Source organism: Pseudomonas sp. CCI4.2, from assembly GCF_034350045.1.
GTDB lineage: Bacteria > Pseudomonadota > Gammaproteobacteria > Pseudomonadales > Pseudomonadaceae > Aquipseudomonas.
Map to the genome: position 1 here is coordinate 1024687 of NZ_CP133781.1, position 57671 is coordinate 1082357.

Consider the following 57671-nt stretch of genomic DNA (forward strand, 5'->3'; position numbering starts at 1 on the left):
GTTTAGGAGTTCGTTCGATGCTGCATTTGTCCCGCCTCACTTCGCTGGCTCTGGCTATTGCGATCGTTATCGGCGCTCCTCTGGCAACCGCCGCAGAAGCTGTAAAACCTTCAACACCTGCTCCAGCAGCAGCCGCGGCCGCTCCAGCCGCCAAAGCGCCTTTACCGCTTGAAGAATTGCGCACGTTCGCTGAGGTCATGGATCGGATCAAAGCCGCCTACGTCGAACCTGTCGATGACAAAACTTTGCTGGAAAATGCCATCAAGGGCATGCTCAGCAACCTCGACCCGCACTCCGCCTATCTGGGCCCCGAAGACTTCGAAGAGCTGCAGCAGAGCACCAGCGGCGAATTCGGCGGCCTGGGTATCGAGGTCGGTATCGAAGACGGCTTTATCAAAGTGGTCTCGCCGATCGACGACACTCCAGCGTCCAAAGCTGGTGTTGAAGCGGGCGACTTGATCGTCAAGATCAACGGCGCGCCGACTCGCGGTCAGACCATGCAGGAAGCGGTCGACAAGATGCGCGGCAAAATCGGCGAAAAAATCACCCTGACCCTGGTGCGCGACGGCGGCACCCCGTTTGACGTGACACTGGCGCGGGCGACTATTCAGGTCAAGAGCGTCAAATCGCAGATGCTGGAAAATGGCTACGGCTACATTCGCATCACCCAGTTCCAAGTCAAAACCGGCGAAGAAGTCGGCAAGGCGCTGGCCAAGCTGCGCAAAGACAACGGCAAGAAAATGAGCGGTCTGATTCTCGACCTGCGCAACAACCCCGGCGGCGTGCTGCAAGCGGCGGTGGAAGTGGCGGACCACTTCTTGACCAAGGGCTTGATCGTTTACACCAAAGGCCGTATCGCCAACTCCGAACTGCGCTTCTATGCCGACCCGGCCGATGCCAGCGAAGGCGTGCCATTGGTGGTGCTGATCAACGGCGGCAGTGCTTCGGCGTCGGAAATCGTTGCCGGTGCGTTGCAGGATCAAAAACGCGGTGTGCTGATGGGCACTGAAAGTTTCGGCAAAGGCTCGGTGCAAACCGTACTGCCATTGGCCAATGACCGAGCGATCAAAATCACTACGGCGCTGTATTACACGCCTAACGGCCGGTCGATTCAGGCCCAGGGTATCTCGCCAGACATCGAAGTACGTCGCGGCAAGTTCACCTCCGATGCAGACAGCGAGAACTACAAAGAAGCTGACTTGGCCGGTCACTTGGGCAACGGCAACGGTGGCGCGGACAAGCCGACGCCAATGACCAAAGCGGCAGCGTCGAAAGCGCGCCCACAAGACGATGACTTCCAGTTGAGTCAGGCGCTGAGCTTGCTCAAGGGCTTGAGCGTTACGCGCGGCAACTGACATGGGCGTGCGGCTGCTTGTAGGGGTTTTGGCCCTGTCGGTAAGCTTGATCGGCGCTGCTCAGGCCGCGGCGGTTGAAGCGGTAAAGACCGGCAGTGCGCCGCACGTTGCTTATCTAAGCCTGGTGATCGACGACCTTGGTCAAACGCCTGCGGGCGACAGCCGTGCCTTGGCCCTACCCGGCCCGGTTACGCTGGCAATTATGCCGGACACCCCACACGCCACTGAATTCGCCCGTCAGGCTCACCATAAGGGCAAGACTGTGATTCTGCACATGCCCATGGACCCGGCGACCGGACCGTTTGCCTGGCATCCCGAACTGCCCCTTCCCGAACTGGAAAAACGCCTGAACGCTGCGTTGCTTGCCGTGCCGTACGCGGCGGGCATCAACAACCACATGGGCAGCCGCATGACGGCCGAACCCGTGGCAATGACCTGGTTGGTGGCAGAGTTGCAGCGCCGTCATTTGTTTTTGCTCGACAGCCGGACCAGTGCCAAGACCGTGGCGGCCGCCGAAGCGCAACGCATTGGGCTGGCCAGTTTGTCCCGGGATATCTTTCTGGATGATGAGCGTACTACTGAAGCGGTGACTGCGCAGCTCAACGCGGCCATCGCATTGGCTCACAAACAAGGCTCAGTGGTGATGATCGGCCACCCCTACCCCGTCACCCTCGACGTGCTTGAACGCGAATTGCCACGCCTCAAAGCGCAAGGCATTGTCTGGATCGACCTGCGCCAAATGATCGGCTTACGCGGCAATCAAGCGATGGCCGGGCATGGCAAGAATGGGATTTATCGTTGAGATCAAGCCTGTAGAGCCAACTTGGTGGCGAGACAAGCAACGCTGCACTTTGTCAGATACAACGCATTGCTGCCCTTCGCCAACAAGTTGGCTCCTTCAGATCGATCAACCCTTCGCTACAAATACCGCCCCAATATCTCGTCGATCTTGCCTTCAGCGCGCATTTCATCGAGCGCTTTTTGCAGTTTGGCGACAATCTCGTCGGGCACTTCTTTGTTCAGCGCCAGGAATAACTCGTCGCTGTTGAAGCGCAGTACGGTTTTGAGGCCGGCAACGCCTTCCTGGCGCGCCAGGTAGCGGCCTGATGGATCGCCTGTCGCCCACAAATCAATCTGACCCTCGGCAAGCTTTCTGGCGTTATCTTGGTCTCGTAACACCAGCACCGGGTTTAGCCCGTCGGAAGCCAACTGATCGGCAATGCGATCACCTTTATACGCGCCAATTTTATATTTTTTGGCTTGTTGCAGGCTGCTTAGCTCGATTGTGCTGTCGGCGCGCGCCAGCATAATCCAGTCATCCGGACCAATGGGACCTACCCACTTGAAGAGTTTTTCCCGGTCAGGCGAACGGGCCGTTGAGAAAACTCCGTAGCCCGAAGTTTTCATCGCGAGTTTGTAAATGCGGTCCCAGGGAAAACGCAGGGTCATGCTGTAGCCGACCCCGGCGCGTTTGAAGGTTTCGCGCAGGATTTCGGCAGAGATACCGGCAATCTTGTTGTCCGGGGCGAAGTTTTTGCCATCCACCGCCATGTTGTAGGGCGGGAAATTTTCCGTCAGCAACACCACCGAATAAACAGGCGGTGCGTCGGTTGACGCTGCATCCACTACCGGCGTCTCGCTACTGGCGTCGGCCGCATGAGCGGCGCCCGCCAGTAAAAAACCAATCCCGATTACTGCAAGAAAAACACGTTTAAACATGTGCTAGCCCCCGTCCATGACAGCTTTAGAGTGCAGCGCGACGGCACTGATGTCCAGTCGCCATCAATGGTTTTTAGCGCATTACGATGCCGCGACTGGCCATGTAGGCCTTGGCTTCAGGAACGGTGTATTCGCCGAAGTGAAAAATACTCGCCGCCAGCACTGCGCTGGCATGGCCTTCCAATACGCCGGCCGCCAAATGCTCGAGATTGCCGACACCGCCCGAAGCGATCACTGGAATTCCCAACGCATCGCTGATAGCGCGGGTTACGCCCAAGTCGAAGCCATTTTTCATGCCGTCTTGATCCATGCTGGTGAGCAAAATTTCACCTGCGCCCAGCTCTTCCATCTTCTTGGCCCATAGCACAGCGTCCAGCCCTGTCGGCTTGCGCCCGCCATGGGTGAAAATCTCCCAGCGCGGGGTTTCGCCCGGCAAGGAAACACGCTTGGCGTCAATGGCGACCACGATGCACTGCGAACCGAAACGCGCAGCGGCTTCACCCACGAAGTCTGGGTTGAACACCGCAGCAGTGTTGATCGAAACCTTATCGGCCCCCGCATTGAGCAGGTTGCGGATGTCTTGCACGGTGCGCACACCACCGCCCACGGTCAGCGGGATAAAGACCTGGCTGGCCATGCGCTCGACGGTATGCAAGGTGGTATCGCGGCCATCAACGCTGGCCGTGATGTCGAGAAACGTAATTTCGTCTGCGCCCTGCTCGTCGTAGAGGCGGGCGATTTCCACCGGATCACCGGCGTCACGAATGTTCTCGAACTTGACGCCTTTGACCACTCGGCCGTTGTCGACATCGAGGCAAGGGATGATGCGTTTGGCCAGGGCCATGGGCTTAATCTCCGATTAAGAGTGGCAAGCGTCAAGCTTCAAGCCACAAGTTAATGCACACCGATGATCGGCTGTTACTTGCAGCTTGAAGCTTGCAGCTTATGGCTACCCTGCATAACTGTCACAAAACGCCTGGGCCTCTGCCACATCCAGTGTCCCTTCATAAATCGCCCGGCCGGTGATAGCGCCGATGATTCCTGGCGCGCGAGCGTCCAGCAGGGATTTAATGTCGCCCAGGTTGTGAATGCCACCTGAAGCGATCACCGGGATACGCGTTGCCGCCGCCAGTGCTGCCGTGAACGGGACGTTGCAGCCCTGCATCATGCCGTCTTTGGCGATGTCGGTATAAACAATGGCCGAGACGCCGTCCGCTTCGAAACGCTTGGCCAGATCAATTACCTGGAGGGTACTGATTTCAGCCCAGCCATCGGTGGCGACGAAGCCGTCTTTGGCATCCAGCCCCACAATGATCTTGCCGGGAAACGCACGGCAGGCTTGGGCAACGAATGCGGGGTCTTTCACCGCTTTGGTGCCGATGATCACGTAGCTGACGCCGGCTTTGACGTAGTGCTCGATGGTGTCCAGCGAGCGAATACCGCCGCCAATCTGGATCGGCAATTGCGGGTAGCGTTTGGCAATCGCCGTTACCACGTCGCCGTTGACCGGCTGGCCTTCAAACGCGCCGTTTAAATCGACCAGATGCAAACGACGGCAACCGCCTTCAACCCACTTGGCGGCCATGCTCACCGGATCATCGGAGAACACCGTGGAATCTTCCATACGGCCTTGGCGCAGACGCACACAGGCACCGTCTTTAAGATCGATAGCGGGGATAATGAGCATGCGTTTTTCCTTCGTCAAAAGAGCGGCAAGCTGCAAGCCGTAAGCTGCAAGCATGCGTGTCTACCAATCTGTCTTGCAGCTTTAAGCTTGAAGCTTCTAGCTGTTTTTCAACTGTTCTTCTCCAACGCCCACACGTCGCTTTCGATGCTGTCGAACCTCTCTTTGAGGTGCGCCTGGACATCAAAAATCGCCCGATTGTAGTAGTGCGGAGCAATTTCGCGAGTGAACAGCTCGAGGATTTCAGCCGCCTCAAACGAACCTAAATCCAGTTCGAAACGGTCCGCCATGAACCGTTTGATCTTGTGGTTCGCCTCACTTTCCTGTTCAGGGGTGAGGGTCAGGATCGGCGGCTTGGCCTTCTTGGCCATTACCAACGACCGTCCCATGCAGCGAAGTTCTGCAACAGCTGCAGGCCATGGGTATGGCTCTTCTCTGGGTGGAACTGCACGGCAAAGCGCGAGCCTTCAGCCAATGCGGCAGCGAAATCCAGACCGTAATGACCACCGCCCACCACTTGCCGCTTATTGGCAGCATCGATGTAGTAGCTGTGTACGAAATAGAACCGCGCCATGTCCGCGATGTTGTGCCACAACGGATGTTCGACGGTTTGTTTTACTTCGTTCCAGCCCATGTGCGGCACTTTCAGGTGTTCGCCATCGTCATGCAAATCCTTGCCGAAAAAGCGCACCTGCCCAGGGAACACACCGATGCAATCGACACCGCCGCTTTCTTCGCTGCGCTCAAGCAAGGCTTGCATGCCGACGCAGATGCCGAGAAACGGACGGTCTTGGCTGACTTCACGCACCAGCGCGTCGAAGCCCAGGCGGCGGATTTCAGCCATGCAATCGCGAATAGCGCCAACACCGGGAAACACCACACGGTCAGCTTCGCGAATCACCGCAGCGTCGCTGGTGATCAACACCTTGCCGGCGCCGACGTGTTCCAGCGCCTTGGCGACTGAGTGCAGGTTGCCCATGCCGTAGTCGATAACCGCGACGGTCTGCATCAGAGCACGCCTTTGGTCGATGGCATTTGCCCAGCCATGCGTTCATCAAGCTCTACAGCCATGCGCAGGGCGCGGCCGAACGCCTTGAACACAGTCTCGATCTGGTGGTGGGTGTTGGTCCCACGCAGATTGTCGATGTGCAACGTTACGTTGGCGTGGTTGACGAAGCCCTGAAAGAACTCTTGAAACAAGTCCACATCGAAGCCGCCAACGGTAGCGCGGGTATAGGGCACGTGCATCTGCAAGCCAGGGCGGCCAGAGAAGTCGATGACCACACGCGACAGCGCTTCATCGAGCGGCACATAAGCGTGACCGTAACGACGAATGCCTTTTTTGTCGCCAATCGCTTTGCTGAAGGCTTTGCCCAAGGTGATACCGACGTCCTCCACCGTATGGTGGTCGTCGATAGCCAAGTCGCCTTTGCATTCGATGTCCAAGTCGATCAACCCGTGCCGGGCGATCTGATCGAGCATGTGCTCAAGAAAAGGAACGCCGATATCAAATCGGGCCTTTCCGGTGCCATCCAAATTGATCGAGGCTTTGATCTGGGTTTCCAGAGTGTCGCGCTCGACGGACGCCTTACGTTCGGCCATCACTAGCTCCGCAAAATCATTGGGCGAAAAAGGCGAGCATTATAGGCCTAGAACCGGCTGCCATGAAGCAATCAGATACACCACACATCCTGTAGGAGCGAATTCATTCGCGATGAGGTCAGCATAGCCACATCATTGGCGGCCTGATGCACCACATTCGCGAATGAATTCGCTCCCCCAGTGAAGTTATTACCGTAAATTCAACGCTACCGATCAGTGAAACAACACCGCCGTTTTAAGCAGGGTGACCCAAACGCCCCATGCCAATGGAATACCGACTGCCAACCAGGCAGCAACCACCAATGGCTTGCTGGCAGCGGACGCTTTCCACTCCAACACCGTGTTGTGGTCAGCGCCGACATCGTGACCGTAGGATTGCTCTGTAGCCAACTCATCGTCAGCCATGAAATATTTATCGGCAACCGGGCGAACCAGCAAGTTGCAGATGAAGCCCAACACCAACAGGCCCGCGAGAATGTACAGCGTGATGTCGTAAGCGTCAGAGCGCGCAACGCCAAGGCTTAATTGGTATTCACGCAAGTAGTTGACCAACACCGGACCCAACACACCCGCCGCCGCCCAAGCCGTCAGCAGCCGACCGTGGATTGCGCCAACCATCTGCGTGCCGAACAAGTCGGCCAAGTAGGCCGGCACCGTAGCGAAGCCACCGCCGTACATCGAGAGGATTACGCAGAATGCCGCGACGAACAGTGCAATGTTGCCGGTATGACCCAAGGTCGGTACCGACGCGTAGAGCACAACCCCCAGCACAAAGAACACGAAATACGTGGCTTTACGGCCGATGTAGTCAGAAAACGTCGCCCAGAAGAAGCGCCCGCCAATGTTGAACAGGCTCAACAAGCCGGTAAATCCGGCTGCAATGGCTGCGATCTGACCCAACTGACCGGCATCCAATTGCCCGAATGCCAACCCGTTGCCGAGTAATTTGCCGGCGAACACTTCCTGCAACAACGGCGACGCCATGCCGAGAATGCCGATACCCGCCGACACGTTCAGGCACAGAACCAGCCACACCAGCTTGAACTGGGGGGTTTTCCAGGCCACGCTCACGTGCACATGACGGTGCGTGATCATAGCGTTGCCGGCTTTTTTAGCCGGAGCGGTCCAGCCTTCAGGCTTCCAACCCGTGGGTGGTACGCGATATGACAATGCGCCGCCAATCATGAAGACGAAGTAAATTGCTGCCATGGCCAGAAAGCTTTGCCAAACCCCCATGCCGGTGGGCGAAGCGAAATAGCCCATCAACGCCGCAGCCAGCGGAGCCCCAACCATTGCGCCTCCGCCGAAACCCATGATTGCCATGCCAGTCGCCATACCGCGTTTATCTGGAAACCATTTGATTAAGGTCGACACCGGGGAGATGTATCCCAGGCCCAGACCAATACCGCCGATTACCCCGGAGCCGAGCCACATCAATCCTATCTGGTGGGTATAGATACCCAAGGCAGAAATCACCAGCCCACCGCACCAGCACACCGCCGAAACCACACCGGCCTTGCGCGGACCCGCTCGCTCCAACCACCCCCCCCAAACAGCGGCGGAACACCCCAAAAAGATGAAGAACAGCGTAAAGATCCAGCCCAACATCGAAATAGGCCAGTCGCAGCTAGATGAGAAAACTTGAGTCAAAAAGCTCGTGTTCGGCGCGCAGGCAACTGAAGCGGTAATACCAACGGCTTTAGATAACGGGATCCAAAACACTGAAAAGCCATACGCCATGCCGATACACAAGTGGATCGCTAGAGCGGCAGGTGGGACTAACCATCGGTTAAACCCGGGCTTAGCGATAATGCGTTCTTTGGATAAAAAAGCAGGCTGCGCAACAAGGCCGCTTAGAGTGGCACTTTTATTCATTATTATTACCCCAAATGGTACATACGCATGGCTGAACACCTTATTGCGCCCGCAGCCTTCTATCCTCAAAGGGCGTTTGCTTTTTACGGCAGAAATTCTGATGACGTGACAAAACGACGCAGCAGGATCGGCAGTGTTCGAGAGGTTAACATCTAGAAACAACATGGAAAGCAATCTGATATCGGTTTTTTTGTTACAACGTTTGCTAGCTGTTGCGCTCACGCCAGATCAAGACCCTGAGGAAAAGTAATGCCCATTGTTGTCGAGTCAGTACACTCAGCCACTTATCAGGACCAGGAAGATCTGCAAAAAATCTATCGCGATGCCCCCCAGTGGCTATTAGCGCCGTTCCACGATGGTCAGGCATTGATTGAGTCGGGGCTAAGCGAAGGCACATTACTCGCGGCACGTTTCAATGATCGACTGCTGGGCGCCGCTTGCGTTCAACGCAACAACAACATTTGGCACCTATCTCAACTGTGCGTAAGAAAATTGACCCGGCGCCGAGGGGTCGCAGAACGCCTGTTGGTCGAGGCACAAAAAATGGCCCGCGTTGCAGGCTGTGAACTGCGCTTGCTGGCGCCTGTCGGACATCTTGAGGCCCAAGCTTTGGCGGCCAAATTCCATCTGATTCTCGATCCGCAGCTGGCTCAGAGCTGAGGGAATGCACACAACAAAAAAACCGTCCGCGGCACGGTTCCAGTCGAGAACGCTATACTCGCGGGCTAAATTTTGAATGAATCCATCACAAGGACTCGCCTATGAAAGCGTTCGGCAAAATCCTGGGTCTGGTTATTCTCGGGTTGTTGCTGATCATCGTGGCTCTTGGCTTTGCCCTGACCCATTTTTTTGATCCCAACGATTACAAAGACGAGATTCGCCAATTGGCCCGCGACAAAGCCCATGTGGAGCTCACCCTAAAAGGTGACATTGGTTGGAGCCTGTTCCCTTGGCTTGGCCTGGAGTTGCATGACGCCAGCGTCGCCACCTTGGTGACCCCGACCAAACCGTTTGCCGATTTGCAGATGCTTGGTCTGTCAGTTCGCGTGCTGCCGCTGTTGCGCCGCGAAGTGCAGATGAGCGATGTACGCATCGAAGGCCTGAACCTGACGTTGAACCGTGACGAAAACGGCCACGGCAATTGGGAAGACATTGGCCGCCCAGCCCCCTCCACCGTAGCGCCCGCGCCAACACCTGAAAACGCCAGCGCTAATTCCGGAAAAAACACGCCAGCAGCGCCAGATAAATCATCGCAGCCGATCAAGCTCGATATCGACAGCCTGACCGTCAACAACGCCCGCATCGATTACAGCGATGCCAAAACTGGCCGGCAATTTACTGCCGAGAGTATTCAATTGAGCACCGGCGCCGTGCATGAAGGGGCCAATATTCCGATCAAGTTCACTTCGTTTTTCAGCACCAATCAGCCGGTAATACGCGCCAAGACCGAACTGGTCGGGCAGTTGCGCTTTGACCGTGCGCTTAAACGCTACCAGTTCGAAGACATGCGTTTGTCCGGAGAAGCCTCTGGCGATCCATTGGACGGCAATACCCTGACCTTCGCTGCACAAGGCCAACTGCTCGTCGACATGGCGGCCAATATCGCGGACTGGAATGGCCTGAAGTTTTCGGCGAACCAATTGCGCGCACTGGGCGAGTTGCATGTACGCGATCTGGACAAGACACCACAGCTGAGCGGCGGCCTGTCCATCGCGCAATTCAACCTGCGGGATTTTCTCGAAAGCATCGGTCAAACCGTACCCGACATAGACAAAGACAGCTTGAAGAAGGTCGAACTGGTCGGTCGCCTCACCGGGAGCCCCACCAGCCTTGCCGTCGAAGACCTCAACATGAAGGTTGACGACAGCACGTTCAGTGGACGCTTGGCCGTTGACGACTTTGCCAAGCAAGCCATTCGCATCCAACTCAAGGCCGACACCTTTGACGCCGACCGTTATCGTCCCGCCAGGAGCGATGAGGCCAACAGCGCGGGTGCTGCCCGTAAGTCTGAAGTGACCGGTACAGAAAACCAGGCGTTCGCCACAGCGGGCGGGACGACCCCTCTGCCCAATCAGCCGACCCAGGTTGCCTGGAGTAATGATCGTCTGTTACCGCTGGAGCGGATGCGCAAACTCGACGCTCAAGCTGACCTTAGTTTTGGCCAACTGACCATCGATAGATTGCCGATACGCAATGCCGTGCTGAAAACCCACGGTCTCGATGGACAGATCACGCTGGATAGCCTGCGCGGCAACATTAGCAACGGTGATTTCGAAGTCAAAGGCACGCTGGATGTTCGACCTGATTTGCCAGTAGTGACCCTGCAAACCCGTGTCAACAAAGTTCCGGTTGAAAGCTTTTACCGGAGCGAGGATAACGCGCCTGTCAGAGGGTTGCTGACCTCACGCAGCGACATGACCGGCAAAGGCAATAGTCAAAAAGCGTTGATTGACGGCCTCAACGGTACCGCCAGTTTCATGCTCAACAACGGCGTGCTGGTCAACGCAAACCTGGAGCAGCAAGTCTGCCAAGGCATCGCCAAGCTAAATCGCAAAACGTTGAGCGCCGAACCTCACGGCAAGGACACGCCTTTTCAGCAACTCGGCGGCACCTTGGTCATACGCAACGGCGTTGCCAGCAATCCGGACCTGAAAGTGCAAATCCCCGGTTTAACGGTTAACGGTAACGGCGACATCGACCTACGCGTACTGGGCATGGATTACCGCATCGGCATCATCGTCGAAGGCGACAAGAGCGACATGCCGGACCCGGCCTGCCAAGTCAATGATCGCTACGCCAATTTCGAATTTCCGTTGCGCTGCCGTGGACCACTGGAGCTGGGCGCCAAGGCGTGCCGCGTCGACAACGAAGGATTGGTCGAAGCCGCGGCCAAATTGGCAGGTGACAAGATCGAGCAGAAAATCGACGACAAACTAGGCGACAAAATCAATCCACAGCTCAAGGACGCGCTCAAAGGTCTGTTTAAACGATGAAAGCCGAGCAGTTTTCAACGGCTGTACTGGAATGGTACGACCGCCACGGCCGGCACGATCTGCCGTGGCAACAGGGCATCACGCCGTACCGGGTTTGGGTGTCAGAGATCATGCTGCAACAGACTCAGGTCAGCACCGTTTTGAATTACTTCGACCGGTTCATGGAAGCCTTGCCAACGGTGCAGGCCTTGGCTCAAGCGCCGGAAGATGAAGTGCTGCACCTGTGGACCGGACTCGGTTATTACACCCGGGCCCGCAATCTGCAAAAGAGCGCAAAGATTGTGGTGGCTGACTATGCGGGGGAGTTTCCTCACGACGTGGAGAAACTCATCGAATTACCCGGTATCGGCCTCTCCACCGCTGGCGCCATCGCCAGCTTGAGCATGGGCCTGCGTGCGCCGATCCTCGACGGCAACGTCAAGCGCGTGCTGGCGCGCTATACCGCCCAAGAGGGTTACCCTGGCGAGCCCAAGGTGGCCAAACAGCTGTGGGCGAACGCTGAGCGCTTCACGCCGCACACCCGAGTCAACAACTACACCCAAGCAATGATGGACCTGGGCGCAACGCTCTGTACCCGCAGTAAACCGAGTTGCCTGCTCTGCCCGCTGGAAAAAGGCTGTGAAGCGCACCTGTTGGGTTTAGAGATCCGGTACCCGATTCCCAAACCGCGCAAAACCGTGCCACAAAAGCGCACGCTGATGCCGATGCTCGCTAACCGCGATGGCGCCATTTTGCTGTACCGACGTCCCTCTACGGGCCTCTGGGGCGGGTTGTGGAGCTTGCCTGAGCTGGATCAGTTCAGTGACCTGGAGCATTTGGCCAACCAACACGCGCTGGCACTGGGCAAACACCATGAGCTGCCGGGCCTGGTTCACACCTTCAGCCACTTCCAGCTGTCCATCGAACCGTGGCTGGTACAGGTCGAAGAGTCCGCCAACCACGTGGCCGAGGCCGACTGGCTCTGGTATAACCTCGCCACCCCACCGCGCCTGGGCTTGGCTGCCCCGGTGAAGAAGCTGCTGAAACGCGCAGCCGACGTATTGAACGCAGGAGAGTTGTAATGACCCGCACCGTGATGTGCCGCAAGTACAAAGAAGAATTACCCGGCCTGGACCGCGCTCCTTACCCAGGCGCCAAAGGCGAAGACATCTTCAACCACGTTTCACAAAAGGCCTGGGCCGACTGGCAGAAACACCAGACCCTGCTGATCAACGAACGTCGCCTGAACATGATGAACGCCGAAGACCGTAAATTCCTCCAGGTCGAAATGGACAAGTTCCTCTCCGGCGCCGATTACGCCCAAGCAGAAGGCTACGTCGCGCCCAAGGAATAACCCTTTGCAGCCACTGTGGGTCGTAAGCAACGGTAATAACTGACTATTTTCAACAACACGCTTGACGACCCCCAGAAAAACAAGTCTAATGCGCCCCGTTGCCCAGATAGCTCAGTCGGTAGAGCAGGGGATTGAAAATCCCCGTGTCGGCGGTTCGATTCCGTCTCTGGGCACCACCTTTCGTTTTCAGGTGATGTCAAAACCACCCGAAACACTACAAGAAGCTCGCCTAGCGCGGGCTTTTTGTTGTCTAGCGTTCCCAAGCGTTCCCTTGTAAGCCCGGACGATTGTGAGTAGATTCGTGAGTAGATTCAGTTCGGTCTAGAAATCTACTCACACCCGGCAGCAATACGCCCGCCCGGTGCGGCCCGCAGGAGGCTGCTTTGTCACTCTCAGACACCACCATTCGCACCGCCAAGCCAAAAGAGAAGCTGTATCGGCTCAGTGACGCCAACGGCCTATGCCTGGAAGTCACGCAGACGGGCTCCAAGCTGTGGCGGTACCGCTATCGCTTCAATGGCAGTGCAAAGATGCTGGCGCTGGGTTCATATCCCGCAGTCACGCTGGCCAAGGCTCGACAATCCCGTGACGACGCGCGTCAGCTGCTCGTTGATGGCATCGACCCTGGCCAGCACAAGAAAGCCACCAAACAAGCACAGGCCGTTGACGGCGTAACTTTTAAGGAGTTGGCGCTCGAGTGGTTTGCCTACAATTCCCCTCGCTGGGCAGAGAGCACCACCTACAAGGCAAAGCTGTACCTTGAAAACGATTTGATACCCGGCATTGGCGCCCGCCCGGTGAAAGCGATCACCCGCCCCGATCTGGTGGAACTGGTGCGCAAGGTCGAAGCAAGGGGTACGTTGAATGCCGCTGGCAAGATCCGCCAATGGTTGCATCAGATATTCCGATACGGGCTGGCCAAGGGTGTTGTGGACGCCAACCCCGCCACCGACCTGAGCGTGGTAGCGGCACAGGCCAAAGCTGCCCGCCATCATCCACACGTCAACTTTGCCGAACTGCCAGAGCTACTGGGCAAGGTCGACGCTGCCAAAATTCATGCCCTGACCCGCCACGCCATCAATCTGCTAGTGCTGACCGCTGTTCGCCCTGGCGAGCTGCGCCAAGCTCCGTGGTCGGAGTTCGACTTAGACGCCGCGCTATGGACGATCCCAGCTGCCCGCATGAAAGCCCGCCGCCCTCACGTTGTGCCGCTTCCCCGCCAGGCTGTTGCCATCCTGCGCAAGCTTCAGGAAGTGACCGGGCATTATTCACTGTTATTTGCTGGCGCCAACCCTGAGCGGCCAATGAGCGAGAACACCGTCAATAAGGCGCTGCGCCAGATGGGGTACGAAGGCCGGCAGACGGGCCACGGATTCCGCCACTTGCTCAGCACCGAACTGAACGGGCGGGGGTACAACAAGGATTGGATCGAGCGCCAGCTTGCCCATGGCGACACTGACGAGATTCGCGGCACCTACAACCACGCTGCCTACGTGGCGCAGCGCAGTGAAATGATGCAAGCGTGGGCTGATTCAATCGATAATCTGTGTTCAGCCGAGAACACGTCAGCACAGCCGGACGCATCTAATGCTGCGTAAGTATTTCAGCTATATCGATCTAGCTGATGCTATTGAAGATTTGAATAGCGTGTGTGAAGGCTCAGGGTTATTTCTGGGAAATATCCATCATCAGTTTACCGACTCGCTCTCCACAATGCTTTGCATCCTGGCGGATTCGGCAACAGAGGACCTTCCAGAAGATGCTTGGAAGGGAATGCCCTCAGAGGTACTCACGACACGGGTATCGGCGCTGATTGAGAATAGCTTGGAGTTGATTTCCGTGGCTGCCGAGGTGCCTATGCCAGGGCCAAAGGTATCAATGGAAAATACCGTAAATCGACTGATTACGCTGACCATCGCAGCGACGTGGGGAAATTTTGAACTGCACCAAAAGACCGCGCTCCACGTCTACCAATACGACAAGCTGGGCTGGGCCATTCATAAGAAGCGGTTTGCAGAGGCGTTTGTCATAACAGAGCTGATTGCACAAACACGGGGCGAACTAGATTCCATATTCGCCGTACATCACGCCCAGGCCAAACAGTTCGAACAATTGTCAGCAGCTGCAAAGGCCCGAGCTCACAAACGCCATGCTCCTACTAACAAAATTAAAATCTCCCTGCTAGCTGAGTGGGACGAGAGTTCTAAAGAGTACAAAAGCCGCGCTGACTTCTGCCGCATTATTGCTCGCCGCGACGGTATAAAAGAGAGAACGCTACAAGAATGGATTCAGGCTCACCAAAAAAAGAATCTGTGAGTTAACTACTGGGTGCGCTGCAGACCGTACATTATGCTGGGCAAACTGTACGGTCTGCGCGGCATGCCGGACTGTCAGCAGCGCTTACGACCCGCCAGCATTGTCATCGTCGATTACCCAAACCGCCTCAGGAGGCGCAGACGATGACAGCCACAACCCACTCCATCAGCAAGCAATCCCATCAGACCGCACTCGTCTCCGGCGACAAGCCAGCGATCCGCTTCATTAAGCGCCAGGCCGTGGAAGGCATTACCGGACTTTCCTGTACCGAGATTTACCGCCGCATTGGCGCCGACAACTTCCCGAAGCAAGTCATGCTGGGGCCGAAGTGCGTAGTGTGGGTCGAGGCTGAAATTTACGGCTGGATGAATGAGCGCATCGCCGAAAGCCGGCAGGTGGCATAAATGAAAAAGGCCACGATCCCAGAAGAGAAACGAAGCCTGTCGCAAGACAATAGTAACACCAGCGTCAGTGCTCAGAACTCACGGCTTGCCGGTCGTATGGAGCAAGGCTCCATTGATACGTTCGCCATAATGCGCGAACTAAATATCTGTCGCCCCGGCGCGCGGATCTGTGATTTGCGAAACGCCGGTTACAAGATAATTACCAACCGGATAGTTTTGACAGACGAGTGGGGGCGCACCCACCGAGGTGTTGCCGTGTACACCTTGATCGCCAAGCCTGGCGTAAGGGCGGCCGCATGAGCGCCACAATCATTCCCTTCGACTACGAAGGCCATACGGTACGCTTCAACGCTGACGGCTGGATCAATGCGACTGAAGCCGCCGCACGGTTCGGCAAAGAGCCAGCGCAATGGCTTCGGCTGCCCGACGCGATCCGCTATCTGGAAGGGCTGGAACGTACATATGGGAAAATCACATATGTAAAAACCAGTCGCGCTCGGGCTGATCGGGGTGGCGGAACTTGGATTCACCCACGGTTGGCAGTGAAGTTTGCCCGCTGGCTTTCAGTCGACTTTGAAATCTGGTGCGACGAGCAAGTTGATGCCTTGGTACGAGGTGAAATCAACTCACGGTCAGTCGCCCGCCGATTGGCGGCGGTCGGCTACCGGAGCTTGTGTGATGCCCTGTCGATCACTCATGACTCCATTGGCAAGACCACGAAGCCGCACCACTACATGAACGAGGCCAGGTTGATTACCGAGGTCATCACCGGCGCATTCAAGGGCCGCAACCGTGACCAACTGACCCAGGCTGAACTTGAGCTGATCATGCTGGTGGAAAATCGCGACGTGCTGTTGATCGGTCAGGGCAAGGACTTTGCGGCCAGGAAGAACCATCTGCTGGGCTACGTCGGTGATCTGCAGATGAAACTGATCGGGAGCAAAGCCGCATGACGCCCACTCAATCATTCCCGAGTGTTGCCAAGTTCGCACATCGGCGGTATGGTGCGCCCGTCGCTGCAAATTCAGCGACTCGGGTTTGGCGACCCGGAAATGAAATTGACGCACAGGCGTCTATGATCCGAAAGCAGGCGCCTTTTGTTTGTCTGCAATTTCGCTCTATGACGGCTGTGCGTGGGAGATCTTCGGGTCTGCCGGGTTTCAATTTCCCCGGTTCGCCAACCTGCGCACAGCTGTCACCCTCAAATCGTTTGGCGACGATCCGTGGCAGCTCCAAAAATGAAATTGGAGCCGTAACTATGCAGTTCTCCCGCACTCAAAATCCGTCCGCCGCATCCAGCAAAGCCGCCGCACACCGCGCTATGGCAATCTCCGCGCTCCAAGCTGACTCTAGCCTCAGCGTCAGATTGAAACGCTACAACGCTCACATGGAACAAGCCCGCACTCTGGAAACAGTTGGCGGTGCACAATGACTCGCGCAACCACTACGAATGCCTGCTTGGGCAATGCTGCCGCAACGATGGAAGCGACGGGGCAGTTTGTGTGGGCTATCGGTAGCCTTCTTCAGCGTTTGGCCGACTCCGGCGACGAGGAGGGAATCATGTCCCAGTCTGTAATCGCTGGCTTGGGGCATGGCCTCAGACTCGTCAGCGTTCGCCTTCAGGAAGACGCAGAGCATTACCTTGAGCGTGTTCAAAGCGCTGCCAAACCCGCGACACAAAATGCGGAATCCGAAATCGTGTCGGCAAATGCGGCGGTGTCGGTATGAAAACTGACACCACTCTTCGCCTTACCCGCAGCCAATACCGAAAATTTGCCGAGCAGGTTAAGCACGCTGGCTGCGCGCTGAGCCTTTCGACATTCCGCGCAATGGGAAACTGCTGGGGAATCTTTGACCCCCGCGCCAAGCTCACTTGTATGGACGTTTCGACAGACGACCTGATGTTTACCGAGTGCGCGAACATTCAACTGTCGACGAGCGTACAGACCGGCCTTATGCGCAATGAGTCGCGCCCCGAGATCGACTGGTCCGCTCTTGAGGATGACGAAATCTACCCGTTCATCGTGGCGCACGAAGTGGGTCACCGTATGGATAACTTCTGCTACTGGGATACCAGCCGTATCGATGATGAGCAGATCCGCACGCGCTGCGAAAGCACTATCCGCAGCATCAATGAAGTCCTGGCTGATCGTTATGCATGGAGCCAAATCCGCCCCGGTGAGCCAGTTCCATTGTGCGAATACGGCAAAAGTATCCAGGACGAGGTGGCTTTCGATCTTGCTCTGATGGACAAGTACATACCACGGGTTCACCGAGAAGCCAGAAAGCTCCCGTCAGGCCGGTATCTGCATATTCCCGAAGCCATGCTTTTGACTGACTCGCTGATTTCGTACGTCGGCACGGGCGTGTCAGCGGCTGCGGTGATCTCGGTACGAGAAAAAGCCAGAACCTACCGCCGCGACACCCGCTCGAGGGCGCGCTAATGACTGTGATCCTAGGCCGGAAAACCGCGCCAGCCACACCTTCAAAACAGCGTGCCGAAACTCTGATCTAAGAGGCTAACCATGGAATTTCAAATTGGCGTATCAACGCCAACGCCACCGGCTTGCCCTAAGAAAGCCATCGAGCTTTTTTCGTTACGCATCCGAAGGCACCAAAGGCATTGCTGGGGCCGTTCCTGAGTCAAGAGGATGCCGCGTGCGGGCTTGTGGTGATGCGTAGCGCCGAAGCGGTGGTGACATCTTCGCTAGTAGACGGTATCGACGAGTTGACGCGCTGGACAGGCATCAATAACGGCGCCATCTGCCGGGCGTTTGCTGGCACATCTGGTGGACATCATGAATGACACCGTGATTCTTTTTCGTGAAGCCCTTCAATCGGTACACGGGCCGCTCGACTGGCCGCCCGAACCAGACGGCGATATTCACCGGTTCCATGTGCCCGGAGACAAGTCCGGCAGCGTAAACGGTTGGTACGTCCTGTACCTGGACGGCATCGCTTCAGGCGCATTCGGCAGTTGGAAAACCGGTGGCACCATGACCTGGTGTAGCCGTGAGCCGGTCGACGCCCGTGAGGCCGAGCAGGTTCGAGAACGCATTGAGCAGGCCCGGCGCCAACGCGAAGTCGAACGCCAACGGCGCCAGAAGATCGCAGCCGAATGGGCCGGCCGTTGGTGGAGTCACGCACGCCGCGCCGATCCTGATCATGCTTATTTGGTCGCCAAGGGTGTACGTGGCCACGGCCTGCGCCAGCGCGGTGACGAACTGCTAATCCCGCTCTATGCCAACGGCCAACTGGTCAATCTACAACGTATCGGCCCGGACGGCGGCAAGCGCTTCCTCGCTGGGGGCAAGGTCAGCGCCAGCTATTCCACGTTCGGCACCATCACGCCCGACCGGCCTATATTCATCTGCGAAGGCTGGGGCACTGGCGCAACGCTCCATCAGGACGGCGGCTATACCGTCGCCGCCGCGATGAATGCGGGCAATCTCAAGCCGGTGGCGCTGGCGCTGCGTGCGCGGTACCCGAATCAAGAAATCATCATTGCCGGCGACGACGACAGGCTCACCCCTGAAAACCCTGGGCGCGCGTCAGCCAATGCCGCCGCCGCAATCGCTGGCTGTCTGGTGACTTTCCCCGAATGGCCCGCCGACGCGCCCGACACGCTGACCGACTTCAATGATTTGGCCGTATGGAGTAAAGCCCATGGTATCGCCTGAAACCAACGTCATCAACTTGCGCCCTGAAGCGCCCACGGTCGTGCCTGAGCGTCCATGCTGGGCCGTGTATGAACATTGGGTTATCAACGAGAAAGGTCGCCGGCTGCGCCCCGGTGTGTACTGGCATGGTTTCAAACGCGGCGGTGCCGACGATGAAGCGGACGACGACAAGACAGACCGCCCTATCACGGATGAGTGGATCGCCAGCCCGGTCACCGTCGTGGCTCGCACCACCAATAGCGATGACGGCAGCGAAGGCCGCTTGCTTCGACTGGTGACCGAGGGCGGTGTTAAGGAATGGATTATTGCCATGGAAGTGTTCGGCGGCAGTGGCGAGGATGCCAGGCGTGCGCTCTTTGGTATGGGCGTGATCATTGCTCTCAAAAAACGCGGCACGTTCATGGAGTTCCTATTAGATCAGCGCCCCGCCGAGGTGTTCGCCACAACCTGTCGCCCGGGCTGGCATGAGTCGGGCGCGTTTGTACTGCCCGGCCATACGATCGGTAGCGCCAAAGTGCGCTATCAGGCGAGCAACAAGGCCCAGGTACTGTTCAGCCGGCGCGGCGAGCTGGAGCAATGGCAGACTCAGATAGCCGCCAAATGCGCAGGTAATCCCGTACTGACGTTAGCGATTGGCTGCGCGCTGGCTGGCCCGCTTCTGAGTCTCGTTGGCGTACTGGGCGGCGGTGTTCACCTGGTGGGCGACAGTTCCAGCGGCAAGTCACTGGCGCAACTGATCGGCTCGTCAGTGTGGGGCGACCCTGGCATCTTCGCCGCGTCGTGGGACATGACCAAAGGCGGCTTGGAGATCGAAGCATCCAGCCGCAACGACACTATCCTGCCCCTTGATGAGATCAAGCGCGCCGACCCCAAGCGTGTACAGGAAATGGCCTACTCCCTCGCCAACGGCCAAGGCAAGGGCACCATGACCCGTGAGCGCGAAGGTCGGGCCAAACTGAATTGGCGCCTACTCACCCTTTCCAGTGGCGAGCGGTCGCTTTCGGAACACGCCGCCATATCCGGCAATGCCGCCCATGCTGGCGCTGAACTGCGGATGGTCGACGTGAATGCCGGTACCCGCACCCACCGGGCCTTCGATGACTTGCACGGCCATGAGGGCGCTGACTTCCACCGCCTGCTCACCGTAGCCGTTGGCGCCCATCACGGGCACCTTGGGCCAGCGTTCGTTGAAAAGCTTGTTACCGCCGCTGACAAACCGGGGCTGCTTAAGGATTTTGACGGCATTCGGGCGCAGTTCGTTGAGGACAACGCCCAGGCCGGTCGAGTCGCCGACCGCTTCGCCGTGATCGCGCTGGCGGGTGAAATGGCTATCGCCTATGGACTGCTCCCTTGGCCAGCCGGTAGCGCGCTCGCCGACTGCCAATTGCTCTATGGGGAATGGCTCTCCCGCGTTGGTGGAGGCAATGCCGAAGACCGGCAGATCCTCGCTGGCATTCTGGATTTCATCGACAAGCACGGCAGTAGCCGGTTCTCCAACGTGGATGATCAGACCGTCGACGCCAAGGTGTTCAACCGCGCCGGGTACTGGGAGACCGTGGGCCAGAAACGCCTCTACCTGTTCAACAAGTCGGCGCTGGTCGAAGCAGCTCACGGGTTCGGCCTTACCCGCGTCATCAAAGCGCTTGAGGTGGGTGGCGCCCTCGCCAAGCACGACACCGACCGCGATAGCCGCAAAACAAAGAAATACCGCATTCCGGCCGGTGGCTCCGCTCGCTTGTACGTGATCGATCCCGAAGTCATGGACGGCGAAGGTGGAAGCGTATGACCCGTATTAGCACCAAACACGAATGCCCGAGTTCACAGGAACCTATAAACGTGGGGAACAGGGGGAACGGGGGAACGGCCTTTAAAACCGTGGCCTGTAGCCGTTCCCCCTTATTAGATGTATGGGGAACAGGGGGAACACAAACATGTTTTTCAATATAAGAGCGCCAGCCTTTCTGAACATTTGGTTATCACTGTTCCCCACAAAAAAACATGGGGAACAGAAAACCCCGCTGGAAGCCCCGGAAACACTGGGTGTTCCCCCCGTTCCCCCGTTCCCCCATTTATTTTCCACAGTGACATTTGGGCAATGGCGGAATTCGACGGCGGTGAAGCCATGAGCCTCCTTTCAAGCCTGCTCGATCACATGCCGCCGACCATCGCTGGTGCCGACAAACCGACCATGGCGAATCGCACCACGGATCGTCCACGTTTGGTGCTGGTCGAGCGCCCCGCCCAATTGCAGGCAAGCACCTACACCAATGCCGCCAATGCAACGCGTGAGTGGCGCCACGCCCGCGACCAATACATCAGCCACGTTATGGCGTGTCGTTCCTGCTACGCGCCGACAGCCCGTCACTGCCTAGCTGGCGCTGACCTGCGCGCCACTTATGACCGCACACCTATGGAGTCGCACCAATGACGCCGAACCTCATCATCGCGCTGTGCAACATCGGATTGAAGCCAAACACCAGCGCCGCCACGAAACTCATCACCAACCGGCGTATTTGTCGCGTCGTTGCTCATCAACTCGACTCAATCCATAGCGAACGCCGCACCATGCGTCGTGAAGCGGGCAAATTGAAAGCGTTTATGCCATTCACCCGGCAAGCCATTGCAGACCTGGAGCAGCGAGCGCAGGCACACCGAGAGGATGAGCGCAGTGGGGCGCGCTTTGTACTGGCTGGGTTTGGACAATCACTGATGTTCGACCGCGAAGGGTTGGCCGATGCGCTGGGCTTCGACCGTATGTGCGACCTGATGAGCGTCAACCCGGTTCATCGCCAGCAAGCGCACAAGGACGGTGACACCAGTCTTCGCGGAGTGGCCTACCTATCCCAACTGGAGGACAGCGCCACCGGGTACGGCGGCGAATGGGGTGACGGTGGCCCGCTGTATCGCGCCTGTCATGCCGCAATGATCCATTTCATCAAGGAATGCCCTGAGCACCTGCTACCCGATCCGTTCGCACCGGGTGAAGTGTTCGGCCCGAAGTTGCCGCCAAAACTGAGGATGGTGTAAGCCATGACTACGCCAGATATGAAACTGGGGGATTCATCCTTGAAGATGAAACGGGGGGTTTCAGAACACCAGCGCCGCCAAGTGCTGGATCTGCGCCGCCGTCACTCACTGCGCGAAGTAGCCGAGGCAACCGGCCTACCACTGGGAACGGTCAAGACAATCGTTAGTCGTTCGGGAGTATTCCGGGACAACGAGGCCCACCGCACGCTGTTCTGCCTGCCACCGATAACAGTCAGTGCCGAGACGTTGCCCAGCGTGCCGGAGCTGCCACCACAGCAACGCGTGACGGGGGACAAGGAAGTCGACGCCGTGTTGTGGCTGCGCTCCGTCATCAAGACTGGCAACTCTGCGCACATCGAGACTGCCCTAGCTGCGGCCAAGCGAATCAAGACCCCGCTCGATGAACTTGAGAAGCGGTATAGCCACCTGCTGTCTGATGCTGACCCCGGTAACTGGGCGGTGGTGTTCAAGACCATCGGCTTTGCCAATCTAGAAGGGCTGGCGCGCTCCGCCATTGCCGACCAACACGCTCGGGAAGAAGGCCGTGCGCGCTTCGGTGATCGTGCCATGTTCGACACTGACGCCGAGGTGTTTTGTGCTGAAGTCTTGGACGGAGCCAAGATTGGTCAATACGGATCAATCGACGAGGCTGACATAGCTGTCCGCTTCAAAGGGCGCCCGGATCTGATGCCGTGCACATTGGCGGACTGCCTGTACGAGCTTGATTACTGGCACAAGCTGTACCGACTGAGGTGCGCGTTCTGCGACAGCTCCACAGACGCCGAGGGACCGCAGGAAGCCAGCTCCCGTGAACATTTCGTGTTTGGATTGCTTGCCGAGATCAGGCCGCGACATAAGGACGAGGCCAAAGCCGTGCTGCGATATTTAGTCGCCAGTGATCGGCGCGACACTGCGGACGCAAATCGCATCATAGAAAACCTGATTGGGTGAGAATCTGGTGAGGCATTAAACCCAGGCACCCACCGCTCAAAATTCATTCGCTGATCAAACTACCGGGATGACTCCAGTTTCCGCGCCACGAAATGAAAACTAGAAAACGTAGCGCGTGACGACAGGCCGTGACAAAGCGGAATCGTCACGCCGCAGCAGGGAGCTGAGTTCCGACTTTGTAACGTAGCAGAGAACCCTTTCCTAGATATTCCGAACGCCCACCCGCCTACCCCAGTCAGACCAAATGATCCGACTCAGATCAACAGGTCTGACTCGCAGACCTTCACTTGACCATGCTCGCGCATTAGGCGATGGGCTAGTGCTATCCTGCGCGATAACGGGAATCGCAGCGTCAGCCAGACCAACTTGCCTACGTGGAATGCCAATGGCACGGCCGTGCAATAGTGAATAGTATTTTGCGTGGCGGGGATTTGCAGGAACAGGAGCGCAATCATGAGTACCGATATTGCTAGAGCGCGAATGATTTCGGAGCTTACTAAGCTTGCGGAAGAATTTCAGTCTACGGCGGCAGGCCTGGGTGAGCTTCGGATCGCCGAAGGGATGATGGATGCCGAAACAAAAGAGCTGATAGATCGGCTTCTCTACACCTCGTCCCGCTTGATGGATCTTGCTGGTGAAGCTGAGTAAATCGCTGAGTGGGTGGCGTGGCGGGGATTTGTAGGGGTTGAGCGGATAACGCTTGCGATAGATGGTATCGAACATCAGTATCTTGTACTGACCGCCACCGTGATAATGGATGAGATATATGAAGATGGAGCTAGGGCGGTGACCAATGCCGGGGATTAATCCAGAGGTGCTCTTATGGGCCCGCGAGACAGCAGGGCTTTCAAGAGAAAAGGCTGCGAAGGCACTTTCTATCGGGGGTAGCAAAATTCCCGGTGACGAGATGTTGCGCCTGTACGAAGAAGGTAAGAAGGAAATTTCTCGTCCGATTTTGGTAAAGATGGCGAACGTATACCGGCGTCCTCTTCTAATTTTCTACCTCCCAAGCCCTCCGGCGCGAGCGGCAAGGGGAGAAGATTTCCGAACTCTTCCAGAAGAGCTTCGAATAGAAAGCAATGGAAGTTTAGACGCCCTAGTTCGAGACATCTATGTCCGCCAAGACCTAGTAAAAAATGTTCTTCAGGACGTAGAAGAGGCGTTTCCTCGGGAGTATGTGGGTAGCGTGCAGATAGATCGTACGCCACAGGAAGTGTCTGAGCGTCTTGGCGCTATAATAGGATTCGATATAAATGAGTTTAGACGCTTCGGAAAGTCTGAGGAAGCATTCTCTTATCTAAGACGGCTCGTGGAAAGCGTGGGCGCATTTGTACTGCTGATGGGTAACTTAGGCAGCCATCATACGGATATCCCGGTGGAAGCATTCCGAGGCTTCGCATTGTCAGATAAAATTGCTCCATTTATCGTGATTAATGATCTTGACGCGCCATCTGCCAGATCATTCACTCTACTGCATGAGTTCGCTCATATTTTAATTGGGGTAACCGGCCTGAGTGGCAGTCGTTCCGAGCAGAAAATTGAAAGATACTGCAATGACATCGCCAGCCTGATGCTATTACCTGCTGGTGATTTATCCAAGCAAAACTGGTATGCAGAAAACTTAGAAAGTTTGGCGCAGAAAATTAGTGGATTCGCTAGAGGTCTGAATATAAGCAACTCTCTTGTCGCTTACCGCCTGTATTCAACTGGCATTATTCAGCTGGACACATGGAATGAGCTATCTACGAAATTCCGAGAGCTGTGGATCGCCCAAAAGGCTGCCACAAAAGAAAGCAGAGGTAGTTCTAGCGGCCCTAGTTACTACGTAGTTCGAAGACACAAGCTGGGTGGCGCAATCGTCGGCCTGGTCCAGCGAACTATGCGCGAAGGCGCTTTGACGGCAACTAAAGCTGGAAGAGTATTGGGCGTAAAGCCCGCCAATGTCTATAACTTGGTCGGCACATTATAATGGCGCTTGATAGGAAGATTTACCTGCTGGATGCAAACACGCTAATTACATCAAATGGTGTTTACTATCCACAAACGATGGTCCCCGAGCTTTGGTCGTGGCTGCTCCACCAAAGCCAGATTGGCCGCATAAAAATGCCGATTGAAATTTATGAGGAAGTACTGGCCGGGAAAGAGGATCAGCTAACAGGTTGGCTGAAAAAACCAGAGGTAAAAGCCAGCCTGATACTGAAAGAAGATGCAGATCCTGCGGCCGTTGCGCACGTGACCTTCAGCGGATATGCAGCAGACCTTAATGAAAACGAATTGGCATATATAGGCAGAGATCCATTTTTGATTTCTTATGCTCTAGCATCATCCGCAGACCGATGCGTAGTGTCTTTGGAGACGTCTAAACCTTCCGCCCAAAGGCAAAACAAGAAAGTTCCGGACGTATGCAAGGCTCTTGGAGCGCAGTGCTGTGACGTTTTCAGCATGATGCGTGCTCTCGATTTCAAGACCGGGTGGAACAAGCAGAAGATTTAGTGTCGCGTAAGTCAAGCCCGGCCAACCTCCGGGCTTTTTATTGCCTGCGATTCGCCCTGCTACGCCTCCGCCCTTCGCACGCCATACTTGACCACAAACACAGTCGCCGTGCCCTTGCGCTTAAACATCAGCGTCACCTCCAGCGCAATGAGCGCTACCTCATCGTTCGTTGGTACGAACGGTACGAACCAGCAAGCACTCGTACCGCGCGCCACATCCCCGCTAGAACCCGAAGCAAAAACTTCCCTTCTCAAGCCAGTCACATATACCAGCAACATCAAATCAATGATGGGGCAGAATCATGAGCAGCAATAACAGACTGGACAGCGTGTGTGCGGCATCGATGCTGGTTTCACTCGATGGCCAGGCAAGGCCGGCGCATGAGTGGGCAGCAATTCATGGCATTAAATGGACGACCGTGAAGATGCGCAGGTATCGAGGCCTGAGCTGGGACAAAGCGTTTGAACCCCAGCCGCGAGGCAGAAAACCCAATTACCGTTGTGGTACGTGCGGGAAAATATGTGAGCCGGAAAGTGATTCTTTGGTTGCATAAAAGTTTTAGCCACAAATTCTCTGTTTGTGGCTAAGCAATCAAATCAACACTCCGGAGTATCAAGAAATGGCAATTGGCGACATTAATGGCGATACCGCCGACACCTACGCTGCTCGCGCCAAGCAAACCAGCTTTGACGTGACGAATACGCCCGCGAAGTATTTGGCGCCGCCTGCTGGTCAGCAGCCTCCGGCCGGGCCTATTGGTCGTGCGCAGCAGCAGCTCCCGCCCTCGCAGCCGGGCAATCTTGGTCAAAGCGATCTAACGCCGCCTGACCCGGTGGCTGACGCGCAGCGGCCATCAAGTCTGACTGACGCGCTTCCTGGCTTTACGGCAGCGCAGCCAAGCGCGCCGCAGACACCAGCGCCACAGCCGAACAATCTCGGCAACATCAATCTGTCGCCACTTGATCCGGTTTCTGCCGCTCAGTCCGGCCCAGGCAACTTGGCGAATGTTTTTCAGCCGTCGGCCGTTTCTCAGCCTGCTCCAACCCCGCCAGCACAACCGGTTACGCCTCCCGCGCAACCTGCGCCAGCCAATCTTAGTCAGCCTAACTTTGTCACGCCGATGCCAGCAGGTCCGCAGGCACCACCACTGACGAATCTTGCGCAGATCGGATCGACCATTGGCGCGAACGCTTTGGCTGCGCCCGCGCAGGCTCAGCCCGTAGATCCTAAGCCGCCCCAAGATGCCGGCCCACTTGGGATGCTGCCGACGGCAACGAATCTCTCTCATGCTAGCCCTGGCCCCGTGCCTTTGCCGGCATCAGGCGTGTTCAGCACAGATCCATTTACAAAACAGCAACAGGTAGCCGCATGGAATGCCCAATTTTCCGGCAAGCCTGCCGCATCAATGAGCGGTGCCACTCCGACAGATCCAAATCCTGTTGCACAGGCGCAGCCCGCTAGCCAGGCATCGAGCACTCCAACTACTGCGCCTGAGCCAGCCTCGTTAGATATCTATCGCTCAACTGGGGCAGGAACAGACGCTGCCGGGGCTAATAGGGCTGGCGGACAGATTGTCGCGGCAACCGGTGCGAACGGCGAGGCCAGCTTTTCTAATGCTCCAGGCGATCAAGGTTCCGCGCAAAACCTCGGGGACATCATCAACAAACCAGCCCCGCCAGCAGCCAACCCTAATGCCAGTCTCGCGTCTTTGGGCTCGGCGGCTAATCTCGGCGACGGTATCGGAACTTTCAGTCAGGCGCAGCCAGGTGATGCCGCGCTGGCCATGGGTCGCTTCCAGAAAGCGCACGACCTCCGAGAGAGTTACAAAAACGAAGACCGACGCGATCAGGCGCTTGGTGCGCAATGGAGCGCAGATCACACTAATATCGTCCACGACAGCAGCAAGCCGCTCACCACCGGGCAGAAGCAAAGCGACGCCGGGCTAGATCAGACCAGAGAGCGCGCCGCGAACAGAGTTGTCGCCGCTCAAGGCTTAGTCGACTCAGGCATTAAAGATCGCGCCGGCGAGCAGCAGTTACGACAGTCGGGCCGGCTTGAGGATGCGCTTAACGCGGCAACTGCTCCAGACGCGACGCCGGAGCAGCAACAGCGCTTGCGGACATTGGTAGACCCTACCGGCACGGCGGGCCTTGACCGGCAGCTGAAAGTGGCGAGTATCGACGAGAAAAATGCTTCCACCGCTGCCAAGCTTCGAAATACCAATAAGGCAGGGAATCTTCCTGTGGGTCTTCAGAAACTTGAAGACGGTGACATTGATGCGGTGAGCAACGTTCAGAGCATCAACACTCAGATGGGCAACATCCTCGGTCAACTCGATAACGGCAGTCTAGTGCTTGGTCCGGTTGAAAACAGAACGAACGAGCTCCGGAACGCTAGCGGCAGAAGTAACCCGCAGAGCGCGAACTACGCATCGTTCAAGTCAACCTTGGAAAAGATCCGCAATGACAGCCTTCGCCTGAACAAAGGGCCGCAAACTGAGGGTGATGCAAACCGCGCTTGGAACGAGCTTCTTTCCAACATAAACGACCCGAAGGTTGTGAAACAGCGTCTTGGCGAGATCCAAGTAATGAACAACAAAGCTGCTCAAGTCCGCCTAGGGATGATCAACAGCCGACGTAAAAATCAGGGTATAGGCCCGCTAAACGTTGACGACATAATTGGTGCGCCGCCGCAGCCTTCTCAGGCCGCACAGGCTGCACAGTCTGCACAGCCCCAGCAGACGGGCACGGCTTCGAGTACTCCAGCGCTACAAGCGGCTCAGGGTTCCGCCGTGCAACCCGCAGCAATCCCACAGATTCAGAATGACGACGACTTCAACAAGCTGCCGTCCGGGGCGCAATTCATCGATCCCAACGGTAATCATCGGAGGAAACCATAATGGCCGCTTGGGAAAACGCACCTCTGATCAATGCCCCGCGCAACGTTTTGCCTGACGCCGAGTCGGTGCCTACCGCCCGCTCTGCGTGGGAGTCAGCCCCCCTGATCAATCAGCCAGCAGCCGAACAAAGCGCCACGCCGAACCAGCCAGCGGATGGTGGAGTTTTCAGCGACAGCAAAGACAACGTTGGAGCTGGTACTGCGACGATCCGTAGCATTGGCGATATGCTGACGTATGGGCATCAGGACGAGATTCTAGCGGGGCTGGATGCCGCTGTTCAGCCCGTGATACCAATACCCGAAAACGGCTCTTCTGCTGATACTTGGCGCCAGCGCTACAACGAAAACGTCGCCAACCAGCGTGAGCAACTAAAGACCGGTCAAGAGCAGCACCCTATCGCCTCGGCCGTTGGCGGCGTAGTTGGCGCGATTATACCTGCCGTAGCAACCCTCGGAGCCTCACTTCCAGAGTCGGCCGCACTCGCCGTAGGAAAATCCACACTCGGCCGGGCGACGATTAAAAGCGCGGGAATCGGAGCGGCCCAGGGGGCGGCTTACGGCTTTGGATCTGCGGAAGGCGACGTGGTGGATCGATTGCCTGGTGCTGGTGTGGGCGCACTGATCGGCGGGACTGTCGGAGCAGCTGCTCCAGCGGTAATTTCGGGTGTTGGCGCAGTGGCACGCAGGGTCATGCCGCAGCGATTCCTTCCCGGCCAGAGTGCTGGCGCTTCAGTAGCGCAGGGCGCCGAGGGCGATGCTCAGGCAGCGAGTCAAGCTGGCGCTCCAACTCCGGGAGTCGACGCACAGCCATCTGGCCCTATTGGTGGCGCGCTCGATTCAAGCAAGAGTGCCAATCAGCACGTCTACGACACTGTGAACGCCCCCGCCAAAAAGCAGGACTTGGCGATTGCCGATCTGGCTGATTACATTAATCCTCAAAAGAACGTCGTCGACGCAATGGCGCGCCTCGGTATTCACAACCCTACCCCCGGCGAGATCACCGGAAATCCTGAGGTTCGCGGCCTTCAAGGTGCTTTCGCGGCCCAGTCTAGTAACCCACTGACAGCCCGGCTCACTGAGAACCGCAATAAGTTGGCGAGCGCCGCTGACGATCTGATCAGCGAGTATGGAGGGTCGACCGACAAGGCCGCATTCTCTATGGATTTTAAGGACAAGAGCCTCGACACCATAAATGGTCTGCGCAAGGAAGCATCTGACCTTTACGACCATGTTGGCACCGCTCTTCCGGAATCGACCCCTGCGCCCGCCGAGGGCGCACTGGCGCATATACAGGCGAATCTGGATAACGTGGGTGGCGACGTTAGCTTGCTTCCGGATTACCAGCAGAAAGCATACAGGGTGCTGACTGCCGACCCTGACGTGGGCAAGCCGCTTCAATCGGTTGCTGGGCTAAACCTCCCCGACAGGCACGTCGCCACCGCCAAGGCGCTCAGCGCCGCCGCCGATGATCTGGTTACCGGCAATGGCGGCTCACTGGACAAGGCTCGATTTTCCGACGATTTCAAACAGCAGGGGGTGGACACTCGCGATGCGTTGGAAACTCAGTCGAACAGCCTTTATCAGCAGCTTAATACGGCCATTCCAAAAACAACCTTTGCCCCTGCCAAGTCTACCGTTGGCTATTTGGCCGGCAAGCTCGTAGAGCTCGGTGGTCGAGATGAGCTTTTGTCGCCCGCCGAACGACTGACGCTCAACGCGCTATCTCCTAAACTGGTAGGCGGATCAGCCGTCGAACCTACCTACTCGGCGCTAGATACCGTGCGGCGCCAGGTTGCGGCCGGCTACAAAGGGCGCGGCCCATTCGCCGACAGCGACAGTCACGATCTTGACCGACTATATGCAACCCTAAGCCAGGATCAGCAGCGAGCAGTTGAGGCGGCAGGTCCGGAATATGGAGAGATGTTCTCGCAAGCAAAAGGGCTGGTTGCCCAGCGCAAGCAGCTTGAAGACTCCCTCAAGGCAACGCTCGGCAAAGACTTGTCAGGATCGGTCGGCAACGTCGTGTCGGGCGCAGTCAAGAAGCTGGCAACCGGTGACTTCCAGTCGTTTGACCGTACCCTGTCTAACATCCCGGATAGCCTCAAGTCGCAGGCGGTGCTGACAGGCATTGGTGATGCCTTTTCCGGCGGCAAGGGCAAAGGCCTGAATATTCCGGCGATGACTGACTGGTATCGCAGCCTTCAAAGCAATCCTGCTGCCTTGGCGCGCTTGGAATCGCATCTGACGCCCGAGGCTGCCCAGCAGTTGCGCGACCTGAACACGGGCGCCGCAAATCTACGGGGCCTTGCCGACGGATCGGTAAAGGACAGCTCAGTCAGAGTGCCTACGTTCAAGACGGTAGATGATCTGCGCCGCGCCATTGAGTCGAAAGCGCATAACGGGCACTTTGCGGACGCTGAGGACAATGAGCTTCAAAAATTCCATGGCGCGTTACTGAGTGATCAACAGAAGGTCGCAGACGCTCACGGTGTCGGCGTCCCGTTCGCGTCAGCTCGATACCTGGAGCACAAAGGCAAACATGCCCAAGACAACTTGACCGACTTGCTGGGTCGCAAACTTGAAAGCTCCATAGCCGCGAAGATGGGGCCGGCGATTGAGCAACTGCGCACCGGCAACACCGAGAAATTCGAAACCATGATGCGCAAGGTTCCGAAAGAACAGCAGCAGTCGGTGGTCATGACAGCACTGAGTAGCGGCTTCACCAAAGGCTCGCGCACCTCGCAAGACATCACGCCAAAGGGGCTGACTGATTGGTATGACGGCCTGCTCAAGAACAAAGCCGGGCTAGACCTTCTCTATAAGTACATGCCGGAAGGCGCCCAAAAACGCCTTGAGGATGTCGTTACATCTTCCAGGGCGATGGCTGCCGCAGACGCAAAGGTCATAGGCACAGGCATTTCGAAAGACCCGTTCAAGGATCAGGATGCGGCAGGACAGAAAACTGTAATTCGCCGCGTGCTCGGACTGGTCAAGCCAATTGCACTAGGAGAGGCTGCTGGGCATTTGACTGGCATCCCCGGCCTAGGAAGTGCTGCGGCGCTTTACTCGGTGTTGCGTACGCCAAAGACGCCAACACTAGAAGCCGCTATGCAATTATTCGCTGGCCGCCAATTGGGAGATGCGGTGCGGGCGATCACGAGTTCAGATGGAGCGCTTCGTCCCATCGTACTAGCCCAGCAAAAGCGGCTTGCTCGTACGATGGCGTATCGGAAGTGGGAGCGGAGTCTCAACGATTCAGCGCGGGCCCGTATAGCAACTGTTGGCCCGCTGGTTTACCTGACAGAGCCGGACCAATAACCGTTGCCGTAGAGCCAGGGATGGCTCTACGATGGCACCTCAAGGGAAGGGTGGGCGTCATGCAAAATGTAAAGGTCGTATTCGCCTACAAGCGTGGATTCAGGCGGTTTTGGGTAGTTGCATCCGTTATCTGGCTATCGCTGGCTCTAGCTGTATTCTGGGGCGGTCCAGAGTTTTCAATGGCGTTCCTTGAGTGGGGTGTTGCCCCGGTAGCTCTGGTATACGCGATAGGTGCGGCCACAGTCTGGATCATCGAAGGTTTCGCTCGGCCTGATTGATCAGCATCCAGGGTGGGCGCTACCTATGAATGCCGCTCCCTTTTGAAATAATTTCCCTGTCCTGAGTTGGGTCACGACCGCCTTGTTCTGAGAGCGGTCTATCGCCCATGCCTCAACTATAGATGGCTCGCCAGGTACAACGAACACAAGGCTAAAACTGTTGACCGAAATGAAAGCCCCCTTGTCGTAAGCCCCTGGCGATCCGACCACCTCAACCGAAGGCGATTGCTCATCAAGCGTTACTGCAAACGTCGTACGTGAAAACCCGTCGTCAACGAATGTGTAGCCTAAGTCAGCGCTGGCGCTTTTGCCTTGCAATCCCGAAACAATCCAGCATTCTGCCTGCGCGGACGTTGCACACATCGCAGCCATCAAGCCCGCCACATGCGTCCACGTCTTAAGCCGTGTAATTCCTGCTTCCGATATTGTCACTTGCTCTTCCTTGGTGGAGTAATACGACTTAATCCGTAGGGATATTGTTAGCACAGGGTGTCACGGCGTTTCCAGCCACATAGCGTTTCTCGCATCCAGATACCGCGAGACAGCGCCATGCGAAATGCTCCCTACGAAATCGGCACCGTTTTCATTCCCCGCCCACCCGTTCGCAGTACCGTTTGCGCTGGAGCTACGCCTATCACTATCGAGGGGATGACGCTCCCGGCTGCTGAGTGGGCATCTCGCCTCGGGCTCAAGTGGTCGACCGTCAAAATGCGGCGTTTGCGAGGCTTCAGTTGGAGCGCTGCGTTAGAGCCAGCTTTGAGGCGAAGCACGTTCATGTCCGGGTGGGCGCTTCAAGCTCGATAGACAGCATCTCTCTATTCGATAACTGCTATTTCCGTAGCATTTACACGCGGTATCCCAGCAGCGGTATTCACACCGGTATCCACGGATAAGCCGGTGTCGGAAACCGCTTGGTTACGGGCATGGTTACGCTGATGGTTACGCGGAGATGCGTGTTACCAGCGGGCAAAATAACCCGGCATGTCCCTGTCTCTGGTTCGACTGCCCTGCTCATTTAGTGAGCGAAATTGAACGTATTTTAATGTATTTGAACTATTTCGAAGAGATGAGGCGCGGTGTCCAAATCGCACTCTATCGCCTAGGGAATGAGGTTATTTATCTAAGTGTGCGTAACGCTTAATCCGGATATGTTCTCCGCGAAACCGATAAACGGTAAGAGCCTAAGTGATCGCTATAACTCAATGAATAAACTGACAAAAGTTTATAAAGTAAGAGCACTGCTTCACCTACCAAGATGTCGAGATATTAAAATCTATTCATGCGAAATGATTTTTATAGAAAATCTATCCGAATGAGTTTAAATTTATAGTCATTCGAAACGGTGCTGATTTCATTGAGACATAGCTTGAAACAGGCAATTCTCGTCGCTGCCATCTCGTATGGTTACAGCTACGCCAAGTAAGGATTCTGCGCTAAACGTCATGATGTTTGAGGCTTGATAGATCAGTAAGACGTAACTCTTCCGGCGTCACCATAAACGAAAGGAGATGTCCTATGTGCGGCGGGATCGAAGCGCATGACCAAGACGGATTCCGCAGGGTGTACTTCCCAAATCCAGAGGCAGCCATACCCTTAATATTGGCAGATGGGACAGAGTTGGGATGGGTGCGTTGGGGCCGTAGAAAAAGTGAGCCTGGCTCCCATCCATATGGGGGATGGGCAAAACTTGACACATTCGAACTCGGCGGATGGGAGCGCCATTTTCCCCAGCGAGCGCTTGCTCTGGTCCAGGGGCATATGCAAAAAGACTGCGACCTCAACTCGCACTGGTTCGACGTCATTCCGGGCTATGCAATCGAATGCGTTGTAATTGGCGAGGTAGAGGAACGACGGGTTTACGTCATTACAACCTCACCGCCGGAGGAATTTTCCTGGATAAATGACCTATGGCCCAAGGTGGTGCCAATCAACGCTGTTTATGACTCTGCGCCGTACGACCTTCCTAAGAACAGCCAAAGGGGCCAGCTTGACGGAAGTGAGTAATGATCTATTGCCGTTAATCCTGAGCATCCCTGGAGATTGAGTCGAGGTGATCCCGAGCGTGCGCGTTTGCAGAAATCAGTTAAGCGTCGGCGGCAACTCAGAGAGGATTTCGGCCAACTCGCGCCACGGATACAGTTTGTCGCCGCTCGCTATGCATCCAGGAAGGTGCGTAAAAGACAATCCTGCAAGGGAAGCGGGTTGCGAAGCCAGGCACGTATAACAGACGACAAGGTTGCCCATCATCAACCACCTCCCATTCCAACCGATCAGCCGCTCGCCTAGGTCGGTACTGTCGCTCATAGCCGAAGCTAACCAGTAAGCGCGTTCTGCATCTGACATCGGAAACCTCCTTGGTAGTTTGTGCGGAAGCCGCTCCCGGTTAAATGTAGACGCAATTTAACAGCTATTCCCACTCGTACCGGCGTACTCCTAATTAACACCGTCCACCATAGTTTCGCGCACAACTTCGCGCACCTCTGGGACGCAGCGGGCTGTGCGCGAAGGCAGGCAAGCCAAATTCACGAAGCAGCTCACGCACAGATCTCACGCAGCCAGCCTTGCGTGAAACATCTCTCATTGCCGGTACGCACGAACTGGTACGCAAGACGGTACGCAGAGAATCAGTTAACAGCGTTGCACGCGAGTTAACACCCCTACGCGGGAGCTGGTGTCACGCTGGCTTCTTGCGGTGGTTACCAAGCAACTGGTTACCACGCTGGTTAACACGGAACTGGTAACCGGCAGGTTTCCAATCGGAGGTTTCCACGCAGGTTGCCACGGAAAATAAGCTTTTCGCCTGGCAACCACCTCTCGTGAAAAGCGCTATCAGGCGTGTAGCTTTCAACACACTGTGTCGATTTCAACACTGAGTGGCGTTTCCGCCATATTCGGTAAGGCTCGCGATTAATCTGGAGTCGGAGGCGTTGGGGCTGAAACTACCAATATTGGTAATTTCGATTGCCTGGCGAAACAGACCATACAAGCCGACTCGGACCATATGGCCTGACTGGCGCCACCAAGGGTGTGCATTGGATGCAAACCCTTGATCCGGTTAACTACCCCGAATTTGGGTAGTTTAATTACGGCAAGTCCGGGTAGCTCTGCGAATGAAATCGCTTAACCCACGGCCCCCACGTTGACGCTGATCTGTTACTTACCACTGCGCTTCAGGCAGCCGCCTGGCGGGCGGTCGTCTCGCTTCGGAATGAAATGCTAGGCTTTGAAGCTGGCGCGGCCTCCATTCACTTAATCGAACCAGGCGCTCGCTGCGCAACTCGATAGGTCGCGCCTCATCTATAAAGCGAATGCACATGAACAGACTACTAGTTCAGCCTCGAATTCTTAGGGCCTCTCAGGCGCCTAGCTATCTTGGAATGTGTCTCGATGTTTTCAACAAGACAGTGCGGCCATACGTGTGCGAGTTCCCAATCGGTCAGCAGGGCATTGGCTTCGACCGCATCGAGCTCGACAATTGGGCGGATGCGTACATCGCGGCGCACTCGATTGATAAGCGGCAGCACGCAGATACCCTCGCGCGTCAGACGGACGAGGCACTACAGCCGAAACGGAAGGAGCGAAGCTCGGCGATAGCCGGTCTGATCAGCCAGCCAATAGACCCTCACGCGAAGTCAAAGGAGGAGTTCCGAAGAGTGCTGGCATTGGTCACAGGTAGGATCAAGACTAAGGGTGATCGTCGGACAAAAGGGTAGAGCTAGCGATGGGACAGCCCGAGGGTAAGCAGTGGCGCAAAGACCAATGAATCGAATCGTCTACAACCAACTAGCAATTGAGGCTTGGATGGGTGAACAGCTCTGATGGCGTTCATCTCCCACTGATTGGCAGCAACGTTCAATTGAAAACTATTTTCCTGCTAATGGCCCAGTACGATGGCTTGGCTATTATCCCGCTAGACCGGGTATGCGCCGACTACTTCCACCTCACCCCTGAAGGCATGAAACGAAAAGTGCTGACCGGGGAGATTGATCTAGTTATCACGCGGATGGAGAAAAGCCAGAAGTCAGCGCTGGGCGTTCACGTTAACGATCTAGCTGAGTATTTAGATACCCAGCGGGATAGGGCCAAGGTCGAGCATGAGAAGCTCATGGGCAGAAACGTCGATAAAAACCGGAGGCGTTGACTCGCCTACGGTTGCATCTGCCATAACGAAATGGGAGGTCAGGTTGTCGTCCGAAAATCTTGGTGCGGTATCCCTATTGGCTTGCGATCCAAGCCATTGCAGTGCGAGACGCTAGATCGTAACCCTTGCTCAGTGCCTCCCCGGCCAAGTCCTTCAGTTTCGAGGTGGCGCCATCTTTCGCCGCGCTTGCAAGCTTGCCACCAAGTGTTTCCCCTCCAACACTTGAAGGCGTGGATTTAAGAACTTCAAGTGCTTTCGCGGTTAGCGTGCAACCATAGAAGCGCGCAATGTCGGACGTAGAAGCCGTGTGCGTCATGTACCCGGATTCGCTGAGCCACGTTAGAGTCGATCGAAAGAACTCCCTCGCATTGTCCATTTGATCTTCTTGGTCTGGATCGCCACTTCGCACCACGGCGCCAGCAAAATCCATAACCTCCAAGTCGATTGGCATCGGAAAGGACGAGTAAAGCCGCCCAAAGACGCTGCCGGTCAAACGGTTGAATCGATCAATGTTGTCGGCTGCCATGCCCACCTCGTGTTGTAGTTGATTTCAATAGGTACCAGTATCCCTTCATGCTTAGGGAGTAGACCCGACTCTGAGGGGTGGATACGACGGCGCATGTATCGCCGAAGCGAACGACCGGAATCAACCGAACCATAAACCTCCCCCAACCCCAATGCTAATTCATGCTTGTCCTTCGGCGTGACGACGGTAAGCTGCGCCCAACGGCAAAACGAAGCCAAGGAGTATGGCCATGACCAACGAAGTGATTTTTTACACTCAGGTCGCGTCAATCGTCGCGTTTATTATTGCTCTGTTCACGATTTATCACCGTTTGGTGGAGCAGAAGGACGGAGTTATTCAGCTTCTCAAAGAACGCATAACCGAGAAGGACGAAAAAATTGCAGATCTGAAGGCTCAGACGCCTGATGCTTTAGCTGCTGCCCTCAATGATCGAATTAAGCTCACTCAAGATGAGATTGGCCGTCTGAAAAACGATGGGGACTTACATCGCAAAGAGGTAGAGCTAAAGGAGGAAGAGCTTCGCGGCATCCAAGACAAGCTCACTACTCTGTCTGACTTAATCCAGGAGGGCGATTTGATGTGCCCTGAGTGCGGAGCACCCTTGGTCAAGCGCCATGTTTACACTATCCATGGCGGCCCAGACGGCGAATATGAGGATGAGGTCGAGTACGTGGAGTATCAGTGCGGATTGGCGATTGACGGGCTGGGCTTTCAGAAATCGCATTGCCGTCGTCTCACCGCATGAAGCGCCTCACATTATCGCCGCTCATCGGCGCATCAATTGCTTCAGTGGCTCCCAATCCGGCCCCGTCCAGATCGACGTACTGGAGAGTCACAATTCAAAAAGTGAGTAGATTTGTGAGTAGATTTAATGAGCGTCACTCACTACGACCATATAAAACGTGACCTACAGCCAAAAGTTCGATTCCGTCTCTGGCACCAAAATACCGAAAACCCCAAGGAACAATGTGTCCTTGGGGTTTTTTATTGCCTGCGATTTTATGATCTCTGGACCATTTTTGGACCAGGGCGCTTGGGTAGTGGGATTGAAAGGTGTCCAAGGAATTTATGGAGCAGTGACAAAACTGAATATTTTTAACCTGATTTAAATTGCCAGGTTGAGAGCCTCCCTCAGACAAGCTGAGGCGTCGGCAATACAGTCCGCCCCAGCATTGCTCCCTCTTCTCCCATGGCGCGCTATAGGGCCTTTCAGCAACCCTCCCTGCTTTTTTCATAGACCCTGAAGTCACGCGGTGTGCGCGGTGCGCATGCGATTACGTTGCGTGCTCCTGATAGACGACTACAAACTACCGACAGCGCCCACCTCAAATGAAAAGCCCAGCAGCAGGAACCCTTCCTTTGAGCTCAGGCCAGTAAGCCCCTTCAAACAACAATATCTCTCCCGCCTCGAAGACAATCCCACCGGCCGCTGCGTCGCTATCCGTGTCAGCACATCCTTGAAATAGGCATACAGATCACGCCCATTCTCAGGCCCCACAATCGACACCGGTATCTATGGCCGGTCATTTCAAACTCAGGACTGACCTCGCATGCACCACCCATCAACTGACACTCGGCGATGCCCTTCTCTGTTTAGTTCTTGCCGGGCGGATACACGAAACCGATCAGGCATAATCGCCACCGCCTACAGAGTCAGGGACAAGGTCAGTGCTGAGTTTCGGCTAACCCTGAACAAGATCATTCGATGCCGGTCTCCTCGCCAGTGGGTAGAGGCCTACCTGAGAGAGCTAGAGATTTGATATGGCAAAATCGGCACAAAAACGGTTGCTTATTTACTTACCGCCCTACGTGCGCAGTGCAGGATTAACTCTTTGACGACTCTATATTACAGGCAAAAGCTATCTGTCACTGTAGTGGCCCCTGGACTTCCATTTCTGGACCTAGGGAAGGTCTGAAATAAGACCTTCTTTTTCTGGCAAATCGGGCGTCAAGCGCTCCGAAAGAAAGTACTTCACTGAAATTTCGAAAATATCGGCTTTTATTGATGAATAAGCCGGTTTTAAGCACTTATTAACCCTTAATTTCCATACTGCGGACGCACCTGTCCTATAGGCTCCATCAAATGTCGGCGCGCCATCCACAGATTCGACAGTGCAAACAGTGTCACCAACTGCGCCGTGTTCTTTACCAACCCGCGAAACCGCACCTTGGTGTAACCAAACTGGCGCTTGATCACCCGAAACGGGTGCTCAACCTTGGCCCGAGTTTGCGATTTGGCGTATTCAATCTTGCGCAACGCACGGCCAATGACGCTTTTTTCTCCATGTTTGCGGCGGCTGCTGGGCCTGGCGGAGATCGACCAGATCATCTCGCGCCCCTCATGTTCAAGCCGCTTTTCTACGCCGGTGTAGCCCGCGTCGCCACAGAGATGGGTCTCTTCGCCGTGCAGCAACTGATCGACTTGAGTGACGTCCGCGACATTGGCTGCCGTGCCCACCACGCTGTGCGTCAGACCCGTATCAGCGTCTACTCCGATGTGCGCTTTCATCCCGAAAAAATATTGATTACCTTTCTTGGTCTGATGCATTTCGGGGTCGCGTTTACCCTCTTTATTCTTGGTCGACGTCGGCGCATGAATGATCGTGGCATCAACAATTGTGCCCTGACGAAGCATCAAACCTCGGTCTCCCAGGTAGCCATTAATGACCTCCAGGATTCCCCCGGCAAGATGGTTTTTCTCCAGCAGGCGACGGAAGTTGAGAATCGTGGTTTCGTCGGGAATGCGTTCCAGATTCAACCCCGCGAACTGGCGCAGAATCGTGGTCTCATAAAGAGACTCTTCCATTGCTGGATCGCTATAGCCGAACCAGTTCTGCATCAGGTGCACACGCAACATGGCCATCAAGGGATACGCCGGGCGGCCCCCTTCGCCTTTTGGATAATGCGGCTCGATCAAAGCGATCAACCCCTTCCAGGGGACGACCTTGTCCATCTCGCTCAGGAAAATCTCACGGCGGGTTCGCTTACGTTTACCGGCGTACTCGGCATCGGCGAAAGAAATTTGCTTCATGGGGGGCAACCGCTCGGCTCATGTGATGGGGGACATTTCACCAGATTTGAAAACCTTTTTCAGAGTTTCCCTAGACGCTTTGGCAGTTTGATCGAAGTCAGTCCAACGGATTTTCAGCACCTGACCCAAAATTGAACATCTTCTTAGCCTGATTTAAATTGTCAGGTTAAAGCTTCCTTCTGGCACGCTGAGGCATCGAAAATCCTGTACGCCACTACGTACACTCTTTTCTCCCACGGCGCGCTGCAGGGCCTCTGAGCAATCCTCTCTGGTTTTGCTTTTTCATAGACTCCGGAAGTCACGCGGTATACGCGGTGCGTACGCGATTACGCTGTGTATGCCGTTATTTATCTTTCCGAAGCGGATAATCACTCACCATCAATCCATACATTTTTTATCCAGTTAGCAAGATCAGGCCTGGCTGAAAAACGGTACAGAACGGATTAAAAAAAGGCCGACCACCGACATTTTTAACTGACATTTACCTAAGCTTTGACCATTAGGTAGAGCGTCACAAAATAGAAAGTAGGTAAGGGCAAGCAGGGTTAAAAAATACTCTACCCCTGAAAAATAGTCAGGCTCAACGCAGAACTGAATCGAGCGGATAGATGCTTTATGAAGCCTTTTTAATACCAGAGCAAAAATAACAACCGCCATATCAACAACGTAACCGGCCAGTCGCCTTACGGCGATTTACCCGATCATATATGTATGTTGACGGAGCTGGTTCTACATGACTCAAGCATGCACATCTCCGTCGACCAAATAAGGGGAGCGATTGATAAAGTCAGTAGTAGGTGCGGCTTTAGTATTCAGACGCCCCACCACCCCTTCTGAAAATATTAGTTTAAGAAAGCACAATAAATCCATCCCCCCGCTTCGAAAACCAAATAAATCCAACCATCTACTAGTTTTTCCTTAAGCAAAATCAGCAAAATTATTTTTTCACTCGCTTCCACTAAATTTTTCATAAATCCAATTAAACCCGGTGAACAACAATCCAGAGACTAACCCCACCGAGACAAAATAAAACATGCCAACCATAGAAGGGAAGGGCCAGAAACCCAGAGACTCTTGCCCAAACAAAGCGGATGACCCCGCAGGTGCGCCACAGAGTAGCCATATTAAAAAACCACTGAGGATCCCTCCGACGACATAACGAAAAGGAGTAGTAAGAAAACCCTCTATTAGCCACAAAACAGGCCAACTGATTAGCATACTCAGCCCTGCGCCTACAAAGAAAAACAGAACAAAAAAAGCGACGAACTCAGTCCCGCTGAAGAAGCCCCACGCTGCAGCCACAAGGGACAAACCGCCGCAAAGTGGAATTCCTAGTATGTAGCCTCGCCCTCTCTGCGGCTCGTTCTGTTTCGCTACATGTTGCTCTATTCGCATTGCAAGCGCGGTATATAACCCTCCCAACACCAAACCGCCAGCTATCGCAACAACTAGCAAATGCAAAGTAAAACCGCCATAAACCAGATAGATCAGCAAGCTCTGAAACAAGCTGCTCAAAATATGGCGAACCCTATACCCCGGAAAAACCTTGTCACCCAGCAGCAACAAGGGAATCCCCACAAACATGGAAACAATGAACCCAAACAAAAAACCCGAGAACAAGGACGTGAAATTAAAGCCCTTGAGCAATGGCATAAACGCTGCATAAACCAGAGCACCACAAAATGGCACCGCGAACAAGCGCAGAACTCCATCGGCCCTCATTTCGGCATCTCAGGTGCAGGTATAAGCGCTTTCTTGACACGCTCAGGACTATTATTGATAAGTTCTTGCCATGCGATCCCCAAAGTAGTATTACCTCCCCAGACCATATAAGCAGCCCAACTGTTGGAGTTAAATAGTGGGCTGGGACCTGTTCCCCAACCATGCGTTTTCACATTAAATGCGCCGTCCTGAGTGGGTTGGACTGTACGTATCACGAATCCGGGATCTAGTGCGTGCATTCCTGGCAACGTGATATTGATCACACTCATGGTACTGTCATCTGTCAGGTGCGCAACATGACCCAGCTTAGCCCCCATCATATGCAACTCACTCACATCTCCACTGTTAACCACCCTTATCCCATCTCCACCAGGGCCTGCATTTCGTCGTAAAGCTTCATACGCTTGTATCAACGAACCACAGCCACCTAGCAAAGGAATACAGCCTTTGGTCACGTCGCTGTACTCATGAGGTTGCCGGGTGTCACCAAACACCGTCTCCCAATACTGGAAGGCCTCAGGAATGCCCCCCCCGGGTAGCCCCTGTGAATTGATGAACGTACCACTTTTAACTGCATCAGAGAATTTGGCCTGACAGGCTGACGAGCCTGCAGACTCACAGTGTTTACCAGCCCAACTGGCATAGCTAGGAAGACCCGAGGCCATGTTAGCGGCCATCAGGAGGCTGTTAGTTTCAATATCACTGATCGCGCCAAAGGTGGTTTTATCCTTAGAGTTGATAGCCTTGTCTGCGGCATACAGGTCTCCAAAGCTTTTAGCGCCTTCAAAAATCTGAGCGATGTGAATATTGAGGCACTGTTGGTCCTTACAAGCCATCAACTCAGCGTCGTTGGCGTCGCTCATCCTTTTGGCATCTGTGATCACCTGTTGACGACACGCTGTGTTGCCCGCTGCACAAACGGCCAACTGCTTAGATAGAACTTCAATATCCGTGTGTTTGAGGTAGTTGTTTTGCACTTCCAGTAAACCTGCGTTAGCCCCGGCAATACCACCTACACCGGCTGCTACAAACCCGGAGGCGCTGGAAATTAGCGCTTTTTTTACATCAACAGGAATGTCCAACTGAGCGACTTTTTCAGCAATCAACGGTACCGTCAGACCAGTTACGCCTGCGCTCATGGCGCTGGCTCCCACTACACCACCTGACAATCCTTGGGTCGCCCCGGCTAAGGTATGCAACAAAATCCGCGCGGCCCCGCCCTCGTCCCAAGCCGCCTGAGTTGCGAGGTCACCTGATTTGCCCGCAACGTCACGCTGCCGATCAGCGTAATCACCAATTTTTTGGTACGCATCAGCAGCCGTGGTGTTGGCGACAATTCCCAGGGATGTGGATCCCCCAGCTCCCCCTAATGCCGCAGCGATAATCCCACTAGCAATGTCGGCCAATACTCGCTTGTCGCCGCCCGCCGCCCAACTCTCGGAAACTGCCTTGAGGTTTTGCTCAGCAGCCTTAACATCAGACGGACTTTTGGCCGTTTTCAACCGCTCTTTCGCCTCATCTACCGACGCCTTCGCCACCGTACTGATAATCCCACTGGCCAACTGGGCCGTGCTTTGAATCAGTTCGATACGCTCCTTCATTGCCTTTTCATCAGGCCTGTCCAGCTTCTGATTGGCGTTGGCGGTGTCGTGGTTCAGTCCCACGAGGTCATTAGCGCTCTCGGCATTGCGAACAACAATCGTGCCTTCGCTGACTGCACTGCGGGTGTGACTACGGTCTTCATCCTTGAGTGCTACCGGGATGCTGCCGCCGATTGAGGCGCCGCCAGCGCTGCTGGACGAAACAGCGAGGCCTACCGATTGGCTCTCGATCTCGATGATATTTTTTATGTCGTTGACGATTAGGCGATCCGTGTTGAGGCGGTTTTTGTCGACAGACGCTTCACTGGCAATCACAGCGCCCTGCAAGGCAGTCGTCTTGCCGACATTGATGTCGTAGCCACCTGCGCCCGCGAAGAGGCCGCTTTGGTCGGTCACGGCCTTGTAGTCACTGTTCATGTTTGCGGTTCTGGCTGTCGCCGGTCTGCTTGAAATCAAAACCGTCGCCGTGTGCCACCGAGCGGTAATCGCTCTGGTTGTAGCTGTAGCTGAAATTCCACCAGCCCCACGGCACGTTGTAGTAAAGCATCGCGTTTTTTGAAGTTTTCTGATGGTCGCTGATGGCGTCGTGGCCGCCGCGCAGAATCAACTGATCAGCCAGGCCCAGCGGGCTGTCCCATTCAAAGCCGGTGCCCCATTGCTGTTCGCCAGTACTTTTCTGGCCATCGTTGTTACGCGACAGGCTGGCACGCCAAGGCTTCTGCGGGTTGTTTTTCACCAGCACCGAACTGCCGCCAACGGCATCGCCTGGTGCCAGTTCCATTTGTGCCTGGTTGGAGGGCAAACGGTTGAGCTGATCAATGGCCTGCTCGATTTCTCGCAGGTTCAGCAAGTCACCGTTTTTGCCGGGAAAGGCCATGGCCAGTTCGCGGTCCGAGAGTTTGCTGTTGTCGGCGCCTTTCAAGCCTTCGAGTTTGCCTTCCACCACCAATACTTGCAGATGACCCTTGGACAGGTCCTGTTGCGGCAAGTAAGCCCGGCTGGTGACCAGGCCTTTGTCGATGTAGTAGTCGGTAATGGTCTTGAGCAATTCATTGAGCTGGGACACGCCCAGGCACTGGCCGATATAAGGCTTGAGCAGGCGCTCGCGGTCGGGTGCGGACAGGCTGTCAGCGCCCTTGAGCTTGATGTCTTTGATGGGGAAGCAGCGGGTGTCCGCAGGTGTGGTGGGCGCTTTTGGCTTGGCCTCTTTACCGGGCAGGTCCTTGAGCTCTTCAAGACGCCGCTGCTGTTCTTCCAGCAGGCGGTTTTGCCGGTCGCGGATCAGGTCCTGATCGCCGGGCGTAGGGGCAGCCGACGCGCTGTTCAGCGCGAAGCAAGTCAGCAGGCAGACGCCCAGCAGCAGCCGAGTCCGTGGCGTGAGAGAAGACATGTTCGATCCGTCGAATTAAAAAGGGGGGGCAAACTAACATCGAAGCATGGGTGAGCCAATATCTCGACTGCATTATCAGAAATCGCCTACAGGCTCACCAACCTATTGATTAATGATAATTAAATATCAAAACCTCTAAAAATATCTGTATTTGAATTTGACGTTTTTATTCCGACAGACGGTATCGATCATCCAACTGACGAGCGATGGCATCGCACTTTGGCTTCATCTCAAGGTGCCAATTTTCGATCAACGTCAACAGCCGGAATATCATCGACTAACGCAGACCGTCGGCTCGTGGATTGATAACAACCTTCCTCCCCGCAAATTACCGGAGCCCTGCACGAACTTTGCAAAGCCGAAGGTCATTCACCTCCGCGATAAATTCAAACCCCACCGCACAGGGCAGTTTTTTTCAATACTCCACACCCCCACCCAACTACTTTCAACGCGCATTCATTAAACGAAGCGGAGCAAAAATGAGCGTGTTGATTTCAATGGCGGCGTTTGCCTTGGCGGCGTCGATATCACCGGGGCCGGTAAATGTTGTGGCCCTGAGTTCCGGAGCGCAGTTCGGTTTGAGTTCCAGCCTGAGGCATGTGCTCGGAGCTACGGTGGGGTTTGTTGTGTTGCTGTTGTTCACCGGTTTCGGGCTGCATGAGGTACTGAAGCAGTGGCCGATTCTGACCGACCTGATTCGCTGGGCTGGCGTTGCGTTTCTGCTGTGGCTGGCGTGGAAACTGGCGGTGGATGACGGGCGATTGGAGGTCAGCAGTGCGACGCGTCAACCGTCCTTTCTGCGCGGCGCTGCGATGCAATGGCTCAATCCCAAAGCCTGGCTTGCAGCCGTCGCAGGAATGGGGGCCTTTGTTGCCAGCGGAGATGCCAAACTGATCTGGTCGTTTGCCCTGATCTACTTTGTAATCTGCTACTTGTCGGTGGCCTGCTGGGTCTACGCCGGTGCGGTTCTGGGAAGGTACTTGCACAGCGCGCCCCGGATCCGTTTATTCAACCGCTGCATGGCAGCCATACTGGCGGGCTGCGCGGTGTCCCTGCTGTTGTTTTAAGGCTTGTATTGCCCTGGCGTCGCCGCGAGATGCTTCTTGAACACCCGCTGAAAATGCGCCTGATCGGCAAACCCTGCTTCATGTGCGATATCTATGATCGACGCGCCGTCACGTAGCTGCGCCTGAGCGTGCTGAATTCGCCGGTTGATCAAGTAGGCGTGGGGCGTCATGTGATATTGCTGCTCAAAAGCGCGGATCAAATAAGCTTCCGAGAGATTGGCCGCCTTACAAATTGCCGCAAGGCGCACCGTGCCCATAAAGTGCTCATTGATGTATTCAGCAGCGCGTACCACCCTCGGATTGATCCTTTTTAGTTCCAGCGTCGAATGGCCTAACGTCCGCTGCATCAACATGAAGAAGGCAACAGCCGCTTTACGTTTCGGCAGGGCGTCCAGCGCTGGATCGATCAGTTGCGCATACAGGTCAATCAGGCCAGCAAACAATTTAGATGATTGAGTGTGGGTAGCCGAGATCGGTTGGAAACCCAAGCCGTCACCATCGTCATGACTGTGCTGAATCCCCGCTAGCCAGTTCGCATCAACGTACAACATCACGTATGACCACGGTTGGTCTTCGACGGGATTGCAGGCGTGGACTTCGCCTGGATTCATCAACACCACCGTCCCGGCGCTGATGGTTTGGCAGCTCTTTTCATGCAGGTAAGTGCTTTGCCCAGAGGTGACCGCACCAATGGAAAACACCTCATGAGAATGCCGGCCATAAAAGACCTTTCGCCCATCTTCTATTTGGCGCGCCTCGATGAAAGGCAACTCTGCGTCTCTCCAGAATGTGGGCATAGCTTCGATGGGCATGGCGATTACCTGATCATTTCAGCAATAGTGTTGCAATTGGAATTAGCCACAATAACCGTTCAGGCCAATCTCGCTCAACATTGCTTGTGGTGTGAGATTAGTCTCCGCCTCAAATCGACTAACAACCTAAAACCCCCTCAATCGTAAGGCTTAGCGGTTTTTTGTTGGTATCGTTTGCCCCATCCCGCTTGGCTATTCAAAACGTATGCGTTTCAATAGCGCCCATTAACGGCATCCAGCCTGCACAGGACTCTAAGCCATGGCTTCGCCAGACAAACAGCAGAAACGCGCCAAGCGAGCAAAAACCAAAGCCAAGCAGAACCGTTCGGGTAAGCAGACCCAGGGTTTGTTCCATCCGGTACTCGCCTCGCCGCTGGTCAACGAGCCGTTTGATGACGTCGAGGTTGACCTGTCTACGTTCGATTTTGCCGATCTTCTCGCCAATGGTTTTGACCCGGCTGACTTCGATGACCTGTTCCAGGCGATGAAAGCTGCAGAGGCCATTAGTCAGTTGGCAATGTGCGTGGTGTTTTTGCAGTACCCGGTGTTAGAGCTGGTGATTTCCGAGGAAGAAGAACAGCACGCCACCGACTTCCTCATGGGCCTGCTCATCGCGTATCGAACGAATTTTTACGATGAAGACGAAGACACTGCCGTTGCATGGATGGAAGGCGACGCTTTCCAAGCTGATTACAACGAGGCGTCACGCATTCTAGTTGGCAAAAACAATCAGCAGTCTCGCTGAAGATTTCTACCGACTCACGCCGTGAGTCGCGGTATTCCCTCTGCATTATTCTTTTTGAGGTTCGTAACATGCGTACAACACTTTCCGCCTTGACCCTTACCCTTGGATTGCTCGCAGCCCAGAACGCGATGGCTGGCAGCGAACTTAATGCCGCATTGGGCGGCGGCGTCGGTGGCGCGCTGGGTAACGTTGTTGGCCAAAAGATGGGCGGCGGCAGCACGGGTGCAGCCTTGGGCGCGGGTGTCGGCGGCGCAGCAGGTGGCGCATTGACCGCCAAGAAGGGCCATAAAACCAAAGCCGCACTCGGTGGCGGCCTTGGCTCAGCGGGCGGCTCGCTGCTCGGTAACAAATTGGGCGGCAGCACTGGCGGCACCGTTGGCGCTGGCTTGGGCGGCGCGGCGGGCAGTGCACTGATGGCTAAGTAAGCAGCCCTTGCGGTGGACGGTGCTACCCGTCTGAACGTGAACAAAAAACCCGCCCCGTGCGGGTTTTTTGTTGTCTTGATTGCTAGGCTTTTGCTTTTCGATAACAAGCAAAAGGAGTGCAGTTATGGCATCCCTGAATAAACACCTGGGTCGCCTGCATTGACGCTTTCGTTGGCAAGCCAACTCTCCCACAGAGACTTCGGCAGACATGAAATGGCAGGCACTGAAAAATCTTATCGCAGCCTTCGGCAGCGCCTAAAAATTATTTATTCATTCAACCGGGTCATGCGTCGCTTGATAGGCGACTGGCCGCCGGCTTCTCAGCGAACCACGCCTTCTTCAATCAGCAACTTCAAAATAGCCTCAGCACCGGCCTCGGCACTGACACCCTTGAGCACTTGCCCACCGCCGCCACTGGCTTTGGCGGTCGCCGCTTTCATCCGATCAGCGCCGCTTTTGCCTTTGATCACTTTCAGTCGTTTTGGCCGAGGCTTGGCGGGCTGGAGCGACGAGGCCGCCAACAGCTCGTCCATCACCACTTCAACCTGATCAGCCGCCAGCAAACCACGCTGCGCTGGGCCATAGGCACTTTGCCGAGAGTTGGGCGCGGCGTTATCCACAGTCGCGAGAAACGGCAGGCGGACTTTCAGCCGACGCCGCTGGCCACGTGGCAACGCTTGGAGCACATGGGCCACGCCGTTTGCCAATGATTCAACCTGCGCCAATCCGACGACTAACGGCCAACCGAGCTTTTCTGCCAGCAAGTACGGGAGCATGCCTGAGCCTTCGCCCGTTTCAGCTTGGCTGCCGGTGAGCACCACTTGCACGTTGGATTCACGTAAATACTCCGTCAGCGCAGGCAATGCGTCTGCGCCTTCGGGCTGTTCCAAGACATGCAATTCGTCCAGGCCCATGCCCAGATAAGCCCGCAGCGCAGGCTCTTCGACATTGCCGGCATGCAGCACGTGCAAGTTATCCCCAGCCAATTGCAGGCCCAGTTCAACGGCGCGTGCATCTTGCTCGGCGCGGCGCGGACGGCCAGAAGTCGGGTGAGCGCCGATAGAGACCAGGCTAATTACATGAATCGAGCCGTTATCCACAGGGGCCTTCGAATTAAGCGGCATCGCGTTTCCCCTCGTTGCGGTGGGTCTCAATCGCCGCAATCAGCGCTTTAAGAATCGCTGCGCTGTCACCAATGACCGACAGATCGGCGCGTTTGATCATGTCGCACCCCGGATCTAGGTTGATCGCCACGACTTTGTCGCAGGCGCCAATGCCCTGCAAATGCTGGATCGCGCCGGAAATACCCACCGCGACGTACACCCGCGCTGTGACCCACGTACCGCTGGCGCCGACTTGGCGATCACGCGCCATGTAGCCGTCGTCCACCGCCACACGGGATGCGCCTTCGGTGGCGCCCAATGCGGCAGCGGTGCGGTGGAACAACTCCCAATCTTTCACGCCATTGCCGCCAGAGAAGATGAACTCCGCTTCGGCCATGGGAATGGCTGCCGGATCAACCGCCACCGCGCCAAGGTCTTCGATACGCGACAGGCTACGCGCCACGGTTGTGTATAACTCCACGGGCAACACTTCATGTCGGGTGTCGCTGACCGGTTCGGCACACTCGACGGCGGCTAAAATCAAGCGCGCCAACGGACCGGCCACGTCCTGACGGCCGGCCCCAGCGCGACCGATGCACTGGTTATCCGTGACCTGCCAAACCCGTGTTGCCGGGCGTTCGCCTAAGCTGGCGGCAAAACGCCGACCCAATTCGCCGCCACCGGTGCGGCTGTCCGGCAGCAGCCAGTGACGCGGGTTGAACTGGTTATCCACAGCCCGCAGCCCTTGTACGCGCTGCTCGGGTGAATAACCGCTGAATTCGTAGCCTTCCAACGTCAGTAATCTATCGACGCCCGCCGTGGCGAAGGTGGTTTCTTTGTGTTCGCCGAACACCACGGCCACTACCGCGCCGTCGTTACCGGCCAAACTGTGGGCCAGACCCAGCAGGTCGCGGTCGTGAGCGCTTAATCGGCCACCAACCATGTCCGGGGCGACACAAATGTAGAACGCCGGTTGCGCGACCTGATGCAGCGGCAGTTGCACTTCAGCAGCAGAAGAACGCTTAACCGCGCCGCCCTGTTGCGCGCCGCTGCGGTCGATTCGTTTGACGCCGTTAGGACCGATGAAGCCAACGTGGTGCACGTCTTTGCGCACGACGCCATTAGGCCCCATCCAGCTGGCTTGCGCCGGTTGCATGGCCGCGTGCAGCGGGTGCAAGCGGTTACGGGCGATCCACTCAGCGCGAGGGTCACGGCGAATAATGTCGCTCATCAGTGTGCCTCCGCGAGTTCAGGTTTAACTGAACCCTGCTTAATCGGCAGCGGCTTGTTGACGACGGCGCCTTCCAGCAACGCGTCAGCCACCAGTTCCGCGATGTCTTTGATCAACGGCCGAGGTTCGACCACGCCTTCGAGCATCGCCGTGCATTGCGGGCATCCGACCGCCACCAGCTCGGCGCCGGTTTCGCGGATGTCGTCCATGCGCATGTCAGGGATACGTTGTTTGCCCGGTATGTCCGTGATCGGCGCGCCGCCACCGCCACCGCAGCAACGGGAACGGAAACCGGAGCGTTGCATTTCCTTGATCTCGATCCCCAGCGCACGCAATACCTCGCGCGGCGCCTCGTATTCACCGTTGTAGCGACCGAGGTAGCACGGATCGTGATAGGTCACGCTGGTGCCTTTGTGCTGGCCCAGATTCAACGCGCCCGCTTCGATCAGTTCGGCCATGTAAGTGCTGTGGTGCTGCACTTGATAATGGCCGTCGAACGCACCGTATTCGTTTTTCAGCACATGGAAGCTGTGCGGATCGCAGGTGACGATGCGCTTGAAGTCGTATTTGGCCAAAGTTTGAATGTTGCGCTTGGCGAGCATCTGGAACGTCGCTTCGTCGCCCAGACGCCGAGCCACGTCGCCACTGTCGCGCTCTTCCAGACCGAGCACGGCGAAGTCGACATTGGCCGCTTTCAGCACTTTGACGAAGGCGCGCAAGGTGCGCTGGTTACGCATGTCGAACGCGCCGTCACCGACCCAGAACAACACATCGGCGGTCTTCTGCTCGCTGAGCAGATTGAGGTTCAAATCTGCCGCCCAGTTCATCCGCCCGCCCGGTGCAAATCCGCCGGGGTTGTCGGTAGCGATCAAGTTATCCAGCACTTCAGCGCCTTTGTTCGGCGTCGCGCCTTTTTCCAAGGTCAGGAAGCGACGCATGTCGACGATGGCGTCCACGTGTTCGATCATCATTGGGCATTCTTCAACGCAAGCGCGGCAGGTGGTGCACGACCACAGCGTGTCGGCATCGACCAAGCCGTTGACGATGGGTTGATGGGCGTTGCCGCCGTGTTCACCGATGGCCCTTCCTGGATACGGGCTGCCGGCGAAGTTAGCGTCTGTGCCGCCTGCCAAACCAACGACCATGTCTTGAATCAGTTTTTTCGGGTTCAGCGGTTGGCCCGCCGCAAACGCCGGGCATGCAGCTTCGCATTTACCGCACTGCACGCAGGCGTCGAAGCCCAGCAATTGGTTCCAGGTGAAGTCCTTGGGTTTTTCCACGCCCAACGGCGCGCTGCGGTCGCTCAGGTCCAGAGGTTTCAAGCCCGTAGAGCGACCGCCCCCAAAACGCTCGGAGCGACGGTGCCATGCCAGATGAAATGCACCGGCGAAGGCGTGCTTCATCGGCCCGCCCCACGTCATGCCGAAAAACATTTCTGAAACGCCCCAGACCACTCCGAGGCTTAATAAGGCCACGAGGAACCAGCCGCCAAAATCTTCCGGCAAAATCCCGGCGACCGGCAGGGTTACCAGAAAGAAGCTCACGGAAAACGCCATCAGGCTTTTCGGCAAGCGCATCCACGGGCCTTTGGACAGGCGTGCAGGCGGGTTGCGCCGGCGCAGGGCCATGAAGATCGCACCGACGAACATGATCGCCGACGCCAATAACAGGGCGTAACCGAGGATACGGTTATGCAGGCCGAAACCGTGGACCAGGATCGCCAACAGCGCGGCCAGCACAAAACCACCTGCGGTCGCGACGTGGGTATTAGCGATGTATTTGTCCCGAGCAACCACATGGTGCAAATCCACCATGTAGCGCTTGGGCATGGCCAGCAAGCCGCCGAGCAGGTCGACGCTGGACGCCCGGCCCTGACGCCACAGCATCACCCGCCGCACCGCGCCCAACACGGCCAAAGCCAGGGCGACGAACAACAGGATGGGAAGAAGGGTGTTCAACATGTGGAGCTCCCAAAAGACCTCGGGTCTTGCAAGGGGATATACCGGAATGCGTCACCCTGATCTCTGTGGAAGCAGGCTTGCCTGCGAAGGCGACGCGTCAGACAAACCGCGTTAACTCATTCGCAGGCAAGCCTGCTCCTACAGGGGATTAAACATTCCCGGGATCAGTCATCAGCTTAAAAATCCTTACACAACCGCAAGGCGTCATAGATGGCCGCATGGATGTTGCGCTGGGCCACGCAGTCGCCGATGCGGAACAGCAAGTAGCCGTCGCCCGGTTGGCTCAGGCACGGTTGCGGCTGAATCGCGAATAACGCTTCGATGTCGATTTGGCCTTTGTTGCGCGAGGCTTCTTTCAACTCGTAATACATCCACTCATCAGGACGCACGCCGTTCTCGATCACCACCTGGTCAACCACCCGCTCCTCTTTAGCGCCGGTGTATTCGTTTTCCAGAACCGCGACCAGTTTGTCGCCTTCGCGGTAGACCTTTTCCAGCATCAGGTCGCCGGTCATGATCACTTCTTTCGGGTACATGCTGCGGTAGTACGTCGGGAACGATGTACCACCGATGGCCACGCCCGGCTTGATATCGTCGGTGACGATCTCGACCTGGCTGCCTTTGTCAGCGATGAAGTCGGCAACCGACATCCCGGTGAATTCACAAATGGTGTCGTAGACCAGCACGTTCTTGCCCGGTGCCACGGTGCCATCCAGCACGTCCCAACTGCTGACAACCAAACCCTCTGCTGCGCCCCAATGCTCGTTTTGCTCAAGGAACGGATGGCCGCCGTTGGCCAGCACCACCACGTCAGGACGCAGGTCGAGAATGGCCGCAGGATCAGCCGCCGTGCCCAAACGAACGTCCACTTTCAAACGTGCCAGTTCCAGCTGAAACCAGCGAGTGATGCCCGCGATTTGATCGCGCTGCGGTGCTTTCGATGCCGTAGTGATCTGCCCGCCGAGGGTGTCTTTCTTCTCGAACAAGGTCACGTCATGCCCACGTTCAGCTGACACGCGAGCCGCTTCCAGGCCGGCAGGACCGGCACCGACGATCACCACTTTGCGTTTCACGCCGGTGGTTTTTTCGATGATGTGCGGTACGCCCATGTATTCACGGGAGGTCGCGGCGTTCTGAATGCACAGCACGTCCAGACCTTGGTACTGACGGTCGATGCAATAGTTGGCGCCGACGCATTGTTTGATCTGGTCAATCTGGCCCATTTTGATTTTGGCGATCAGGTGCGGGTCAGCAATGTGCGCGCGGGTCATGCCGACCATGTCGACGTAGCCGCCTTCCAGAATTCGTGTGGCCTGGTTCGGGTCTTTGATGTTCTGTGCGTGCAGCACCGGAACCTTGACCACTTCCTTGATGCCGGCCGCCAAGTGCAGGAACGGCTCAGGCGGGTAGCTCATGTTCGGAATAACGTTGGCCAAGGTGTTATGGGTGTCGCAACCCGAACCGACCACGCCGAGGAAGTCGATCAAACCGGTGGCGTCGTAGTACTTGGCGATTTCTTTCATGTCCTCATGGCTCAAGCCATCAGGGTGAAACTCGTCGCCGCAAATACGCAGGCCGACGCAGAAATCAGGCCCGACTTCCTTGCGCACAGCCTTGATCACTTCCATGCCGAAGCGCATGCGGTTTTCGAAACTGCCGCCCCATTCGTCGGTGCGCTTGTTAACCCTTGGGCTCCAGAACTGGTCGATCATGTGTTGGTGCACGGCAGACAGCTCAACGCCATCGAGGCCGCCAGCCTTAGCCCGCCCAGCCGCACTGGCGTAGTTGCCGATCACTCGCCAGATTTCTTCCGGCTCAATGGTTTTGCAGGTCGCGCGGTGTACCGGCTCACGAATGCCCGACGGCGACAGCAGCGTCGGCCAATGGTCGCCATCCCAACGGGAACGACGGCCCATGTGAGTAATCTGGATCATGATCTTGGCGCCATGCTTGTGCATGGCGTCGGCCAGGTTCTGGAAGTGCGGGATGATCTTGTCGGTCGCCAGGTTGACCGATTTCCACCAGCCCTGCGGGCTGTCGATGGCGACGCTGGAAGACCCGCCACAAATGGCCAGGCCAATACCGCCCTTGGCTTTCTCTTCGTAATACTTCACATACCGATCCGTGGTCATGCCGCCGTCGGTGGCATACACCTCGGCGTGTGCGGTACTGAGTACGCGGTTACGGATGGTGAGTTTGCCGATCTGAATCGGCTGGAACATCGCTTCGAAAGCCATGACGGAAACCTCGACTTACAACGGCTTGACGGTGAACAAGCCGTCGTCGTGGCCTTCTTCGGAACCGCCGTAGACTTGCTCGGCGACCGTGCGAATTGAACTGCCCGACGCCTCAAGAATCTGGTCCATGGCGCCTGCAAACCAGCCGGTGAACATGTAATCGACCTTGCGGCCCACTTTGCCGTACACGTAGACAAAGCAAGAGTGCTCAAGCTTGACGCTGGCGGTGCCTTTTTTCAGATCGATGTCCTGAATCTTGAACAGGCCCCAACCACGTTGCGACAAGCGCTTCATGTAATGTTCGAACACCGCAACGCCAGACAAACCGTGGCATTCAGCTTCTTTCTCGCACCAGTGCCAAGCCGACTTGTAGCCGGCTTTGTACAGAATTTCGGCGTAAGCATCGGCGCCCAGGACTTCTTCAATGCCCATGTGGTTGTTGACAAAAAAGTGACGCGGCACGTACAGCATTGGCAATGCGTCGGAGGTCCAGACGCCAGTTTCGCTGTCGACTTCAATAGGCAGTTGCGGGGCGATTTTAGCCATGGGGTAAAACTCCAGAAATTCGGGTGACGCCCTCTGCGCGAAAGGCAGAGGGGTGTTTAAGCGGTGGGGGTGTCGGGGATTTACTCGCCCCAAACGTCCTTCAAAACGTTGACCCAGTTTTCGCCCATGATTTTGCGCACCACTCGCTCAGGATGGCCGCGTTTAAGCAGCGTCTCGGTGAGGTTCGGGAATTCGCCCACGGTGCGGATACCCAGCGGGTTGATGATTTTGCCGAAGCTGGTCAGACGGCGGGCATAGCCCTTGTCGTGGGTCAGGTATTCGAAGAAGTCCTGGCCGTGGCCTTGAGTGAAGTCAGTGCCGATACCGATAGAGTCTTCGCCGACGAGGTTCATCACGTATTCAATGGCTTCGGCGTAGTCGTCGATGGTGGACTCAATGCCCTTGGCCAGGAACGGCGCGAACATGGTCACGCCCACAAAACCGCCGTGGTCGGCGATAAACTTCAGCTCTTCGTCAGATTTGTTGCGCGGGTGCTCTTTCAAACCGGACGGCAGGCAGTGGGAGTAGCAAACCGGTTTTTTCGATTCAAGGATGACTTCTTCGGAAGTTTTCGACCCCACGTGGGAAAGGTCGCACATCACACCGACGCGGTTCATTTCGCCAACGATTTCGCGACCAAAGCCCGACAGGCCGCCGTCACGTTCGTAGCAGCCAGTGCCAACCAGGTTTTGCGTGTTGTAGCACATCTGCACGATGCCAACGCCGAGCTGCTTGAAGATCTCGACGTAGCCGATTTGATCTTCATACGCGTGGGCGTTCTGGAACCCAAAGAGGATGCCGGTCTTGCCTTGCTCCTTGGCCTTGCGGATATCCGCAGTAGTGCGTACCGGAATCACCAGGTCGCTGTTTTCACGCATCAACTTTTGGCTGGTGCAAATGCTGTTGACGGTCGCCTGAAAACCTTCCCACACCGACACGGTGCAGTTGGCCATGGTCAGACCACCTTTGCGCATGTCTTCAAACAGCTCACGGTTCCACTTGGCAATGATCAGCCCGTCAATAACGATACTGTCGGCGTGTAATTCGGCTGGGCTCATCAGGCGGTCCCCTTTAGTGATTCATGCACCGAATCGTGTGCCGGCGCTTTGGGGCCAGCATATGCCTGAGGGTTGAGCGAGCCGGGTGCAAAAACGACAAGGGGTTTGCCGAAAGCGTCAAGAAGCGACAAAGGGTCGATACCGCTGACCCGGATAGCCCTGTTCTTTGCGCGCCCACTGGGCCAGAATCGCCGGCCAATGGTTTACATAACGGACGAGGATGTCTCAAATGAGGTCAATGCTATTGGTTTTGGCAGTGCTGGCTACTGGCGCACAGGCCGAGGACGGCACGCCGTGCGACAAGGTGGAGACCACCCAACAGAGCTTCGAGTGCTCTGCGTTCAACAGAACCACCGCCGATCGCGAAATGAACAATGCCTACAAAGACTTGATTGATCGCATCAGCGCTCAATACGCCGCGCACCCGCCACAACTCAACGACTATTTAGCCAAAATCAAAAATGCCCAAGACATCTGGGTAAAGCTACGTGAAGCCGATTGCTCAGTGCAGACCTTCCTCAATGAAAAAGGCAGCCAAGCGTTCCAGATCGCCCAGAACGACTGCTTTGCGCAGAACAGTGATGAACGGTCAGAGTATTTGCAGTCGATAGGGATTGAGTGAACCCCGCCCCAAGCGGGACGCATTGGTGTTGCTATTGAACGCCGAACCTATTTATCGCAGCCTTCGGCAGCGCCGACAGGTATTCTGGTCGGCGGCGGACACAACCCCGTCCATGCGCAGGCACACCTGCTTCTAGCAACACTTGGCCAACAGTCATGTCATGAGCCGTACTCCCACCATTGCCAGTCGCCCCCGCTGGCGCAGCCTTGCCTTGCTGGCGCTGTGCCTTGCTCCGTTACTGTGGCCATTGCAGCATTTGGCCGAGCGTTATTACGGCAACGAACTGATCAGCCAGAACCGGCAGACATTGGATCTTTACGTCGCCAACCTGCTCGGCACCCTGCACCGTTACGAAGTACTGCCGCAGATCCTCAGTGATCTTCCGGCCCTGCGTGCAGCCTTGGTGGACCCGCTGCAACCCCTTGCCCAAGAGAATGCCAACCGCCTGCTCAAAGACGTTAGCCTGCAAACCGGGGCGGACGTTATGTATTTGATGGACCCCGACGGCAAGACACTGGCGGCCTCAAATTGGGACAAACACGACAGCTTCGTGGGCCGCAACTTCGCTTTCCGGCCTTATTTCAGCGACGCCATGGCCGGACGACTTGGGCGTTTTTTTGGCCTTGGAACGACCTCGGCCAAGCGCGGGTATTTCTTCGCCGCAGCCGTACACGACCGTGATCGAGTGGTCGGCGCACTGGTGGTCAAAGTCGATCTGGACCGCACTGAAACCTTGTGGGGCAAAACCCCGGAACAGCTGCTACTGACCGACCATAACGGCGTCGTCATCCTGACCTCCAACCCCGAATGGCGTTTTCGCGCTACACGCCCGCTGAGTGATGAGGAACGCAAGGCTATCACCGCCATTCAACCGTATCCGACCCGAGACCCAAAGCCGCTTACCATCAATGAAAAGGCGTGGATTACTCAAACCCAGCCCATTGAGGAGATCGGCTGGAGCGTAAACATCCTTGCGCCTCGCGTGCTGGTGGATCGGCCGGTACGCACCGTGGTCGCTGTTGGCGGTGCAGCATTGCTGGTGCTTATGCTGCTGCTGGGCCTGATCATGCAACGGCGACGCCATTACCTGGACCGAATTGCCTTCGAAGCCGAGGGCCGGCATGAGTTGGAAATGCGCGTCATTGAACGCACCAGTGACCTTGAAGGCCTGAACAGTCGGCTCAAACAAGAGGTGCTGGAGCGCGAACAGGCGCAGCAGGAATTGGTTCGAGCGCAAGACGAACTGGTGCAGGCCGGCAAGCTGTCGGCGCTCGGTACCATGTCGGCGAGCATCAGCCACGAACTGAACCAGCCGCTGGCGGCCATCCGCAGTTACGCGGAAAACGCCGAAGTGCTACTCGACCATGAGCGCACCGATGACGCCCGCGGCAACCTCAAGCTCATCAGTGAACTGACGGCACGCATGGCGTCGATCATCGCCCACTTGCGTGCGTTCGCCCGCCGCGACCGGCACGCGCCGGAAAGTGTCGCGTTGCAACCGGCGTTGGATGACGCCCTGGCGCTACT

The 57671-nt window shown here is 56.2% G+C and carries 51 protein-coding genes, 1 tRNA gene and 2 pseudogenes (1 of these 54 running past the window's edge); 33 read left to right on the plus strand and 21 right to left on the minus strand.

What is annotated here, in order from left to right; all coding sequences use genetic code 11:
- The first annotated feature begins 17 nt into the window (after nucleotides 1–17).
- Complete coding sequence (locus RHM65_RS04440) at nucleotides 18–1355, plus strand: S41 family peptidase (protein WP_322167144.1); 1338 nt, start codon at nucleotides 18–20, stop codon at nucleotides 1353–1355.
- A gap of 1 nt (nucleotide 1356) precedes the next feature.
- A complete protein-coding gene (locus tag RHM65_RS04445) occupies nucleotides 1357–2157 on the plus strand; it encodes a divergent polysaccharide deacetylase family protein (RefSeq protein ID WP_416195117.1) in 801 nt (266 codons plus the stop codon).
- A 116-nt stretch (nucleotides 2158–2273) separates the two neighbouring features.
- Here the strand turns inward: RHM65_RS04445 and RHM65_RS04450 are convergent, their stop codons facing one another.
- From RHM65_RS04450 to RHM65_RS04480, 7 genes are all read right to left on the minus strand, one after another.
- Nucleotides 2274–3074: an ABC transporter substrate-binding protein gene (locus tag RHM65_RS04450; RefSeq protein ID WP_322184342.1), complete on the minus strand. Its 801-nt coding sequence runs from the start codon at nucleotides 3072–3074 to the stop codon at nucleotides 2274–2276.
- A 73-nt stretch (nucleotides 3075–3147) separates the two neighbouring features.
- Nucleotides 3148–3918 carry an imidazole glycerol phosphate synthase subunit HisF gene (hisF, locus tag RHM65_RS04455; RefSeq protein WP_322167142.1) on the minus strand — a complete coding sequence of 257 codons (771 nt, stop codon included), beginning with the start codon at nucleotides 3916–3918 and terminating at the stop codon, nucleotides 3148–3150.
- A 105-nt stretch (nucleotides 3919–4023) separates the two neighbouring features.
- The gene (hisA, locus tag RHM65_RS04460) at nucleotides 4024–4761 is read right to left on the minus strand and encodes a 1-(5-phosphoribosyl)-5-[(5-phosphoribosylamino)methylideneamino]imidazole-4-carboxamide isomerase (protein ID WP_322167141.1); all 738 of its coding nucleotides are present in this window, start codon (nucleotides 4759–4761) and stop codon (nucleotides 4024–4026) included.
- A gap of 107 nt (nucleotides 4762–4868) precedes the next feature.
- Nucleotides 4869–5129 carry a DUF2164 domain-containing protein gene (locus RHM65_RS04465; RefSeq protein WP_322167140.1) on the minus strand — a complete coding sequence of 87 codons (261 nt, stop codon included), beginning with the start codon at nucleotides 5127–5129 and terminating at the stop codon, nucleotides 4869–4871.
- Complete coding sequence (gene hisH / locus RHM65_RS04470; RefSeq protein WP_322184344.1) at nucleotides 5129–5767, minus strand: imidazole glycerol phosphate synthase subunit HisH; 639 nt, start codon at nucleotides 5765–5767, stop codon at nucleotides 5129–5131. The genes RHM65_RS04465 and hisH overlap by 1 nt, the downstream gene beginning before the upstream one ends.
- The gene (gene hisB, locus RHM65_RS04475; protein ID WP_322167138.1) at nucleotides 5767–6360 is read right to left on the minus strand and encodes an imidazoleglycerol-phosphate dehydratase HisB; all 594 of its coding nucleotides are present in this window, start codon (nucleotides 6358–6360) and stop codon (nucleotides 5767–5769) included. Before hisB ends, hisH begins: the two co-directional genes overlap by 1 nt.
- Before the next feature lie 213 nt (nucleotides 6361–6573).
- Nucleotides 6574–8235 carry an OFA family MFS transporter gene (locus tag RHM65_RS04480; protein ID WP_322184346.1) on the minus strand — a complete coding sequence of 554 codons (1662 nt, stop codon included), beginning with the start codon at nucleotides 8233–8235 and terminating at the stop codon, nucleotides 6574–6576.
- Between the two features lie 249 nt (nucleotides 8236–8484).
- On the opposite strand from RHM65_RS04480, the gene RHM65_RS04485 reads away from it, so the two are divergent.
- From RHM65_RS04485 to RHM65_RS04600, 24 genes and pseudogenes are all read left to right on the plus strand, one after another.
- Nucleotides 8485–8895, plus strand: coding sequence for an acetyl-CoA sensor PanZ family protein (locus RHM65_RS04485; RefSeq protein WP_322167136.1), 411 nt, complete (start codon nucleotides 8485–8487; stop codon nucleotides 8893–8895).
- Between the two features lie 101 nt (nucleotides 8896–8996).
- A complete protein-coding gene (locus RHM65_RS04490; protein ID WP_322167135.1) occupies nucleotides 8997–11228 on the plus strand; it encodes an AsmA family protein in 2232 nt (743 codons plus the stop codon).
- Nucleotides 11225–12289, plus strand: coding sequence for an A/G-specific adenine glycosylase (mutY, locus tag RHM65_RS04495; RefSeq protein ID WP_322167134.1), 1065 nt, complete (start codon nucleotides 11225–11227; stop codon nucleotides 12287–12289). The genes RHM65_RS04490 and mutY overlap by 4 nt, the downstream gene beginning before the upstream one ends.
- On the plus strand, nucleotides 12289–12561 hold the full coding sequence (locus tag RHM65_RS04500; protein WP_322167133.1) for an oxidative damage protection protein: 273 nt from the start codon (nucleotides 12289–12291) through the stop codon (nucleotides 12559–12561). Before mutY ends, RHM65_RS04500 begins: the two co-directional genes overlap by 1 nt.
- Nucleotides 12562–12661: 100 nt before the next feature.
- Nucleotides 12662–12737 (plus strand) — tRNA-Phe (locus tag RHM65_RS04505).
- A 207-nt stretch (nucleotides 12738–12944) separates the two neighbouring features.
- On the plus strand, nucleotides 12945–14159 hold the full coding sequence (locus RHM65_RS04510) for a tyrosine-type recombinase/integrase (RefSeq protein ID WP_322184348.1): 1215 nt from the start codon (nucleotides 12945–12947) through the stop codon (nucleotides 14157–14159).
- Nucleotides 14149–14877: a hypothetical protein gene (locus RHM65_RS04515; RefSeq protein ID WP_322184350.1), complete on the plus strand. Its 729-nt coding sequence runs from the start codon at nucleotides 14149–14151 to the stop codon at nucleotides 14875–14877. Before RHM65_RS04510 ends, RHM65_RS04515 begins: the two co-directional genes overlap by 11 nt.
- Nucleotides 14878–15020: 143 nt before the next feature.
- Entirely contained in the window at nucleotides 15021–15281 is a 261-nt protein-coding gene (locus tag RHM65_RS04520; protein WP_322184352.1) for a helix-turn-helix transcriptional regulator, read from the plus strand.
- Nucleotides 15282–15581 carry a helix-turn-helix domain-containing protein gene (locus RHM65_RS04525; RefSeq protein ID WP_322184354.1) on the plus strand — a complete coding sequence of 100 codons (300 nt, stop codon included), beginning with the start codon at nucleotides 15282–15284 and terminating at the stop codon, nucleotides 15579–15581.
- On the plus strand, nucleotides 15578–16234 hold the full coding sequence (locus RHM65_RS04530) for a KilA-N domain-containing protein (RefSeq protein ID WP_322184356.1): 657 nt from the start codon (nucleotides 15578–15580) through the stop codon (nucleotides 16232–16234). Before RHM65_RS04525 ends, RHM65_RS04530 begins: the two co-directional genes overlap by 4 nt.
- Nucleotides 16235–16841: 607 nt before the next feature.
- Nucleotides 16842–17009, plus strand: coding sequence for a hypothetical protein (locus RHM65_RS04535; protein WP_322184358.1), 168 nt, complete (start codon nucleotides 16842–16844; stop codon nucleotides 17007–17009).
- Nucleotides 17006–17725, plus strand: a complete 720-nt coding sequence (locus tag RHM65_RS04540; RefSeq protein ID WP_322184360.1) for a hypothetical protein — start codon at nucleotides 17006–17008, stop codon at nucleotides 17723–17725. The genes RHM65_RS04535 and RHM65_RS04540 overlap by 4 nt, the downstream gene beginning before the upstream one ends.
- An 81-nt stretch (nucleotides 17726–17806) precedes the next feature.
- Nucleotides 17807–18087: pseudogene (locus tag RHM65_RS04545) on the plus strand (hypothetical protein).
- On the plus strand, nucleotides 18080–18961 hold the full coding sequence (locus RHM65_RS04550; protein ID WP_322184362.1) for a toprim domain-containing protein: 882 nt from the start codon (nucleotides 18080–18082) through the stop codon (nucleotides 18959–18961). The pseudogene RHM65_RS04545 and the gene RHM65_RS04550 overlap by 8 nt, the downstream one beginning before the upstream one ends.
- A complete protein-coding gene (locus tag RHM65_RS04555) occupies nucleotides 18948–20747 on the plus strand; it encodes a DUF927 domain-containing protein (protein ID WP_322184364.1) in 1800 nt (599 codons plus the stop codon). The genes RHM65_RS04550 and RHM65_RS04555 overlap by 14 nt, the downstream gene beginning before the upstream one ends.
- Before the next feature lie 336 nt (nucleotides 20748–21083).
- Nucleotides 21084–21389 carry a hypothetical protein gene (locus tag RHM65_RS04560; protein WP_322184366.1) on the plus strand — a complete coding sequence of 102 codons (306 nt, stop codon included), beginning with the start codon at nucleotides 21084–21086 and terminating at the stop codon, nucleotides 21387–21389.
- Nucleotides 21386–21988 carry a hypothetical protein gene (locus RHM65_RS04565; protein ID WP_322184368.1) on the plus strand — a complete coding sequence of 201 codons (603 nt, stop codon included), beginning with the start codon at nucleotides 21386–21388 and terminating at the stop codon, nucleotides 21986–21988. Before RHM65_RS04560 ends, RHM65_RS04565 begins: the two co-directional genes overlap by 4 nt.
- Before the next feature lie 3 nt (nucleotides 21989–21991).
- Entirely contained in the window at nucleotides 21992–22939 is a 948-nt protein-coding gene (locus RHM65_RS04570; RefSeq protein ID WP_322184370.1) for a hypothetical protein, read from the plus strand.
- Between the two features lie 453 nt (nucleotides 22940–23392).
- Nucleotides 23393–23587: a hypothetical protein gene (locus RHM65_RS04575; RefSeq protein WP_322184372.1), complete on the plus strand. Its 195-nt coding sequence runs from the start codon at nucleotides 23393–23395 to the stop codon at nucleotides 23585–23587.
- Between the two features lie 145 nt (nucleotides 23588–23732).
- A complete protein-coding gene (locus tag RHM65_RS04580) occupies nucleotides 23733–24908 on the plus strand; it encodes an XRE family transcriptional regulator (RefSeq protein ID WP_322184374.1) in 1176 nt (391 codons plus the stop codon).
- On the plus strand, nucleotides 24908–25432 hold the full coding sequence (locus RHM65_RS04585; RefSeq protein WP_322184376.1) for a DUF4411 family protein: 525 nt from the start codon (nucleotides 24908–24910) through the stop codon (nucleotides 25430–25432). The genes RHM65_RS04580 and RHM65_RS04585 overlap by 1 nt, the downstream gene beginning before the upstream one ends.
- A gap of 1324 nt (nucleotides 25433–26756) precedes the next feature.
- Nucleotides 26757–28331, plus strand: a complete 1575-nt coding sequence (locus RHM65_RS04590) for a hypothetical protein (protein WP_322184378.1) — start codon at nucleotides 26757–26759, stop codon at nucleotides 28329–28331.
- A gap of 608 nt (nucleotides 28332–28939) precedes the next feature.
- On the plus strand, nucleotides 28940–31648 hold the full coding sequence (locus tag RHM65_RS04595; RefSeq protein ID WP_322184380.1) for a hypothetical protein: 2709 nt from the start codon (nucleotides 28940–28942) through the stop codon (nucleotides 31646–31648).
- A gap of 59 nt (nucleotides 31649–31707) precedes the next feature.
- Nucleotides 31708–31926: a hypothetical protein gene (locus RHM65_RS04600; RefSeq protein ID WP_322184382.1), complete on the plus strand. Its 219-nt coding sequence runs from the start codon at nucleotides 31708–31710 to the stop codon at nucleotides 31924–31926.
- A 2079-nt stretch (nucleotides 31927–34005) separates the two neighbouring features.
- Here the strand turns inward: RHM65_RS04600 and RHM65_RS04605 are convergent.
- Nucleotides 34006–34269, minus strand: a complete 264-nt coding sequence (locus RHM65_RS04605) for a hypothetical protein (RefSeq protein WP_322184384.1) — start codon at nucleotides 34267–34269, stop codon at nucleotides 34006–34008.
- 1513 nt (nucleotides 34270–35782) lie between these two features.
- Between RHM65_RS04605 and RHM65_RS04610 the strand changes: the two genes are divergently transcribed.
- On the plus strand, nucleotides 35783–36067 hold the full coding sequence (locus RHM65_RS04610) for a pyocin activator PrtN family protein (RefSeq protein WP_322185256.1): 285 nt from the start codon (nucleotides 35783–35785) through the stop codon (nucleotides 36065–36067).
- Between the two features lie 73 nt (nucleotides 36068–36140).
- On the opposite strand, the gene RHM65_RS04615 is transcribed toward RHM65_RS04610, so the two are convergent.
- Nucleotides 36141–36593, minus strand: coding sequence for a hypothetical protein (locus RHM65_RS04615; RefSeq protein ID WP_322184386.1), 453 nt, complete (start codon nucleotides 36591–36593; stop codon nucleotides 36141–36143).
- A 229-nt stretch (nucleotides 36594–36822) separates the two neighbouring features.
- Between RHM65_RS04615 and RHM65_RS04620 the strand changes: the two genes are divergently transcribed.
- Nucleotides 36823–37338, plus strand: a complete 516-nt coding sequence (locus RHM65_RS04620) for a hypothetical protein (RefSeq protein WP_322184388.1) — start codon at nucleotides 36823–36825, stop codon at nucleotides 37336–37338.
- A 1293-nt stretch (nucleotides 37339–38631) separates the two neighbouring features.
- On the opposite strand, the gene RHM65_RS04625 is transcribed toward RHM65_RS04620, so the two are convergent.
- From RHM65_RS04625 to RHM65_RS04645, 5 genes and pseudogenes are all read right to left on the minus strand, one after another.
- On the minus strand, nucleotides 38632–39624 hold the full coding sequence (locus RHM65_RS04625) for an IS5 family transposase (RefSeq protein WP_322165339.1): 993 nt from the start codon (nucleotides 39622–39624) through the stop codon (nucleotides 38632–38634).
- A 411-nt stretch (nucleotides 39625–40035) separates the two neighbouring features.
- The gene (locus RHM65_RS04630) at nucleotides 40036–40281 is read right to left on the minus strand and encodes a hypothetical protein (RefSeq protein ID WP_322167113.1); all 246 of its coding nucleotides are present in this window, start codon (nucleotides 40279–40281) and stop codon (nucleotides 40036–40038) included.
- Between the two features lie 288 nt (nucleotides 40282–40569).
- Nucleotides 40570–41322 carry a hypothetical protein gene (locus RHM65_RS04635; protein WP_322184390.1) on the minus strand — a complete coding sequence of 251 codons (753 nt, stop codon included), beginning with the start codon at nucleotides 41320–41322 and terminating at the stop codon, nucleotides 40570–40572.
- Nucleotides 41323–41342: 20 nt separating this feature from the next.
- Nucleotides 41343–43364: a hypothetical protein gene (locus RHM65_RS04640; protein WP_322167111.1), complete on the minus strand. Its 2022-nt coding sequence runs from the start codon at nucleotides 43362–43364 to the stop codon at nucleotides 41343–41345.
- A 1-nt stretch (nucleotide 43365) separates the two neighbouring features.
- A pseudogene (locus RHM65_RS04645) lies at nucleotides 43366–44337 on the minus strand (ShlB/FhaC/HecB family hemolysin secretion/activation protein); the annotation flags it as partial.
- A gap of 479 nt (nucleotides 44338–44816) precedes the next feature.
- On the opposite strand from RHM65_RS04645, the gene RHM65_RS04650 reads away from it, so the two are divergent.
- On the plus strand, nucleotides 44817–45404 hold the full coding sequence (locus RHM65_RS04650; RefSeq protein WP_322167110.1) for a LysE family translocator: 588 nt from the start codon (nucleotides 44817–44819) through the stop codon (nucleotides 45402–45404).
- Here the strand turns inward: RHM65_RS04650 and RHM65_RS04655 are convergent.
- Nucleotides 45401–46216, minus strand: coding sequence for an AraC family transcriptional regulator (locus RHM65_RS04655; RefSeq protein WP_322167109.1), 816 nt, complete (start codon nucleotides 46214–46216; stop codon nucleotides 45401–45403). The genes RHM65_RS04650 and RHM65_RS04655 overlap by 4 nt on opposite strands.
- A 259-nt stretch (nucleotides 46217–46475) precedes the next feature.
- Between RHM65_RS04655 and RHM65_RS04660 the strand changes: the two genes are divergently transcribed.
- Complete coding sequence (locus RHM65_RS04660; protein WP_322167108.1) at nucleotides 46476–46961, plus strand: hypothetical protein; 486 nt, start codon at nucleotides 46476–46478, stop codon at nucleotides 46959–46961.
- 68 nt (nucleotides 46962–47029) lie between these two features.
- Nucleotides 47030–47386, plus strand: a complete 357-nt coding sequence (locus RHM65_RS04665) for a bacteriocin (RefSeq protein ID WP_322167107.1) — start codon at nucleotides 47030–47032, stop codon at nucleotides 47384–47386.
- A 320-nt stretch (nucleotides 47387–47706) separates the two neighbouring features.
- Here the strand turns inward: RHM65_RS04665 and RHM65_RS04670 are convergent, their stop codons facing one another.
- The 6 genes from RHM65_RS04670 to RHM65_RS04695 form a co-directional block, all read right to left on the minus strand.
- Nucleotides 47707–48510 (minus strand): electron transfer flavoprotein subunit beta, encoded by an 804-nt coding sequence (locus tag RHM65_RS04670; protein ID WP_322167106.1) that lies wholly within the window; start codon nucleotides 48508–48510, stop codon nucleotides 47707–47709.
- A complete protein-coding gene (locus RHM65_RS04675) occupies nucleotides 48500–49720 on the minus strand; it encodes an electron transfer flavoprotein subunit alpha/FixB family protein (RefSeq protein WP_322167105.1) in 1221 nt (406 codons plus the stop codon). The genes RHM65_RS04670 and RHM65_RS04675 overlap by 11 nt, the downstream gene beginning before the upstream one ends.
- The gene (dgcB, locus tag RHM65_RS04680; RefSeq protein WP_322167104.1) at nucleotides 49720–51681 is read right to left on the minus strand and encodes a dimethylglycine demethylation protein DgcB; all 1962 of its coding nucleotides are present in this window, start codon (nucleotides 51679–51681) and stop codon (nucleotides 49720–49722) included. Before dgcB ends, RHM65_RS04675 begins: the two co-directional genes overlap by 1 nt.
- A 176-nt stretch (nucleotides 51682–51857) precedes the next feature.
- Nucleotides 51858–53918, minus strand: a complete 2061-nt coding sequence (gene dgcA, locus RHM65_RS04685; RefSeq protein WP_322167103.1) for a dimethylglycine demethylation protein DgcA — start codon at nucleotides 53916–53918, stop codon at nucleotides 51858–51860.
- Nucleotides 53919–53933: 15 nt separating this feature from the next.
- Complete coding sequence (locus RHM65_RS04690; RefSeq protein ID WP_322184392.1) at nucleotides 53934–54464, minus strand: DUF5943 domain-containing protein; 531 nt, start codon at nucleotides 54462–54464, stop codon at nucleotides 53934–53936.
- A gap of 80 nt (nucleotides 54465–54544) precedes the next feature.
- Nucleotides 54545–55522 (minus strand): dipeptidase, encoded by a 978-nt coding sequence (locus RHM65_RS04695; RefSeq protein ID WP_322184394.1) that lies wholly within the window; start codon nucleotides 55520–55522, stop codon nucleotides 54545–54547.
- 229 nt (nucleotides 55523–55751) lie between these two features.
- Between RHM65_RS04695 and RHM65_RS04700 the strand changes: the two genes are divergently transcribed.
- Together RHM65_RS04700 and RHM65_RS04705 are read left to right on the plus strand one after the other, a co-directional pair.
- Nucleotides 55752–56144, plus strand: a complete 393-nt coding sequence (locus RHM65_RS04700) for a lysozyme inhibitor LprI family protein (protein ID WP_322184396.1) — start codon at nucleotides 55752–55754, stop codon at nucleotides 56142–56144.
- 160 nt (nucleotides 56145–56304) lie between these two features.
- Nucleotides 56305–57671 carry the 5' portion of a sensor histidine kinase gene (locus tag RHM65_RS04705; RefSeq protein WP_322167099.1) on the plus strand. The gene runs 448 nt beyond the window's last position, so 1367 of the gene's 1815 nt are visible here — the first part of the coding sequence; its start codon is at nucleotides 56305–56307; the stop codon falls past the right edge of the window.

Excerpts from the sequence above, each read along its gene's own strand:
- RHM65_RS04440 (WP_322167144.1), top strand. The coding sequence starts at position 18 with ATGCTGCATTTGTCCCGCCTCACTTCGCTGGCTCTGGCTATTGCGATC.
- RHM65_RS04445 (WP_416195117.1), top strand. The coding sequence starts at position 1,357 with ATGGGCGTGCGGCTGCTTGTAGGGGTTTTGGCCCTGTCGGTAAGCTTG.
- RHM65_RS04450 (WP_322184342.1), bottom strand. The coding sequence starts at position 3,074 with ATGTTTAAACGTGTTTTTCTTGCAGTAATCGGGATTGGTTTTTTACTG.
- hisF (WP_322167142.1), bottom strand. The coding sequence starts at position 3,918 with ATGGCCCTGGCCAAACGCATCATCCCTTGCCTCGATGTCGACAACGGC.
- hisA (WP_322167141.1), bottom strand. The coding sequence starts at position 4,761 with ATGCTCATTATCCCCGCTATCGATCTTAAAGACGGTGCCTGTGTGCGT.
- RHM65_RS04465 (WP_322167140.1), bottom strand. The coding sequence starts at position 5,129 with ATGGCCAAGAAGGCCAAGCCGCCGATCCTGACCCTCACCCCTGAACAG.
- hisH (WP_322184344.1), bottom strand. The coding sequence starts at position 5,767 with ATGCAGACCGTCGCGGTTATCGACTACGGCATGGGCAACCTGCACTCA.
- hisB (WP_322167138.1), bottom strand. The coding sequence starts at position 6,360 with ATGGCCGAACGTAAGGCGTCCGTCGAGCGCGACACTCTGGAAACCCAG.
- RHM65_RS04480 (WP_322184346.1), bottom strand. The coding sequence starts at position 8,235 with ATGAATAAAAGTGCCACTCTAAGCGGCCTTGTTGCGCAGCCTGCTTTT.
- RHM65_RS04485 (WP_322167136.1), top strand. The coding sequence starts at position 8,485 with ATGCCCATTGTTGTCGAGTCAGTACACTCAGCCACTTATCAGGACCAG.
- RHM65_RS04490 (WP_322167135.1), top strand. The coding sequence starts at position 8,997 with ATGAAAGCGTTCGGCAAAATCCTGGGTCTGGTTATTCTCGGGTTGTTG.
- mutY (WP_322167134.1), top strand. The coding sequence starts at position 11,225 with ATGAAAGCCGAGCAGTTTTCAACGGCTGTACTGGAATGGTACGACCGC.
- RHM65_RS04500 (WP_322167133.1), top strand. The coding sequence starts at position 12,289 with ATGACCCGCACCGTGATGTGCCGCAAGTACAAAGAAGAATTACCCGGC.
- RHM65_RS04515 (WP_322184350.1), top strand. The coding sequence starts at position 14,149 with ATGCTGCGTAAGTATTTCAGCTATATCGATCTAGCTGATGCTATTGAA.
- RHM65_RS04520 (WP_322184352.1), top strand. The coding sequence starts at position 15,021 with ATGACAGCCACAACCCACTCCATCAGCAAGCAATCCCATCAGACCGCA.
- RHM65_RS04525 (WP_322184354.1), top strand. The coding sequence starts at position 15,282 with ATGAAAAAGGCCACGATCCCAGAAGAGAAACGAAGCCTGTCGCAAGAC.
- RHM65_RS04530 (WP_322184356.1), top strand. The coding sequence starts at position 15,578 with ATGAGCGCCACAATCATTCCCTTCGACTACGAAGGCCATACGGTACGC.
- RHM65_RS04535 (WP_322184358.1), top strand. The coding sequence starts at position 16,842 with ATGTCCCAGTCTGTAATCGCTGGCTTGGGGCATGGCCTCAGACTCGTC.
- RHM65_RS04540 (WP_322184360.1), top strand. The coding sequence starts at position 17,006 with ATGAAAACTGACACCACTCTTCGCCTTACCCGCAGCCAATACCGAAAA.
- RHM65_RS04550 (WP_322184362.1), top strand. The coding sequence starts at position 18,080 with ATGAATGACACCGTGATTCTTTTTCGTGAAGCCCTTCAATCGGTACAC.
- RHM65_RS04555 (WP_322184364.1), top strand. The coding sequence starts at position 18,948 with ATGGTATCGCCTGAAACCAACGTCATCAACTTGCGCCCTGAAGCGCCC.
- RHM65_RS04560 (WP_322184366.1), top strand. The coding sequence starts at position 21,084 with ATGAGCCTCCTTTCAAGCCTGCTCGATCACATGCCGCCGACCATCGCT.
- RHM65_RS04565 (WP_322184368.1), top strand. The coding sequence starts at position 21,386 with ATGACGCCGAACCTCATCATCGCGCTGTGCAACATCGGATTGAAGCCA.
- RHM65_RS04570 (WP_322184370.1), top strand. The coding sequence starts at position 21,992 with ATGACTACGCCAGATATGAAACTGGGGGATTCATCCTTGAAGATGAAA.
- RHM65_RS04575 (WP_322184372.1), top strand. The coding sequence starts at position 23,393 with ATGAGTACCGATATTGCTAGAGCGCGAATGATTTCGGAGCTTACTAAG.
- RHM65_RS04580 (WP_322184374.1), top strand. The coding sequence starts at position 23,733 with ATGCCGGGGATTAATCCAGAGGTGCTCTTATGGGCCCGCGAGACAGCA.
- RHM65_RS04585 (WP_322184376.1), top strand. The coding sequence starts at position 24,908 with ATGGCGCTTGATAGGAAGATTTACCTGCTGGATGCAAACACGCTAATT.
- RHM65_RS04600 (WP_322184382.1), top strand. The coding sequence starts at position 31,708 with ATGCAAAATGTAAAGGTCGTATTCGCCTACAAGCGTGGATTCAGGCGG.
- RHM65_RS04605 (WP_322184384.1), bottom strand. The coding sequence starts at position 34,269 with ATGTCAGATGCAGAACGCGCTTACTGGTTAGCTTCGGCTATGAGCGAC.
- RHM65_RS04615 (WP_322184386.1), bottom strand. The coding sequence starts at position 36,593 with ATGGCAGCCGACAACATTGATCGATTCAACCGTTTGACCGGCAGCGTC.
- RHM65_RS04620 (WP_322184388.1), top strand. The coding sequence starts at position 36,823 with ATGACCAACGAAGTGATTTTTTACACTCAGGTCGCGTCAATCGTCGCG.
- RHM65_RS04625 (WP_322165339.1), bottom strand. The coding sequence starts at position 39,624 with ATGAAGCAAATTTCTTTCGCCGATGCCGAGTACGCCGGTAAACGTAAG.
- RHM65_RS04630 (WP_322167113.1), bottom strand. The coding sequence starts at position 40,281 with ATGGCGGTTGTTATTTTTGCTCTGGTATTAAAAAGGCTTCATAAAGCA.
- RHM65_RS04640 (WP_322167111.1), bottom strand. The coding sequence starts at position 43,364 with ATGAACAGTGACTACAAGGCCGTGACCGACCAAAGCGGCCTCTTCGCG.
- RHM65_RS04650 (WP_322167110.1), top strand. The coding sequence starts at position 44,817 with ATGAGCGTGTTGATTTCAATGGCGGCGTTTGCCTTGGCGGCGTCGATA.
- RHM65_RS04655 (WP_322167109.1), bottom strand. The coding sequence starts at position 46,216 with ATGCCCATCGAAGCTATGCCCACATTCTGGAGAGACGCAGAGTTGCCT.
- RHM65_RS04660 (WP_322167108.1), top strand. The coding sequence starts at position 46,476 with ATGGCTTCGCCAGACAAACAGCAGAAACGCGCCAAGCGAGCAAAAACC.
- RHM65_RS04665 (WP_322167107.1), top strand. The coding sequence starts at position 47,030 with ATGCGTACAACACTTTCCGCCTTGACCCTTACCCTTGGATTGCTCGCA.
- RHM65_RS04670 (WP_322167106.1), bottom strand. The coding sequence starts at position 48,510 with ATGCCGCTTAATTCGAAGGCCCCTGTGGATAACGGCTCGATTCATGTA.
- RHM65_RS04675 (WP_322167105.1), bottom strand. The coding sequence starts at position 49,720 with ATGAGCGACATTATTCGCCGTGACCCTCGCGCTGAGTGGATCGCCCGT.
- dgcB (WP_322167104.1), bottom strand. The coding sequence starts at position 51,681 with ATGTTGAACACCCTTCTTCCCATCCTGTTGTTCGTCGCCCTGGCTTTG.
- dgcA (WP_322167103.1), bottom strand. The coding sequence starts at position 53,918 with ATGGCTTTCGAAGCGATGTTCCAGCCGATTCAGATCGGCAAACTCACC.
- RHM65_RS04690 (WP_322184392.1), bottom strand. The coding sequence starts at position 54,464 with ATGGCTAAAATCGCCCCGCAACTGCCTATTGAAGTCGACAGCGAAACT.
- RHM65_RS04695 (WP_322184394.1), bottom strand. The coding sequence starts at position 55,522 with ATGAGCCCAGCCGAATTACACGCCGACAGTATCGTTATTGACGGGCTG.
- RHM65_RS04700 (WP_322184396.1), top strand. The coding sequence starts at position 55,752 with ATGAGGTCAATGCTATTGGTTTTGGCAGTGCTGGCTACTGGCGCACAG.